The organism is Kitasatospora sp. NPDC048286 (assembly GCF_043201735.1).
Classification (GTDB): domain Bacteria; phylum Actinomycetota; class Actinomycetes; order Streptomycetales; family Streptomycetaceae; genus Kitasatospora.
Window position 1 is genome coordinate 456,655 of sequence record NZ_JBICZE010000003.1, and the last position, 57,671, is coordinate 514,325.

Genomic DNA, 57,671 nt, shown 5'->3' on the forward strand with positions numbered 1-57,671 from the left:
TGACGAGGACGCGGCTGCCGAAGGTGCCGTCCCCGTTGCCGGGCCACAGGTAGAGGTTGCCCGTCGAGTCCTCCCGGGCCATCAGGTCGGCGTGGCTGGTGCCGCGGAAGTCGCCGGCGACCGTCTGGGAGAACGGGCCCCAGCCGTCGGTGACGAGGACGCGGCTGCCGAAGGTGCCGTCCCCGTTGCCGGGCCACAGGTAGAGGTTGCCCGTCGAGTCCTCCCGGGCCATCAGGTCGGCGTGGCCGGTGCCATGGAAGTCGCCGGCGACCGTCTGGGAGAACGCGCCCCAGCCGCCCGTCAGGTCGATCCTGGCGGCGAAGGACCCGTCTCCCAGCCCTGCCCACTCGTACAGGTGCCCGTCCGAGTCGTCGCGGGCGACGAGGTCGCCGCTGCCCTTGCCGTGGAAGGCTCCGGCCGTCGTCTGGGAGAAGGTGTGGGAGGGCCTGGTCGGAGCGGGCCGCGGGGCGAGGACCTCGGCAAGGGCCGCGTTTCCGTTGGTGGTGAAGTGCAGGTGGTCGGAGGAGACGTAGCCGGCGAACGCGGCGCTCGGGTTGATCGGGTCGCGGGTCGCCTCGTCGAAGTCGTGGAAGCCGTCGATCTCCGTCGTCGTGCGGATCCAGCTGTTCACGCATCGGCGCACCCGGTCCCGGGCGACGGTGTAGTCGCCGTAGCCCTGGAACGCGGGGATGGTGGCCACGGTGAAGCGGAGCCCGGCCGCGTGCGCGCGCGAGGCCAACTGCCGGATCCCCGACACGATCGCGGTGTCGGAGGCGTCGTCCATCGTGATGTCGTTGATGCCCTCGTACAGCACGACGCTCCGCACGCCGGTCTGGGAGAGCACGTCCCGGTCGAAGCGGTTGAGCGCGCTCTGGCCGAACCCGACGCGTCCTCCCGTCCCGTCGGTGAGGATCCGGTTGCCGGAGATGCCCTTGTTGACGATGCCCTCGGGCGTCGGCTGGGCCCTGAGGGCGCGCCCGTAGTCGTCGGTCCAACGGGTGTTGGAGTCCTGGTAGGTGTGCCCGCCGTCGACCTGCGAGTCGCCGAGGGCGACGACCGTCCCGTCGCTGCCGGCGGCCGTGACGTCCAGACCGCTGAGGTAGGCCCAGTAGTCGTACCTGGCAGGGAGGTTGGCGCCGTCGGTGTCCTGGCTGTGGTCGGCGCCGTCGCCGGGAGCGGAGGTGTAGGAGGTGGTGAGCGTGTAGGGGTGGTAGGGCGCGGTGGTGATCCCGTTGGGGAGCCAGAGGCTGACCAGCAGGTTCTCGTCCGCGGCGACCGGGAAGGCGGTGGGGTCGCTGTAGATCTCGCCGCCGGGCGGGATGACGGCCTGGCCGGATCCGCCGAACGTCAGGGTGACGGGCGTGGCGGTTGCCGTGGCCGGGTTCCCGTTCCGGGCCGCGGTCCCGTCCTGGGCCGCGATGGTGACGTGCCCGATGGTCACCGGGTCCGGGCTGAAGGTGTTCGCCAGGCGGATCCGGGCGGAGCTGCCGCCGATGCTGGTGTGGATGACCATGCGCAGCGTCTGCCGGCCCGTCACGCCCGAGGATGCGGGTGGTCCTGCCAGGCTCATGGCGGTGCCCCAACTCCCGGTCCAGGCCGAGGACGCGGGACGGGGTGCGCTCGGGCCGGACGTCGGCGCGGCAGCCAGCGGCCCGCAGCCGGTGGTCGCGTACGCGGGGGCCGTGGGCGGCAGGGTGACGAACGCGCCGACGACGACAGCGGCTGCCGTCAGGGCGGACAGGCGGCCCCGCGGCGGGCGGTGGGCGACGTGCACAGGAATCCTTTCGCTGGGTACGGAAAACCCTTTTCCCGCGCGGTCCAGGCGACGGACAATTGCGGCGCCGCCTTTCCCGGGCGAGGAGATTCGATAAAGCGGCGAGAACTCTCGGAGCTCGTCAGCCACCCACGATGCAATCACTCCCGGCCCGGAGTCCGCCATGCGGAACACCAGGCGGAAAGCATGGGGAAGCTCCCGCAGAAACCGCGCCACCAGGCATGATCCGCCGGTGGCGCACGGTTCGACGGAGGGGCGGATTCGTCCGGGACCGAACCGGATGAGCGGGAAACGGACAGCTTGGCCTGATCGTACGTCAGCCGACTGTTGCGCCCGGCGGATTTGCGATATACCGTCTCGGGCATTTCCTGCTCGACAATCCGCCAATTACCTCCTGGCGTGATCACCTGCCGACTTCGAATTAGGGGCAAGCACATGGCAATCGGACGACGGCGACTCCTCGCCTCCCTCGCGGTCACCGCCCTCGCCGCACCGGTCCTGGCCAAGGGGACCGCGACCCGCGCCGCCGCGGCCACGGCCACGGGCACGGCTCTGACCGCCGACTCCGGGCCGCTGTTCATGCAGGTCGTCGCCCACGAGGACGACGACATCCTGTTCATGAACCCGGACCTGTCCAACGCGATATCCAACGGCACGCCGTCCGTCACGGTGTTCGTCACCGCGGGGAACATCACCGGTGACCCGTGTTCGGGCTGCGGGGACCCCGCCGGCGACCCGCTGCGCACCTGGAACCGCCAGATGGGCGCCGTCAACGCCTACTCCCGGATGGCCGGGGTCGGCGACACCGACCCGAACACCGACGAGATCGGGCACTGGATCGTCGAGGCCTGGACGGTCGCGGGCAAGCAGGTCGAGCGGTACATGCTCAGGGACCGGTCGGTACACCTGATCTTCCTCAACCTGCACGACGCCGGGCTCGCCGACGTGCTGAACGGCGGCACCGACACCACGGTCGTCCCGAAGGGCAGCCCGATGTCCGGGTCGTCGACCTACACGGCGGCGGACGTCGTCGAGGTGCTGCGGCAGATCATGGTGACGTACCGGCCGACCGTGCTCCGGGCCCAGGACGAACTCCCGGACACCCGCTACAAGGGCGACCACTCGGACCACGTCTCCGCCGCGAAGTTCGCCGGCGTGGCGGCGAGCCAGTACGGCGGCTCGCTGATCCAGGTGAACTACCGGGACTACAACATCAGCGACTGCCCGGTGAACCTCGACCCGGCGACGGTCGACACCAAGGGCGTGTTCGTCTCCGAGTACGCCAGCCACGACCACTCGGGGAGCTACGAGACCGCCTGGTTCTCCCGGATGTACTACCGCTGGTCGCGGGGCACCTCCTGGGCCGGGCTGAACCAGGACGGCCGACCGCAGGTCTTCGTCGTCCGGGCCGGCTCCCTCTACACGTACTGGCGCAACTCCGACGGCAGTTGGGGCGGCCCGGCACGGTTCGCCGACCCGGGCGGCCGGCTGGCCCCGGGCATAGCCGTCGGCACCAACGCGGACGGCCGGATGGAGGTCTTCGCCCGCCGCCTGACCGACCACCACATCATCTCCGTACCGCAGATCGCCCCCAACGGCGTGTGGCGGAACAGCTGGGCCGACCTCGGCAACCCCAACGCCGGGCTCAACAACGCGGACCAGGTCGGCGTGCCCGCGGTGGCCTCCTCCCAGGACGGCCGGTTGGAACTCTTCATCAAGAACGGCGGCGGCGGCCTCAGCGCGATCCGGCAGACCACCCCGAACGGTGCCTGGACGACCACCTGGGAGGACCTGCGCGGCACCGACATCCAGGACCCGGTCACCGCGATCCGCAACGGCGTCGGGAGGATCGAGGTCTTCGCCAGCACCCGCGCCGAGGTCCTCAACTGGTGGCAGACCGCCCCGAACGACGCCATCAACGGCCCGGTCACGATCCCGAACGCCCGCCCGGCGAGCCCGCCCAAGGCCGCGCTCGACCAGGACGGCCGCATCGAACTCGCCTACCGCGAGGCCGGCACCGGCGCGATGCTGGTCAGCTACCAGACCCAGCCCGGCGGACCGTGGAGCCAGTCCCCGGCCAACCTCGGCGGCCACGCGGGCGTGGGCGAGCCGGCGATGGCCACCCTCCGTGGACAGGTCGTCCTGTTCGAGCGCAACGGTGGTGGCGGCGTGAGCACCACCGCCCAGACCGCCCCGAACGCCGGCTACGGCGCCTGGCAGGACCTCGGCGGCACCGTCCTCGACTACCCGACCGCGATCGTCGGCAGCGGCGATGTCCTCCACGTGTTCGCCATCGGCACGGACGGCCGCGTCTACGTCCGTGCGGGCGCCTCGGCCACCGGCTTCGGCGGCTGGCAGGGCCTGCCGCTCTGACCGCAGGTCTCGCCGGCCGGTCGGGAGCAGTTCCGACCGGCCGGCGGGCCCCAGGTCGGCGGGCCTCGTGTGGCGGGGTGGGCCGAAAAACCGGTGGGAGCGCTCCCACGCCGTGTAGGATGGCCGCCCCCGAGAGTGCGCAAGCATGTCTCCCGAACAGTCGACCTCGTGGATCACTTCCGTCGCCCCGTTCCGGACGATCGCCCGGTGAGCCACGCCGGAGTGTGATCATGCCCCGAACTGAACGGCCGGGTCCCGGAACCGCCCGGTCCGGCGCGCGACCCACGGTGGAAGACGTGGCCGCTCGCGCGGGAGTCAGCCGGGGAACGGTGTCCCGAGTCATCAACGGTTCGCCCAAGGTGAGCACCGAGGCGAGGGAGGCCGTGGAGCGCGCCGTCGCCGAGCTCGGTTACGTACCCAACCAGGCGGCACGGTCCCTGGTGACCTCGCGGACCGATGTCATCGCCCTGGTCGTCCCGGAAAGCGCGGCGCGACTGAGGTCGGAACCGTACTTCTCGGACGTCATCACCGGGATCTCCGACGAACTCGCAGCGACCGACCTGCAGTTGCTGCTGGCCCTGGTCCGCAACGAGGACGAACGCGAGCGTCTGACGCGCTACCTCACCGCGCGTCGGGTCGACGGTGTGCTCCTGGCCTCGGTGCGTCAGGACGACCCGCTGCCCGACCTCCTTGAATGGCTGGAGATGCCGACCGTGCTGGGCGGTCGCCGTTCCGAGCGGGAACCGCTGAGCTATGTCAACGCCGACAACGCGGGCGGGGCCCGGGCGGCCGTCCGGCACCTGGTCGCGCGCGGCAGTACCAGGGTGGCCACCATCACGGGGCCGCTCGACATGGAGGCGGCCGGAGCACGCCTGGCGGGGTACCGGGAGGCGCTCGCGGAGGCCGGCCTCCCCTTGGAGGAAGCACTCGTCGCCCACGGAGACTTCACCGAGGCGGGGGGCTACGCGGCGATGCGCGAACTCCTGGCCGGAGCGCCCACCCTCGATGCCGTGTTCTGCGCCTCCGATCTGATGGCCGTGGGCGCGTTCCGGGCGCTGCGCGAGGCGGGGCGGCGCGTGCCGGGACAGGTGGCAGTCGTCGGGTTCGACGATTCCGTTATCGCCCGGAGCACCGAGCCGCCGCTCACCAGTGTTCGCCAACCGATCGAGGCGATGGGGCGGTTGATGGTTCAGCTGTTGCTCGAAGAGATCGCCGAACCCGGCCGGCCGCGTCGCCAGGTGACCCTTCCGACCGAACTGACGGTTCGGGCCTCGGCCTGACGGGCTCGGACTGGCGGACTCTGCCTGACGGTTTCGTCCTGGCGGATTCGGTCTGAGAGATCATCAAATTCCGTTGTCCTTTCATGGGCTCCTGGCGGGTGTCGCGACCGACCCGGAGGTCAGGGGCTGCTACGCTCCCCATCGTGGGAGCGCTCCCACACGCCAAGATGTGGAAGCGCGCGTTCGGTAGGAAGGGGGGGCGGATGTCCGGGGGTGACGTGCCGAAGGCACAGCAAGGGGATGCGGCATTCGGGGGGATGCTGAGGGCGCTTCGTCATGCAGCGGGACTCACGCACGAGGAACTCGCCCGGCGTTCCCAGGTCAGTGTGAGGACGATCAGCGACATCGAGCGGGGCCGGGTGCGCCGACCGCATCGCCGTTCGGTCCAGCAACTCGCGACGGCGCTCGGCCTGGGGGCTTCGCGCTTGGAGGGGTTTCTCCGTGCTGCGCGGGCCGTTCCCGGTAGCGGGATCGATCAGCCGGACGGGAGCCACCGTGGGACGCCAGCCGCCGAGGTGATGGACGAGCAGCCGTCCGCGGTGGTCGTGATGGTCGTGCCGTTGACGGCGATCGGTGAGAGCGGTCCGTGCTGTCGGCGCCGCCGGCGCTGTCCGCAGCCCCGCCCCGCCCGACCCCAGCACCAGGGCGGGGCCCGGCCGGGCGCACCCGATCACCGCGCCCAACCGCGCACCCGGTAGAACGCCGACTCCGGTAGAACGCCGGCTCGTTCCGCAGGGGAGGAGGTTCCTCCGGGCTCCCACAGAGCGAAGCGTGACGGCCTCCCGTCACGCCGCCGTCCGACCGGCGGCCACCACCTGGCGGCCCGGGTCACGCGAGGCGTGACCCGGGCCGCCGGGAGCGGGGCGGGTGGACGGACGGGTCAGGCCCGCGCACCGGTGGCGGCTTCAGCCCCCGACCAGGCGCGGACTCTTCGGTCCAGGCCCCCTGAAGGTCAGGGCAAGGTCCAGAACTGGGTCGTGACGAGGTAGAAGACGGCGGCCCAGAACGCGGTCACCCCGGCGACGATGCCGAGACCGACGCGGTTGTTCCTCCCCGCGGGCTCGCCCGGCGGGGGCCGCAGCCACCGCTTGAGCAGCCGGTTCACGTAGAAGGGCATCGTCAGGAAGCTCATGGTGAAGCTCGACAGCAGGTTGCCCACCAGCAGTCCGATCCAGAGCGGCATCTTCAGCGGCGAAAGGGCGAGCGTCAGCAGCACGACGGTCGGGTACAGGCCGACCCACACCGCGATGGCGGTCTTGGTTTCCGACGGCGGCGGCACCTCCTTGCCGTTCTCCTCGAAGGCGAACCAGCTGCCGAAGGAGTTGTCGATCGTCCGAAGTCTGAACTCGTTGAACCTGCTGCCCTCGGCGAGAAGCTTCCGCCGCGCGCCTGACGTCAGCCAGGCGTCGAGGTGCTCGGCACTGTCGAACCGGTACAGGGTGGTCCACTCGTCCTGGAGCCCCTCGACCGGGCGGAAGAGCTCCGTACCGCGAAAGCCCTCGAACGTCCGCTCCTCCTGACTCATCCGCCGCTGCCAGTCGAGAAACTCGTCGACGTGGTCGGGGTGGACACGGTGGGCGACCACGACGGTCACGAGCGGATCCGGTGCCTGCACGCCGCCTCTGACGACCTGCTGGGTTCCCGGACCGTCGAAGTACCTGCTGCCGGCGTCGAGCAGGCGCTGCCTGGTCGCGCTGTTGATCCATGCCTGCAGATGGGCTATCGAGTCGAACCGGTAGACGACGATCCAGTCGGGCTGCCGGGACGTCGGCGGGGAGACCTCCGCGCCGAGGTAGCCGGGGTAGTCGGCGGCGGCGGCGTTGACGTCCTCCTGCCACGTCTCGTACTCGCGCTCCAGCCCCGGCCGGACCTTCAGACCGATGATGGCCGTCGCCGCGGCGTCCCCGTCCCGGGGCTTCACGGTGTTCCTTTCGATCCGGCCGCCGTCGACACCGGACTGGCTTCGTTCAGCCGACTGAAGATCCGTTCCGGGGTCAGCGGCAGCGCGCGGTAGCGGACGCCCGTGGCGTCATGGAGCGCGTTCGCCAGGGCGGCGGCCACCGGGTTGATACAGCATTCCGCCATGCCCTTCGCGCGCATCGGCCCGACCGAGTCGGAGGACGCCACCAGGAGCACGTCGGTTCGGGGAACGTCGGCGTAGGTGGGGATGCGGTAGTTGCGGAGGTTCGGGTTGACCATGACACCGCTCGCGTCGATCTGGTGATTCTCGGTCAGCGCGAAGCCGATGCCCTGGGCGACACCGCCGTCCACCTGTCCCCGGACCTGTGCGGGGTTGACGACCTCGCCGGCGTCGGTGGCCTGCACGCTGTAGAGGATGCGGATCTCGCCGGTCACCCGGTGGACGGCGATCCGGAATCCCTGCGTGTTGGAGGTGACGCTTCGCGGCGAGCCGTAGCCCTTGCGGGCGGCGGTGAAACGGATTCCGCGCGCGCGGGCCAGGGCGACGAGGTCCGCCAACGACACGCGCTGCTCGCCGCAGACGACGCCGTCGTCGTCCATCGAGCACATCACGACGTGGACACCCGTGTGGGCGGCGGCGAACTCCAGGATCCGGTCCCGCACCGCGTTGGCCGCACGCAGGACGGCGTTGCCCGCCACGAAGAGTCCCGCGCTCGCGAAGGCGCCGGTGTCGAATCCCGTGCGGTCGGTGTCGGACTGCACCAGGCGGATCCGCTCCGGCGTCGTGCCCAACTGGTTGGCCGCGATCTGGACATGGGCGGTCGAGGTGCCCTCGCCGAACTCGACCGTCCCGACGGCCAGCTCGTACACCAGGTCGTCCCCGAGCGTGATCCAGGCCTCCGAGATGTGCTCGGTCGGGGGCGCGGTCTCGTGCAGGGAACTCGCCACGCCGGCCCCGACGAGCCAGTCGGGCCCCGGTGACGGCTCGTGAGCCGTTCGGGCCATCGCGGTGTCCACCAGGTCGATGCACTTGGCGAGGCCGTCCTCGGTGAACATCACGTCGTCGGGTCCGTCGTGCAACGCGACGAGCGGATCGCCCGGTCGGACGATGTTGCGGCGCCGCAGTTCGAGCGGGTCGAGGTGCAGGGCACGGGCCAGTTCGTCCATCGCCGATTCCACGGCGAACGCCGGCTGTGTCATCCCGTATCCGCGCAGTGCCCCGCTCGGAACGGTGTTCGTGTAGACGGCGAAGGCGTCGTACTTCTTGTTGGGACAGCGGTAGATCATGACGGCCGCGCCACCCGCGTACAGCGTCTCGCCGCCGTGGTTGCCGTAGGCGCCGGTGTTCGACACGTTGCGGACCTGGAACGCCGTGAGCGTCCCGTCCGCCTTCGCGCCGAGCTTGACCGTCAGCGTCATCGGATGCCGGGGCGAGGCCGTGGTGAACTCCTCCTCGCGGGTGTACTCGAAGCAGACCGGCCGCCCGGTGTCCAGCGTGGCGAGCGCGACCAGATCCTCGGAGATCACTTCCTGTTTGCCGCCGAAGCCGCCGCCGACCCGCTTGCAGAACACCCGCAGCTGGTCCGGCCGCAGGGCGAACAGATGGGCGAGCTTCGTCTTGGCGATCGACGGCGACTGCGAACTGGTACGCACGTTCAGGCGACCGTCCTCCATCCAGGCGATCGAGCCGTGGGTCTCCAGGTGCGCGTGCTGCACGCGCGGGGAGGAGTACGTGCCCTCGTGGATCACGTCGGCGTCGGCGAATCCGGCATCGACGTCACCGATGTGCGCATGGATCTCCACCAGGATGTTGTGGACCGGATCCCGGACGAAGGGGTCCTGCGCGCCGTGCAGTTGAGGCGCCCCCTCGGCCATCGCCTCCTCGGGGTCGAACACGGCCGGCATGACGTCGTAGTCGACGACGACCCTCCGGCAGCCCTCCTCCGCCGCCCCGACGGTGTCGGCCAGGACGGCCACGACGCGCTGGCCGACGAAGCGCACCGTGTTGTCGAGGATGAGGGTGTCGTCCGGATCGACGAGATGGTCGGTGTGGATCGCCGTGGTGAAGCGCTTGCGCGGCACGTCCTGCCAGGTGTAGACCCGGCGCACGCCGGGAACCGCGAGTGCGGCGGTCTGGTCGATCGAGACGATCCGGGCGTGCGCGTGCGGTGAGTGCAGCACCTTGAGGTGCAGCATGCCTTCGAGACGGGTGTCCATGGTGAACTCGGCGCGGCCGGTCACCACGTCGTCGGCCGCCGGCGCGCCGACACTCGTCCCCACCGCCTTCCCCGGGGCCGCCGTCTCCACACCGGTGACGCCCCGCACGGCGTCCTCGATCGCCCGGTAGCCGGTGCAGCGACAGAGGTTGCCCTTCAACGCCCGGGGCAGGTCGTCCTTCTGAGTCTCGGTGAGCGCCGCCGACGTCATGATCATCCCGGCTGTGCAGAAGCCGCACTGGAATCCCGGGGCGTCACGGAACTGCCGCTGCATCGGATGCAGGTCACCCGGTGATCCGAGACCCTCGATCGTCGTCACCTCGTGACCGTCCGCGCGGAACGCGGGGGTGATGCAACTGTGCACCGGATCGCCGTCCAGCCACACCGTGCACGCGCCGCAATCGCCCGCGTCGCACCCCTTCTTGACACCGAAGTGACCGAGCGAACGGAGGAAGGTACGCAGGCACTGGCCGGGTTCCGGCTCGTCGTCGAAGCTCCTGCCGTTCACCAGGAAGGTCATGCCGGGCCCCCAGCCATGAGTTCGTGACGAATCTCCTCACTGAAGTGCTTGGTCAGGTGGCGACGGTGTTCGGGAGTCCCGTTCGGATCGGCGAACCAGTAGTCGGCGGGGATGACATCGATGCTGTGCTGAAGGGTCCGTGCGTCGGGAACGCTGTTGAAGGCGATCCGCACCGGCCGCGTGGTGCCGGCGGTGACGGTGAGCGTCAGGTCGTTCGTCCCGGGCGTCCGGGTGCCGATGAGGAACACCGTCGAGCGGCCGAGTCGGGTCAGTGCGAAGCGGCGGTGCGCGGTGCGTTTCCGCAGGGCACTCGCCGGAATCCTGACGCGGCGCAGCAGTTCGCCCGGTGCGAGGAGGTTCCGGTTGTCGCCGGTCACGAAGTCGAGGGCATCGACGACGCGGATCGACCCGTCGGGAGCCCACAGCTCGTACCAGGCCTCCAGGGCGACCGTCAGCGTGATCATCGGGCCGGCAGGCAACGACAGGCAGATGTTGCCGCCGACGGTCGCCGAGTTCCACACCTTGAACGAGGACAAGAACGCCTCGCAGCCCGTGGCGAAGAGGACACCCGCGGTCCAATCACGCGGCGGCTCGAAGGCGTACAGGTCGCGGATGGTGCAGGTCGCACCGATCTCCAGGCCGGTGTCGCTCGGAACGAGCGGATCCCAGCCCAGGGACGTCAGGTCGATCAGGCGGCGCAGGCCCGGCTGCTCGGCGGAGAACAGGAACGTGCCACCCGCGAGCCAGGCGTCGCCTTCACGCCAGTCCAGGCCGGGCCGACCGGGCGGGCGCCGGACGACTTCGGTGACGGTGTTGAGGTCCATGGGAACCGTTCTCCCTCATGCCGACCACCGCGCGACGGACCACCCCCGGAGTCCGCCCTCGGGCCGCTGCGGTCGAACGCCCGAGGAGGAGCCTCGGCGGGCGCTGGGACGCATGTCAAGCGTATAGCCGGACGAGCCGGGCCCGCCAAGTCGGGACCTCGGCATGACGTCGAGCCGTCGGGGTCGGTGCGGTGGTGATGGCAGGTGTGGGGCACGTGTGGGGCCGGCGGTCCGGCGGGTGACCCGTCCCGGACGGTTCCCCGTGCGGCCGAGTACGAGCGAACCGGCGTTGCGGCCCGGGTGCGCGGAGGACCACGCTGAGAACAGGACCACTTGCCCGACGACCACTCGTCCGGAGCCCGCGATGCCGATCAGGATTCTGCTGGAGGGCCGCCCCGGCAGCGGGAAGACCACCGCGATCCGCCGACTCGCGGCGCTGCTGCCGACCCGGGAGACCTCCGGCTTCACCACGGAGGAGATCCGTACGCACGGCACCCGGGTCGGCTTCGCGCTGGAAACGCTGTCGGGCGAGCGTGCCGTGCTCGCCCATGTCGACTTCCCGGGGCCGCCACGGGTCGGGCGGTACGGCGTCGACCTGCGAGTCATGGAGCGCCTGGCCCTGCCGTCCCTGGTGTGGACGGAGCGCACGCTCGTGCTCATCGACGAGCTCGGCCGGATGGAGTTGGCGTACCGCCCGTTCGAGGACGCCGTCCGGGCCCTGTTCGCCGCCGAGGTCGGCATCGTGGCCACCGTCCAGGCGCAGCACGGCCCGTTCACCGACGCCCTCAAGCGCCGCGCCGACGTCGAGGTCCTCCGGCTGACCGTGGCGAACCGGGACGCCCTTCCCGAACGGCTGGCGGCGCGGCTGGAGTCGGCGGGACGCTGATCCCGTACGAGAGCACGCATCCGATGGCCCGCCCCGGTGGCACCGTCTCCGCGATCACCCGACGACACGACGACCTGCTGCGCGTTCGGTGATCGACACCGCCACCCACGCCGTCACCGGGACCATCGACCTCGGCGCCTACCATTCGCCGACGGCGATCGCCTTCTCGCCCGACGGCGCGCACGCCTATGTCGACTACCGGCCTCTCAGCGCTGCGCGGCCGGGCCCGCTCAGCCCTTGTGGGCCGGGGTCTGGACGGTGGAGGCCAGGCCGCCTGCGTGGGTTCCGTGCCCTTGGGCCGTCAGGCGGCCTGCGGGGCCTGGCCGGGGTGGTAGGCGGTGAGCAGCAGAGCGATGTCGTCGGAACGGTGCGGGGAGCGTTGGGCCTTGCGTAGGAGTCGATCGGCCAGGTCGTCGAGGCTTCTGGCGTGGGCGTGGGCCAGCGAGGCGCGCAGGTCGTCGATGCCCAGATCGATGCTGGTGCCGCGTTCCTCGACGAGGCCGTCGGTGTAGAGGGCGAGGATCGACCCTCGGGGAAGGTGCAGCTCCGTCTCCGGGTAGCTGCTGGTGCCGTCGACGCCGAGGAGTGGGCCACCCTCCAGTTCAAGCACCTCGGTGCTGCCGTCGGGACGGCGTAGCAAGGGCGGGCAGTGCCCGGCGCGGACGGCGCGTACACGGTCCTCGTCCGGCTCGATGAGGATGTAGCAGCAGCTGGCAAGCAGCTCGGGACCGAGGTCGACCAGGAGCCGATTGGTTCCGGCCAGGACGGCGCCGGGTGAGTGACCGGCCGTGGCGAAGGCCCGCACGGCGCTCCGCAGTTGGCCCATGGTGCCGGCTGCGGCGACGTTGTGGCCCTCGACGTCCCCGACCACGAGGGCCACGGTGTTCCCGGTGGGGATCACGTCGTACCAGTCGCCCCCGATGTCCATCCCGCTGGTGCCGGGCAGGTACCGGCCGGTGGTGCGGATGCCCGGCAGGGCGGGCAGGCGGTGGGGCAGGAGTGCCTTCTGCAGGCCGTGTGCGAGGGCGGCCTTCGCGTCGTAGAGACGGGCGCGTTCGAGTGCCTGGGCGATCAGACCGCTGAGCGCGGTCAGGATGCCCTGGTCCTTGGCGGTGAACCGGTGGATCCCGTCGAAGCCGAGGATGCAGGTGCCGACTGGGCGGTTGGAGGCGATCAGCGGTAGGTAGACCCAGGCTCCGACGCCTTCCACGGTGCGAGCCGGACAGGCATCGGTGAAATCCTGCCGGGAGTCGACGAACAGGGGTACGCCGGAGGCGAGCGTCTCCGCTCCGGGCAGCGGAGTGTCGAGCGGTTTGCCTTCCAGCCACTGCAGGAAGCGGTCGTGGTAGCCGGTGTGGAAGAGCAGGTGCAGACGGCCTTCGTCGATCACGTAGATGGCCAGGTGCTGTCCGCCGAAGGCCGGCAGGAGCTGATGGGCGACGACGTCGCACACCTCGACCGTGCTCACCGCTTCGGTCAGCGCGCTGCTGAGCTGCAGGACGCGGTAGATGGAGCCCAGGCGCGCGGGCTCCGCGTGGGGTGGTGGCGGGCTCGGCGCGGGGGACCCGGGCCCGGGGACGGGCGAAGGGGCGGTCGATGTCCCGGAGCCCTCCGATGTGCCGGACACGTCCGGTGGCGAGTGGGGCGGCCGGGCGGACGTCACCCTGCCGGTCACGCCGTTCACATCGGGGTGGAGGGAGAAGACGAGCCAGCGGTCCGGCGGGCGCCGGACCAGAAAGACGGTGGGTTGCTGGGAGACCATCGCGGCTCGGTGCCGGTCCTCGAAGATCGGATCGGACAGCCACGGAAGGACATCCCACAGGCAGCGGCCGAGCAGTTCCCCGCCGGGCGTCCCCAGCAGCACCTCCAGGCTGTGATTGGCGTAGGCGACGTGTCCGTTCGGATCGAGGGAGAAGAGTCCGTCCCGGAGCCGTTCCACCGCGGTGACGGCTGCGGCTCCGGCTCCGGCGTCGAGCACGCTGCCGACCAGGTGGGTCCGGACCGCCTCCTCAGACGCCTCCGGCACGCGACCCCACAGCTCAACGGTGCGGTACCCGTCGGCGGTGCGGACGCGCAGGCGGCGGGCGACCACTCTGCCGTCCGCGACGGCTGCCCGGGCCGCAGCCCGGAGCGAGACCCGGTCGCCCGGGTGGAGCCGGGAAGCCAGTGTGTCGGCCCGCCCGTCGAAGGCGTCGGGCGTGAGACCGAAGATCGCACAGAGCTCGTCGTCGGCGACCACGGTCCCGGTGTCGAGTTGCCAGTCGAACAGACCGACCCGCACCGCCGGCGCGGTGGGAGCCGGGACCTCGATGGGCACTGTCGCGGCGTCGTACTCGAAGACGCCCCCGCGGGCTCGAAGGCCGGCGAGGTCTGCGCCGAGCCGGTTGGCGATGGCCCGCAGATGGCGGAGCCGGGCCCTCGACAGCCCCGCGTGCCCGGACGGCGCCGGCCACACCACCGCCAGTGCTCCCAGACTCTCCTGCCCGGCCCTCACCGGCACCGACGCCGAGCCGAACGCGTACGGCAGGGCCACCGCGAGCTGCGGATAGCGTCGCATCGTCTCGTCGGCGTCGGCCAGATGGACCGTCCGGCCCGACCGGTAGGCCACCGCCACCGGAATGGGGCTGTTGACCGGGATGAGCCGCCAGCCGCCGAGTAGGGACGGCGGCGCACCGCAGGTGGCGGCCAGCACGATCGAGCGGCCGTCCCGGGAGCGCAGGAAGACGCTCCCGGCATGGGCGGCGGTCTCCTCGACGGCCTTGACCACCGCCGTCACCAGGGCGTCCTCACGCTCCGCCGCCGTACCGACAGCCGCCCCGGCCTCGGTCGCCCGTCCGCGACGGCCGGAATCCGCCGTGGCGTCCGTGTCCGGGTACGTGGCCGCGTCGCTCCGGACGGGTGTCGCCGCCCGGTCCACCGGCTCGTGCCGACTCATGCTTTCCGATCTACGTCGCGGTGGCGACGCTGTCAAGGCCGACCGGGTGGCGACCCGGCGAGGAGCGGGTGCCGCCTTCCCGTGGCGGTGCCGAGGGGTTGCTGCTCGGGTACGGCCGCAGAGGCACGCGCCCGGTCGTCGGGCGGATGGTACGGCTGGACCCGCCCGTTCTCGGCGCGGCGCCCGAACGGGGGACAAAGGTCCCCGAATACGACACCGGGTCGTAGTAGGGCCCTGGATGTGGCCTGTCCGCACTCCGAACAGGGTCGTGCCACGGCCGAACCTGGGCCGTGTCTCGTAATTGATCTTGCAGGTGGAAATTGTCGTTGAGCTCGTGGTCAGCGGCCGGAAGACTGCGGCCATGAGCTCTCGACGCTTCGTCTTCCTCGATCCTGACGGCATGAGTGCCGGTGGCTGGCTGTATGCGGTGGTCGAGGCGAAGACGGGGGTCTTCTACCAGCAACAGTACGGCGGAACCGCCTGCCGGCAGGGGCAGGTCGAAGGCTTTCTGGTGCCGTTGTTCGGCCCTGATGAGCTGGACGCGTTGCGCGAGCTGTTCGAGAAGCACTTTTGTGGTGCCGGCACCTGGAACTACGCGTGGCCGGATGACGAGCGGGAGAGGCTCCGCGAGATCACCGGAGCCATCCGCTACTGGGCATGCGACGGGACCACTGAGGAGCCGCGCCCTCTGCGCCTGGACGAGAGCCGGATCCGTGAGGCCGATGAGGCCTGGGTGCCGGTGATCACGCCGGACGGCCCGGCAGTGCTGGTGTGGTTCGACTCGGACTGAACCCGGCGATCAGTCGTCCGCCCTGAGCCAGAGGATCAGCGATGCGATGATCACCCCGGCACGGTAGCGGGCTGCCAGTTTGTCGAACCGGGTTGCCACCGCGCGGAACTGCTTCAACCGGGAGAAGTACCGCTCGACAACGTTCCGCCCCCGGTAAGCGGTCTTGTCGAAGGCCGGCGGTCGGCCACCCCTGCCCGCGCGGCGGGCTCGACTGGCGATCTGGTCCCGGCGCTCGGGGATGGTCGCCTTGATGCTTCGACGCCGCAGCAGATGGCGGATCTTCCGTGACGAGTAGGCCTTGTCCGCCACCATCCGGTCGGGCTTGGTGCGCGGGCGTCCGGCGCCGGTTCGCTGGATGCGGATCGCGTCCAGCACGGCCGGGAACATGGTGCAGTCCGCCGTGTTCCCGGTGCTGAGCACGATCGACAGCGGCATCCCCCGGCCGTCGACTGCCAGGTGGACCTTGGTCGTCAGCCCGCCCCGGGACCGGCCGAGCGCCTCGCGATGCGCGACAGCTGCCGGATCTTCCGATTCGTCCCCTGCGTCGGCCCCTTTTTTGCGGGCGCCCGCGGCATGCTGATGCGCCCGGGCGATCGTGGAATCGACGGAGACGGTCCACTCCACGGCGCCCACCGAGTCATCGCGGACCTGGACCTCCTGCAACAACCTGGCCGCGACGGCGAGGGGGATGCCGGCGGCGATCATGATGCTGGCCGCGGTGTTCCTGAGGTCGTGCAGGACGATCTTCGGCAGGTCGAGTTCGGCGGTGCGCTTTCGGAGCTGGTCGAGGACCCACTGGGGGCGTAGGGGCAAGGGGTTGGAAACTTCACTCAGAGGGTGCCGCGGGACTTCCTTCGCCGCTGACGTAGTTGCAACCTGGGGTAGCCCCGGCGTGTGGAGTGCTGTACGTGGGGCTTTCTCTTGGTTCTGTTGAACCAACCGTTCCTTCCGTCAGTTGTTCAGGTCGAACACTCGGCGTACGGGAAGCAGAAGAGCCGGAGGGCGCCAGGCCCGGTCCGGCCGGGAACCGGCCGGACCCAGCTCTGGGCCGTCTGCGGTGGTGCCGAGTGCGTGGGGTTCCGCTCCTCCTGGTCGAGAGAGGTCGAGAGGGGTGGGGCGCGCTCAGACGCCGTGCCAGGACTTCCACAGCGCGGCGTACCCGCCGCCGGCCGCCAACAGCTCTTCGTGACTGCCCAATTCGGTCACCCGGCCGCCTTCCATGACCGCGACCCGGTCCGCGTCGTGGGCGGTGTGCAGGCGGTGGGCGATGGCGATCACGGTGCGTTCCTTGAGCACAGCCGCCAGCGAGCGCTCGATATGCCGGGCCGTGGTCGGGTCGAGCAGGGAGGTGGCCTCGTCCAGGATCAGCGTGTGTGGGTCGGCCAGGACCACCCGGGCCAGGGCGAGTTGCTGGGCCTGCTGAGCGTCCAGACGGAGCCCACCGGCACCGAGTTCGGTGTCCAGCCCGTCCGGCAGCTCGTCCACCCAGTCGATATCGACGGCGGCCAGCACCGCGTGCAGGTCCTGGTCGGTCGCGGCGGGCGCGGCGATCAGGAGGTTGTCCCGGACGGTGCCGAGAAAGACGTGATGCTCCTGGGAGACCATGACGACGTGTCGGCGCAACTGGGCCGGGTCGAGCTCGGCGACAGGCACCTGCCCCACCGTCACCCGTCCGGTGCGGGGCGTCTCCGCCCCGGCCAGCAGCCGGCCCAGAGTGGACTTGCCGGCTCCGGACGGGCCGACGATCGCCAGCCGCTCGCCCGGACGGACGGTGAGGTCGACGCCGTGCAGGACGTCCCGCTCGCCCTGATAGGCGTACCGGACGTCGACCACGTCGATCCGGTCGTCCGCGGGCCGGCCGCCGCCGGTCACGGCCGGGGAGTCCACCTGGCCGATGCCCTCGACTCGGGCGAAGGAGGCGTTGCTGCGCTGGAGTTGGTCGAGCCAGAGCAGGACCTTGTCCAGCGGCTCGGAGAGCTTCCAGAAGTAGAGAGCACAGGCGACCACCGCGCCGGTGGTGACCGCGCCGGTGTCGCGCAGGGCGGCGCCGAGCAGCAGGATGCCGGCGACCGGGGCGATGTACGAGAACTCGACCACGGGAAAGAGGACGGTGCGCAGGTTGAGGGTGTGGGTACGGGTGACCCGGCAGTGCTCCACCGCCTCGGCCGTGGCGGCGATCCGGCGGTCCTGGAGGCCCAGGGCCTCGACGGTGCGGGCCCCTGCCGCGGTGGAGGTGAGGATCTCGATCAGCGCGGAGTTGGCGGCGCCTTCGGCGAGGTATCCCGCGTGTGCACGGTGCAGGTACCAGCGGGTGGCGAACCAGATCCCGGAGAGGCAGAGCAACCCGCAGATGCCGAGCAGCGGGTTGACCGCGAGCATGGCGACCAGGATCAGGAGGATCTGGACGAGCGCCACCGAGATCTCCGGCCCGGCGTCGCGCAGGGTGGTGCCGACGGTGGCGACGTCGGCGGTGCCGCGCGTCAGCAGGTCACCGGCGCCGGCGCGTTCGGCCACCGACGCGGGCAGGGCGAGGGAGCGGTCGACGAACCGCTCTCGGATCCGCGCCAGAGTCCGCTCGCCGAAGCGGTGAGCGGCGTAGCGGGCGAAGCGGCCGAGGAGCAGCTGCGCGAGCGCGAAGCAGAGGATGCCGAGGGCGAGTCGGTCGACGTGTCCGACCCCGGCGCCGCCCCGGACGTCGTCGATGATCCGGCCCAGCAGCCAGGGGCCGCCCAGACCGGCGGCCGCGGCCAGTCCGTTGAGGGTCAGCATCGCGGCGACCGCACGGCCGTCCTGCCCCATCAGACGCACGGCGGCCCGGCGGACCTCGGCAGGTCCGGCAATCGGGAGCCGTCCGGGGGCGGTCTCGGTCTGAGCAGTCATCGGACGGCCTCCTCGGCGGGCGTGGACCCGGTGGCGGTTTCGCGGCGGGCCACCAGCGCGCGGTAGCCGGGCTCTGACGCGAGCAGTTCCTGGTGCGGGCCGGCCGCCGCCAGACGGCCGTCGACGAGGTAGCAGACGGTGTCGGCCTGCTCCAGGAGGACGGGGGAGGTCGAGGTGAGGGCGGTGGTGCGTCCGGTCCGCGCCCGGCGCAGCCCAGCGGCCATGGCGGCCTCGGTGTGGGCGTCCACGGCGGAGGTGGGCTCGACCAGCAGGAGCACCTCCGGGTCCGCCAGCAGGGCACGGACCAGCCGCAGCCGCTGGCGCTGACCGCCGGAGAGGTTGCTGCCCTGGGCCTGGATCACGCTGTCCAGGCCATCGGGCAGTGCCTGCACGATGTCCTCCGCCGCGGCGTCTCTGACGGCCTGGGCGATGAACGGGCCGGTGTGCTCGGACCGGCCGCCGACCACGGTGCGCAGCGTGCCGGAGAAGAAGTCGGCGTCGTTGTCCGCCACCACGATCCGGCTGCGGATCTCGGCCAGGGCGACCTCGGCGAGCGGCACGCCGCCCCAGGTCGCAGCGGATGCGCTGTACCGGCCGAGCCGGTCGATCACGGCCGCGGAATCGGCCGGGCGAGCGCTCACGATCGCGGTCAGCCGGCCCGGGACCAGTTCCACACCGGTGTCGGCGTCGTACAGGACTGATGGCTCGTCATGGGCCGGCCGGAGTGTTGCGGCGTCTTCGAAGGCGGGCTTCAGGTCGAGCATCCGGACCACCCGTCGAGCGGCCACCAGACCCCTGGTGAGGTCGTATCCGCCCTCGATGAAGTTGGAGACCGGTACCACCAGGACGGCGACGTAGCCGTAGACGGCGACCAGCGTGCCGATCGTGATGGTGCCCTCGGCGGCCATCCGGGCGGCCAGCCAGGTCACCAACGCAAGGAAGAGGGCGGGCAGGCCGACCGAGAGCGCTTGGATCCAGCTGGTCACGGCGCCGACCCGGTATCCTTCGGCCTGCAGGTTCTGCGATCCGCGCAGGTAGCGGCCGGCCATCATCTCCTTACCGCCGATGCCGTTGAGTACGCGCATGCCGCCGACGATGTCCCCGAGCCGGGCGGTCAGGGCCCCCTGCTGCTCGCGGTACCTGGACTCCGCGCCCTGGAGGCGTTCCAGCAGCGGCCCTACCGCGACCGCGAGTAACGGCACCCCCAGCAGGACCACGAGGGCGAGCGGGGCGGAGACCGACAGCAGCAGCGCGGCCGCCACCAGGTACGCGACGACAGCACCGACGCCCGGGCCGGTAATCGTCAGTGTCTGGCTCATCTGCGCGACGTCGCCCACACCGATGCTGGCCACCTCGCCGGCCGTCACTTTTCGGGGCAGTTCGGCACCCAGCCGAGTGGAGTGTGCGACCACGACCTTGATGGTCCGGAAGGTGGCGTCCATCCGGACTCGTGTCATGATGCGGTGGCGCATGATGCCGAGCCATGCGTTGAGCAGCGCGGCGCCGACCAGTGCGGCCACCCAGCCGACCAGGACGCCGGTCTTCCCCCGCTGGAGCCCGTCGTCGATCGCACGCTGCATGAGGTACGGCGGCAGCAGGAGGCAGACCATCCAGAGGGTGCCGATCACCGCACCACCTGTCACCCGTCGGCGCTGACTCATGGTCAGCCACCACAGGTAACGCGCAGCACTTCGGTGATCCGGGGTTCCCGGGTCGGCATACGAATCCGTCATGAGTGAAACCCTAACCGTCTTTCCCGGTCCTTATCCTGAATTCCGTCTACCTCCCGACCGCCTGTGGCTGTAGTCACCACGGGCAGGAGGTGTTCATCATGAAGAAGCAGCTTCGCGGGATCTGTGCAGGCTTCTGGAACCGGCTCGACCAAGCCGCGTGATGCCGAAGTGCGGGGGAGAAGCGTTTCCCACCGCATTCAGCTGCCCTTCGGAAAATTCGCCATGGATTATCCGGCGAGACATCCGCCGGGGAGTTCTCGAACCCCTTGGACATATTGATCAGACCGGCCTCGATCGACGCCGCGAGAACGGCTGGGAGATTTCCGTCGAGATAGTAGCGGCTCGCGCCCACTCCGATGAGGATTCCCTTCCCTGCGGCCACTGCCAGGTGGAAGTTCGGCCCTGACCGCCGGGTGGACGGACGCCACTCGATCCCGGCCTGCCGGGACGAGCCGGCCCCAGGCCTCGGTCCAGTGCTGGACGCTCCGGGTGCCCGTTCCTCGCAGCCACCCGGGACGGGCGGGACGGGTGGACCGTCTGGGCCGGCGTCGGGCCGCTCAGGTCGTAGGTGGTCCGCAGCGACTCGTGTCTCTCCACCAACTGGAGCCAGGCGTCCATCACTTGGCCTGCCCGTGACCTGCGGGAGTGTCACCTCGGCCCGGAGCGGGACGGCCGCCCCGTGCCACGGTCGTCCGGCCGACATTCGGCCGCACCCGCGGATCGCAACCTGGAAATAATGCCGCATTCCGGGGAAAGTCGAGCCGGGTAAAGCCCTGGAAAGGAGGGGGAAGTGCGGGGGTAAATGTTCCGTGAATCGGCGTTGTACACAGGGGCGCTTGTGTGCTACAGTTTTGCTGATTATATATGGGTCCACGCGGGGGGTGGGGTCGGTGGGCTCACGATGGCGATCGGGTCCCGCGGCGCTGCGCGGATAAGCGTGTCAGGCCACGGTCGGTGGCCCTGTGGGGTGCGGTTCGGAACTATTTTCCGACCGTGGGCGTTGTGTTTTTGGCGTGACTTTTCTCGGTCATGAGTACTTGGGGGTAATCATGATTCAGTTTCGCGTGCTCGGCCCGTTGGAGGTCGTTCGGGACGGCGAAAGAGTCGTTCTGGGGGGAGTGAAACAGCGTGCGCTGCTGGGGCGTCTGCTGCTCGAATCAAATCAGGCGGTCGCGGCCAGTCGATTAGTGGATTCCCTGTGGCCGGACGGTGAGCCGCCCATCACGGCGAGGAAGATCCTCCAGAATTCGGTGTGGTCGCTCAGGTCGGTCCTGCGGTCGCTCCAGGAGCGCGAGCCGCATCCGGCGCTGATCACGCGGTCGCCCGGTTACCTGCTCCACATCGACGAGGACACGGTCGACGTGCACGTTTTCGCCCGGCAGCTGGAGCTCGGGCGCAAGAAGATGGCCAACGGGTTCCCGGCGGAGGCGGCCGCGATCCTGCGGGACGCACTGGACCTGTGGCGTGGGGACGTCCTGGCGGATCTCGCGGAGGCCGGGATCGTCTGGCCGGAGTCGAACATCGTCGAGAACGCGCGGATCGACGCCCAGGAACTGTACTTCGAAGCCAAACTGGACTGCGGCCACCACCGTGAAGTGATCAGCGGCATCGAGAAGATGGTGGAGGCGGAACCGCTGCGCGAACGGGCCCGCGGGCTGCTGATGCTGGCCCTGTACCGGTCCGGCCGCCAGACCGAGGCGCTCGACGTCTACCACCGCACGCACACCGACCTCGTCGACCGGCTCGGCCTGGAGCCCGGTCCGTGGCTGCGGGACCTGCAGCGGCGCATCCTGTCGCACGATTCGACGCTGAACGAGCTCTCCCGGGCCGAGGCCGCCGGGGAGGAACCCGAGCCGGCCGGCGGGCCGGTGGTGGTCGACGCGGGTGTCCGGCCCGCGCCGTACGAACCCGCCGACGAGGACGGGCTCGTGTACGGCCTGCTGGATGTATCGGGCCGGCCGGGGGACCAGGCGTCCTCCCAGACGCGGTCGCACCGGCGCGAGGTGACGGTGATGATCGTCCGGACCCACGTCGGATCCGGGGCGGGGACGGGGCACCCCGTCGGCGTCGATGAGCTCCTCGACGGCATCCACACCCTGGTCAGGGCGGGCGTGGAGTGCAGCGGGGGAGAGGTCGTGGCCTCCGTGGGCTCCGCGACGATCGCCCTCTTCGACCTGGACGACCCGCGGAAGGGCGCGGCACGGGCGACCCAGCTCGCCCTGCTGCTGCGGGACAGTCTCGACGTGTCGGACGAGAACCGGCACGGGCTCACCATCCGGGCCATGGTGGCGACCGGCGACCTCCAGCGGCACTTCGACCCGGCGCCCCGCCGGAGCCGGGTCTCGGCCAACGGCACGCTGCTGGACCAGTGTTGGGAGATCTTCCCGCAGGTGCCGGTCGGCATGATCTGGGTGTCCGACCGCACCAGGTCGCTGACCCTCGACCAGGTGTCGTACCTGACCATGGCGGCCGGCAAACTGCCGTACTGGGTCGCCGAGGCGCGCTCGGTGGAATACCCGGTCGAGACCAAGCCGTTCATCGACCGGGACCACGAGATGGAGATCCTGCAGCGGACCTTCGAGCGGGTCGAGCAGCGCAGCCTTCCACACCTGGTGACCGTCCTCGGCGACCACGGGACGGGGAAGAGCCGCCTCCTGATGGAGTTCTGCCAGTTGCTGGAGGAGAAGGCCCGGACGGCTCCGCTCATCGTGAAGTACCGAGTGAGGAGGTCGGTGAGCATCGACCCGTCGGCGTTCGTCGAGCCGCTGCGGTCGCTCCACCGCGAGGCCGGTCCGATCCGCCCGCCCGAGGCGGCCGGTCCGATCCGCCCGCCCGAGGCGGCCGGTCCGATCCGCCCGGAAGCGGCGAGCGACGTGCACGAGGCGGAGGCCCTCGTGCACGCGCTCGCCCGCAAGCACCCGGTCGTCATCGCGGTGGATGACCTGCACCTCGCCGACGAGGCCACCCTCGCCTTCTTCGACGGCCTCGGCGCGGGCAGCCAGTCCGGCAGGCTGCTGATCGTGGCCTGCGCCAACGAGGACTTCCACCGCAGGTTCCCGCAGTGGGGGCTGGGCCGGCTGAACAGTACGCGGATCCTGTTGGAGCCCCTGTCGGTCGACGCCGTCGGCCAGCTCTTCGAGAACCTGATCGCGACCATCGGGGACTGCATCTCCGAGTCGACCTGGCGGACCTTCCACCGCATCTTCGGCGATCCCGGTTCCGCTTCGGCGAAGCGGGCGCGTCTGCTGCGGGCGCTTCCGCTGGTCGTCGGGACGAATTCCTTTCCCGGCGACCACGCGCCCGACGAATGGGTCAGTAGCCCTTGAAGAATCCGTACAGCCGGTTGATCCGGCCGCCCTCGAAGGTGGCGACGTCGAATCCGCTCACCACGGGTGCGCCCCCCGCGGGGCCGACCTGCCAGGAGAAATGGACGGCGTCGTGATGGGTCAGGACCGGGCCGAGGGTGAAGAGCATTCCTGTGAAGTTGCGCTGCGCCATGGCGAGGTAGTCGCCGATGGCCGCCGCGCTGTGGGCCACGATGTTCGGATCGGTGTACGTCGCGTTCGGGGTGAATACCTCTTCGATCAATTCCCGCCGGATCCGGCCGTCGGATTCGTTCCAGATCCCGATGTATTTCCCGACCAGCTGGTCGACGCCATTCCTGTCCATGAGTCAGCACCTTAGCAGTGGATGTGTGATTGATTGGGTCGTTCGGCGGAATTGCTCCGGTCGGCCGGAAGGCGGCGGAATAGCCACCTTCCGGCCGACCGGAGCGGAGCCCTGACCGGCGGGTCAGCCGGTCAACGGCCCCGGACGGGACGGGTCACCCGAGGTCGTCGACCATGGCGAACAGGTCCTCGTCATCCGCGTCCTCCAGGTCCCTGAGCTCCTCCTCGAGCCGGTCGTCGCGGCCGTCGCCGGCCGCCGGAGCGCCGCCGACGAGCTGCCGGAGCCGGTCCAGCTCGTCCGGGCCGAGCCGTCCGTCACCGATCAGCGCCTCCAGCCGGTCTAGGAGCGGCGCGGCCTGACGGGCCGCCACGACGGCGCGCAGCCGCTCGGCCAGCAGGGCCGGCGTCGGATGGTCGAACACCAGCGTGGTCGGCAGGCGTTCGCCGGTGAGTGCCGTCAGCCGGTTGCGCAGTTCCACCGCCGTCAGCGAGTCGAATCCGAGGTCCGTGAACGGCGCGTCGGAGGCGATCGCCGACACTCCGTCGTGCCCGAGGGCGGCCGCGACCTCACGGCGGACCAGTTCGAGCGCGGCCCCCGGCCGGTCCCACGGAATGTCCGTCGAGTGCTGCGCCGCCGGCCGGGCCGCTCCGCCGCGCGTGGCGGCGGCCGGTGCGGGCCGGGGCACGAGATCCCGGAGGACTGAGGGCGGGTTCGGGGCAGCGCCGAGGGCGGCCCGGTCGACGCCGGTCACCGCGAACACCGCGTTCCGGGCGCCGTCGGCCGCCGGGCCGGTGAGTTCCGCGGTGGCGGCGTCGAAGGCGGCCAGCGCCTCCGGCACCGCGACCGGACGCAGCCCGAGCGCGAGGATCCGCCTCAGGTCCGCCCCCGACAGCCCGTCGCCCATCCCGGTCTCCCACAGTCCCCAGGCCAGCGAGACCGTCGGCAGGCCGCGGGAGGTGCGGTACTCGGCCAGGGCGTCCAGGAAGGTGTTCCCCGCCGCGTAGTTCGCCTGCCCGGCGGTGCCGAGCAGCCCGGCGATCGAGGAGTACAGCACCAGGGGCCGATCACCGGCCTCCTCGTGCAGATGCCAGGCGGCGTCGATCTTGGGCCGCAGCACAGCGTCGACCTGTTCGGGCGTCAGCCCGTCCAGCGTGCCGTCGTCCAGCGCCCCGGCGGCGTGCACGAAGGCCACGGGCCGGTGGCGGGCGACGAGTGCGGCCAGTGCCGCGCGGTCGGCGACGTCGCAGGCCGCCGCGGTGATCTCGACGCCGTCGCCGGCACCCGCGATCTCCGGGGCCGTCCCGCTCCGGCTGACCAGCAGCAGCGAACGGGCGCCGTGCTCCGCCACCAGGTGCCGGGCCAGCTCCGTGCCCAGCGCACCGCTCGCGCCGGTGATCATCACGGTGCCCTCGCGCCAGGGGAGCGCCGTACCGGCCTGGGCGTGCGCCCCCGCCGTGGGCTCCGCCTCCTCCGGCCGGGCGTCCGCCGACCGCCGGTACCGGGCCAGCCGCGGGACGAGGAACTCCCCGTCCCGGACCCGGACCTGCTGCTCGTCCAGGTCCCCGGCCGCGGTCAGGAGTTCCCGTACGGCGTCCCGGACGTCGCCCGAGCCGTCCCAGTCCGGATGGTCCACCAGCAGGAACCGGCCGGGGTGTTCGGTCGCGGCACTGAGGACCAGGCCCCGGACGCCGGCGTGGGCCAGGTCGGAGCCGACCACCACGGCGAGCCGTCCGCCGGTGTCGCGGTCCAGCCAGTCGCGCAGCACACCGAGGGTGTGATGGACGGCGTGGTGGGCCCGCTGGGGCAGGTCACCCGGGCCGGCCTCGGCCTGCACCACCGTGTGCCCGGTGCCGTCGGCCGCCGAACCGGACGCGTCCGGCCGGCGCCAGACGGGGGTGTACAGCAGGTTCTCGCCGGCCACGGGGGCCGGGAGGCCGCTGAGCGGACGCAGCACCAACTCGTCGACCTCGGCCAGGACCCGGCCGTCCTCGCCGCAGACCAGCAGGCGCACCGTGTCCGGACCCGTGGGCGTGATCCGGGCCCGCAGAACCGCACCGTCGGCCCCCGCGGCCGCGTGGAACCGCACCCCGCTCCAGGCGAACGGCAGGGCGGCCGGCCGGTCGTCGTCGGCGACGCCGGGCAGCAGCGCGTGCAGGACCGCGTCCAGCAGCGCCGGGTGCACGGCGAACCCCGCGGTCGGCAGGGCCGGTTCCGCCGGGGCGACGACCTCGGCGAACAGCTCCTCGCCGTGCCGGTGCAGCGCCCGCAGCCCCCGGAAGGCGGGGCCGTACGCGTACCCGTGCTCCGCCACCCGCTCGTACAGCCCGGTCAGGTCGATCTCCGTGGTCCCGTCCGGCCAGGGCTCGGCCTCCGGGACGGTCCCGGACGTCTCCGGCGCCAGGGTGCCGACGGCGTGCCGGGTCCACCCGGGGCCGTCCGGACCGGCGTCCCCGCTCCGGGACCAGAGTGTGACGTCGCCGCCGTCGACCACCAGCTGGAGGACGAGGGCGCCGGACTCCGGCACCACGACCGGTTCGGTGACGGTGAACTCCGCGAGGTCGCCCGCCGATGCGGCCAGTTCCACCAGCGCCGTGCCGGGGACCAGTACGACGCCCCGCACCCGGTGGTCGGCGAGCCACGGCTGCCCCGCCAGGGTCAGCCGGCCCGTCGACACGGTGGCGCCGCCCTCGCCGGTGGCGCCCGCGGCGAGGTCGACCGCCGCACCCAGCAGCGGGTGCTCCGCGGAGCGCAGCCCGGCGCCGGCCACATCGGTCCGGCCGGTCGGGGCGAGCCAGAACCGCTTGCGCTGGAAGGCGTACGTGGGCACGTCGGCCGGTCCGGCACCGGGGAACACCGCGCTCCAGTCGATCCCGACGCCCCGGGTGAACAGGGTGCCGAGCGCGCCCGCGACGCCGTCCGCCTCGGGCCGGCCGTGCCGCCGCAGCGGTACGGCGACCGGGGCGTCCGGCTCGTCGGCGGGGAAACCGGCGGCGATCATGCCGGTGAGCACCGCGTCGGGGCCGACCTCCAGCACCGTGCGCACGCCCTCGTCCCGGGCGGTCTCCACCGCCTCGTGGAACCGGACGGTGGCCCGCACCTGGTTCACCCAGTACTCGGGGTCGGTCCACTCCCCGGCGGACCGACCGGTGACCGTGGAGATCGCGGGGATCACCGGGGCGTGGTACGTGAGCTCCCGGGCCACCTCCCGGAACCCGGTCAGCATCGGCTCCATCAGCGGGGAGTGGAAGGCGTGGCTGACGGACAGCCGCTTGGTCCGCCGGCCGGCGAACCGCTCCTCGACGAAGGCCAGCAGCGGCTCCTGCGCGCCCGACAGCACCAGCGAGGCGGGGCCGTTGACCGCGGCGACCGCCACCCCGGCGGGCAGCTTCGTGCCGTCCAGTTCGGTGGCGGCCGCCTCGACGGCGACCATCGCGCCGCCGCGGGGCAGGGCCTGCATCAGGGCGCCGCGGGCGGCGACCAGCCGGGCCGCGTCGGGCAGCGACAACACGCCCGCGACGTACGCGGCGGCCAGCTCGCCGACCGAGTGGCCGAGCACCACGTCGGGCCGGACCCCCCACGACTCCGCCAGGCGGAACAGCGCGACCTCCACGGCGAACAGCGCGGGCTGTGCCGTGCCGGTCTCGTCCAGGCCGTCCCCGTCGGCGATCGCCGCCCGGACCGTGGCCCGCAGTGAGGCGTCGAAGTGGGCGCAGACCTCGTCGAAGGCCGAGGCGAACGCCGGGTGCGCGGCGGCCAGTTCGAGGCCCATGCCGATCCGCTGCGCGCCCTGTCCGGTGAACGCGAAGGCCAGTCGGCCGCCCGCCGCCCGGACCGGTACGGCGTCCCGCAGTGCCGCCGGGCCGGCCGCCGCGATCCGGTACGGCAGGGCGGCGCGGGTGGCCAGGGTGTACGCCTCGTCCGCGGTGGACAGGTCCGCGACCCGGTGCGCCTGCTCGGCCAGCGCCTGCTCGGTCCGGGCGGACAGCACCCACGGGACCGGGGCCGGCGCGGGGCCGGCCGGTATCGCGGAGACCAGGGCCGGGACGGTCTCGGCCTCCTCGACGATCACATGGGCGTTGGTGCCGCCGAACCCGAAGGAGGACACGCCGGCCCGGCGGGGCTGGGCCCCGCGCGGCCACGGGCGGGCCTCCGTCAGCAGCTCGACGCCGCTCCCGGACCAGTCGACGTGCCGGGACGGGGTGCCGACGTGCAGGGTGGCCGGGGCGATCCCGTGCCGCATGGCCTGCACGACCTTGATGATCCCGCCGACGCCGGCCGCCGCCTGGGTGTGCCCGAGGTTCGACTTCAGGGACCCCAGCAGCAGCGGCTGCTCCCGGTCGCGTCCGTAGGTGGCGATCACGGCTTCGGCCTCGATCGGGTCGCCCAGCCTGGTCCCGGTGCCGTGCGCCTCGACGAGGCCGACGTCGGCCGGGGCCAGGCCGGCCGAGTCGAGCGCGGCGCGGATCACCCGTTCCTGGGCGGGACCGTTGGGAGCCGTCAGCCCGTTCGAGGCGCCGTCGGAGTTCACCGCCGAGCCGCGCAGCACGGCGAGCACCCGGTGCCCGTTGCGCCGGGCGTCCGACAGCCGCTCCAGCACCAGCATGCCGGAGCCCTCGGACCATCCGGTGCCGTCGGCGTCGTCGGAGAAGGACCTGCACCGGCCGTCGTGGGACAGCCCGCGCAGCCGGGAGAACTCCACGAACGGCGTCGGCGTGGCCATCACGGTCGCGCCGCCCGCCACCGCGAGTCCGCACTCGCCGCGGCGCAGCGCACTCGCTGCCAGGTGCACCGCGACCAGCGACGACGAGCACGCCGTGTCCACGGTGAGGGTCGGTCCCTCGAACCCGAACGTGTAGGCCAGCCGGCCGGAGGCGATGCTGCCGGCGCTGCCGCTGTACAGGTAGCCCTGCACGCCCTCCGGCGGCAGGTCCGGCCGGGAGCCGTAGTCGCTGTACATGACCCCGACGAACACGCCGGTCCGGCTGCCGCGCAGGGACTGCGGGTCCAGCCCGGCCTGCTCCACGGCCTCCCAGGTGGTCTCCAGCAGCTGCCGCTGCTGCGGGTCCACGGCGAGCGCCTCCCGCGGCGACAGGCCGAAGAACTCGGCGTCGAAGCGGTCCGCGTCGTGCAGGAACCCGCCCCGGCGGGTGGTGGAGGTGCCCGGGTGGTCCGGGTCGGGGTGGTACAGCCCGGCCGGCCAGCCGCGGTTCACCGGGAACTCCGAGGTGGCGTCCCGGCCGTCGGCGACCAGCTGCCACAGGTCCTGCGGCGAGGCGACCCCGCCCGGGTACCGGCAGGCCATGCCGACGATCGCGATCGGCTCGTCGAGGTTCCCGTCCGTCGCCGGCCGGCTCGCGGCCGCCGGGGGCAGCGGCCGCTCCCCGGCCGCGGCGAGAGCGAGCAGGTGCTCGGTCAGCGCGGCCGGGGTGGGATGGTCGAACACCACGGTCGCGGACAGCCGGTGGCCGGTCGCGGTGCCGAGCCGGTTGCGCAGCTCGACGGCCGTGAGCGAGTCGAAGCCGAGTTCGCTGAACGAACGTTCCTCCTCGACCTCGGCCGGGTCGGCGTGGCCGAGCACCGCGGCGATCTGGTCGCGGACGATCTCCCGCAGGTCGGCGCCGCCGACCCCGGGCGTCTGCGCACCGGGCAGGCCGGATTCGCCGTCCGGTACGGCCGCCGGGGTGGCCGCGGCCGGTCCGGCCAGGTCACGCAGCACCCCGGGGAGGTCGGTGCGGCCGCGGAGCGCGGAGCGGTCGAACCGGGTCAGGGCGAGCACCGCGGCACCGTCGCCGGCGGCCGCGCCGAGGGAGGCGTCGAACAGGCCCAGCCCCTCCGCGGTGTCCAGCGGACGCAGGCCCGAGCGGGCCAGCCGCCGGACGTCGGGGTCGGTCAGCCCCTTGGAGATGGTGCTGGTCTGCGCCCACAGGCCCCAGGCCAGCGAGACCGCGGGACGGCCCAGGGCGCGGCGGTGCTCGGCGAGGGCGTCCAGGAAGGTGTTGGCCGCCGCGTAGTTCGCCTGGCCCGCGGTGCCGAGCAGCCCGGCGACCGAGGAGTACAGGAACAGCGGCCGGTCCCCGGCCAGTTCGTGCAGGTGCCAGGCCGCGTCCACCTTCGGGCTGAGCACCGCGTCGATCTGCTCGGCGGTCAGCCCGGCGATCGTGGAGTCGGCGACGACTCCCGCGGTGTGCACCACCATGGTCGGCGCGTGGGCGGCGAACACCCGCTCCAGGGCCTGCCGGTCGGTCACGTCGGCGGCCACCAGGCTCACCTCGGCGCCGAGGCCGGCCAGTTCGTCCCGCAGGTCCGCCGCGCCGGGCGCGGCCTCGCCGCGGCGGCTGAGCAGCACCAGGCGCCGAACCCCGTGCCGGACGACGAGGTGCCGGGCCAGGACGGTGCCGAGGGTGCCGGTCGCGCCGGTGATCAGCACCGGGCCCGCGGTCAGGGCCGCGGTGTCGGCCGGGGCGTCCGCCGCGGTGCCGGCCGGGCGGGCCAGCCTCGGCACCAGGATCCGGCCGTCCCGGAGCGCCAGTTCCGGCTCGGGTGTCCGCAGCGCGGTCTCCACCTGCGCCGCGACGGCGGTTTCGTCGGCCTCGACGAGCACCAGCCGGCCCGGGTTCTCCGCCTGGGCACTGCGCACCAGGCCGCGGATCGCGGCGTGCGCCAGGTCCGGGGTGATCACGAAGGCGTGGCGGCGCCCGTCGTCCTCGGCGAGGACCGCCCGGAGTTCGCCGAGGACGGAGTGCACCAGGGCCTTCGCCCTCGTCGGGATGTCCTGTTCCGGGCCGTCGGCCACGGCCGCCACCCGGTGCAGGACGGCCGGTTCGAGGCCGGCTGCGGGGGCGGGGGCGTCCCGCCAGAACACGGTGTGCAGGCCCGCCGGCGCGTGGCTGCCACCGACCGGCAGCAGCGCCAGCTCGTCGACCGTCAGCACCGCCCGGCCGTCGCGGTCGTGGACCGCCAGGCCGGTCGTGCCGCCGCGGACCGTGACCCGCGCGGTCAGGGCCGTCGCGCCGGTCGCGTACCGGGTGACCCCCGTCCAGGAGAACGGCAGGACCGCCGGGGCGGCGGGGTCGACGACGCCGGGGAGCAGCACGTGCAGCACCGCGTCGAGCAGGGCCGGGTGCACGCCGTAGCGGGCCGCCTCGCTCCGGTGGCGCTGCGGCAGCTCCACCTCGACGAAGCGGTCCTCGCCGGTGTGGCGCACCGACCGCAGGCCCCGGAACGCCGGGCCGTACCGGTAGCCGTGCCCGTCGAGCCGCTCGTACACGCCGGTCAGGTCGGCCTCCTCGCCCACGGGTTCGGCGGCGGCCGGGGCCGTCCGCCGCCCGGGGATGAGGACGCCGTGGGCGTGCCGGGTCCACTCGGCGAGGTCACCGGCGGCCCGCGGGCGGGAGTGGATCAGCAGCGTGCGGCTGCCGTCCGGCTCCGGGGCCTCGACCCGGACCTGGACCGTCACCGTCTCGCCGTCCGGTACGGCCAGCGCGGTGGTGAGGGTCAGTTCGGCCACCGTCGGGCAGTCCACCCGGGACCCGGCGTGCAGCGCCATGTCCAGCAGCGTCGTGCCGGGGACCAGGACCTCGCCGCGGATCCGGTGGTCGCCGATCCAGCCGCCCGCACCGATCTCACCGGTCAGGACGGTGCCGCCGTCGACGAGGGTGACCGCGGTGTCCAGCAGCGGATGCTCCGAGGACGGGGTCTCCAGCCAGTACCGGCGGTGCTGGAACGGGTACCGCGGCAGCGGGACGGGCCCGGTCGCCGGAAGGACCGCCGACCAGTCGACCGGCACGCCCCGCAGCTGCAGGGCGCCGAGCGCGGAGAAGGCCGTCTCCACGTCCCCGCGTCCGGACCGCAGCATCGGCACCGCGGTGCCGATGCTGCGGTCGGCGTCCCCGTCCTCGTCCGCGACGGCCTGTCCGACCATCGCGGTCAGCGCGCCGTCCGGGCCGAGCTCGACGAACTCGGTGACCCCGCCGCGGCGCAGGGTGCGCACCCCGTCGAGGAACCGTACGGCTTCCCGGACATGGGTCACCCAGTAGTCCGGGGAGGCCAGCTGTTCGGCGGTGGCGATCTCGCCGGTGACGTTCGAGACGACCGGGATCCGCGGCTCGTGGAAGACGACGGTGTCCAGCGCGGCGCGGAAGCCGGCGAGCACCCCGTCCATGTGGGGCGAGTGGAAGGCGTGGCTGACCGAGAGCCGCCGGGTCCGCCGGCCGAGGCCGGACCAGTGCGCGGTCAGCGCGGTCACGGCGCCCTCGTCGCCGGACACCACCACGGCCCGGGGGCCGTTCACCGCGGCGATCGCCGCGCCGGGAACCAGCGACTCGCGCACCTCCTCCTCGGAGGCCTCCAGCGCGGCCATCGCACCGTCGTCGCGGGCGGACTGCATGGCGGCACCCCGGGCGGCGACCAGCCGGCAGGCGTCGGGCAGGTCGAACACGCCGGCCACGTGCGCCGCGGCCACCTCGCCGACCGAGTGGCCGAGCAGGTAGTCGGCGGTGACGCCGTGGTGCTCGGCGAACCGGTGGAGCGCCACCTCGACCGCGAACAGCGCGGTCTGGGTGTACGCGGTCTGGTCGAGCAGCGCCGCGTCGGCGGTGTCGGGCTCGGCGAACAGGACGGCGGTCAGCGGCCGGTCGAGCACCGGGTCGAGGTGGGACGCCACCTCGTCGAGCGCGGCGCGGAAGACGTCGGACCGCTCGTACAGTTCGCGCCCCATCCCGGCCCGCTGGGCGCCCTGTCCGGTGAACAGGAAGGCGGTGGCGCCGCGGCCGGTGCCGTGCCCCTGGACCACGCCCGGCGCGGCGGTGCCCGCCGCGACGGCGTCGAGGCCGCGCAGCACGGACTCCCGGTCGGAGCCGAGGACCACGGCCCGCCGCTCCAGCAGGGCGCGCCGCCCGGCGAGCGTGCCGGCGACGTCGGCGAGGCCGAGCTCCGGCCGCGCGTCCAGGTGGGCGCGCAGCTCCGCGGCCCGGGTGCGCAGCGCCTGGTCGGTCCGGGCCGACAGCACCAGCGGCAGCACCGTCGCGGCGGCGCCGGGCTCCTCGCCCGGGCGGGTCCCGGAGGTCCGGGCGGGAGCCGGGGACGGCCCGGCCTCCTCCAGGATCACGTGGGCGTTGGTGCCGCTGATGCCGAACGCGGACACCGCGGCGCGCCGCGGGCGGCCGAGGGCCGGCCACTCCTGCTGCTCGCCGAGCAGCTCGACCGCGCCCGCGGACCAGTCCACGTGCGGCGACGGCGTGCCCAGGTGCAGGGTGCGGGGCTGGATGCCGTGCCGCATCGCCTGGACCATCTTGATCACGCCGCCGACGCCGGCGGCGGCCTGGGCGTGCCCGATGTTCGACTTCAGCGAGCCCAGGCGTACGGGCTGTTCGCGGTCCTGCCCGTAGGTGGCCAGCAGGGCCTGGGCCTCGATCGGGTCGCCGAGCCGGGTGCCGGTGCCGTGCGCCTCGACCAGGTCGACGTCGGCGCCGTTCAGGCCGGCGTCGACGAGGGCGGCACGGATCACCCGTTCCTGCGAGGGCCCGTTCGGGGCGGTCAGGCCGTTGGAGGCGCCGTCGGAGTTCACCGCGGAACCGCGCAGCACCGCCAGCACCCGGTGCCCGTTGCGGCGGGCGTCGGACAGGCGCTCCACCAGCAGCAGGCCGACGCCCTCCGACCATCCGGTGCCGTCGGCGTCGGCCGAGAAGGACTTGCACCGGCCGTCCTCGGACAGCCCCTTCTGCCGGGAGAACTCGACGAAGGTGCCCGGCCCGGACATGACCGTGACGCCGCCCGCCAGCGCGAGGTCCACCTCGCCCGAGCGCAGCGCGTTCGCGGCCAGGTGCAGGGCGACCAGCGAGGACGAGCACGCGGTGTCGACGGTGATCGCCGGGCCCTCCAGGCCGTAGCTGTACGCCAGCCGCCCGGAGATCACGCTGGAGGTGTTGCCGGCCAGCAGGAAGCCCTCCACCTCCTGCGGGGTGGCCGGGAGCCGCGAGGCGTAGTCGTCGTACATCACGCCGGTGAACACACCGGTGCGGCTGCCGCGCAGGCCCGTCGGGTCGATGCCGGCGTCCTCGAAGGTCTCCCACGCCGTCTCCAGCAGCAGTCGCTGCTGAGGGTCGGTGGCGAGTGCCTCGCGGGGGGACATGTCGAAGAACGCGGCGTCGAACAGGTCCGCGTCGTGCAGGAACCCGCCGCTCCTGGTGTAGCTGGTGCCGAGGTGGTCCGGGTCGGGGTGGTACAGCCGGTCCAGGTCCCAGCCGCGGTTGACGGGGAACTCGGAGATCGCGTCCCGGCCGTCCAGGACCAGCTGCCACAGGTCGTCGGCCGAGCGGACGCCGCCGGGGAAGCGGCAGGCCATGCCGACGATGGCGATCGGCTCGTCGGTCCGGCCGCGGTTCGCGCGCCGCCGCGCGCCGCCGGCCGCCCGTTCGTCCGGTCCGCCGTCCGGGTCCTGGGCGAGGAACGCGGCGAGGGCCTGCGGGGTGGGGTGGTCGAAGACCAGGGTGGCCGGGAGCCGCCGGCCGGTGGCCGCGATCAGCCGGTTGCGCAGGTCGACGCCGGCCAGGGAGTCGAAGCCCTGCTCGCGGAACGCCCTGCCCATGTCGAGCGCGCCGGGGTTGGGCAGGCCGAGCACCGCGGCCGTGGTCGTGCGGACGAGCTCCTCGGCCTGCTTCGCCGTCAGCGTCCCCCCGACGCGTCCGGCCGCCGCGGCGGTGCCGGCGGGCTTGCGGCGGCGCCGGACCAGGGCGGCCAGCAGGGGCGGTACGGGGTCGGTGGCGGACAGCAGCGACGGCTGGAGGACGGCCGGGACGTGCAGGGCGGTGGTCGTGCCCGTGGTGTCCGTCGCGCCCGTGGTGTCCGCCGTCCCCCGCGACAGGGCCCGGTCGAACAGGGCGAGCCCCTGCGCGGCGGTGAGCGGCGCCACGCCGGACCGGGTCCAGCGGCCCAGGTCGGAGGCGCCCAGGGACTGCCCCATGCCCTGCTCCCACAGGCCCCACGCCAGGGAGGTTCCGGGCAGGCCGAGGGCGCGGCGGTGCGCGGCCAGCGCGTCCAGGTAGGTGTTGGCGGCCGCGTAGTTGGCCTGGCCGGCGGTGCCGAGCAGGCCGGAGATCGAGGAGAACAGGACGAAGGCGTCCAGCTCCCGGTCCGCGGTGAGCTCGTGCAGGTGCCGGGCGGCGTCGGCCTTGGCGGCCATGACCGTGCGGACGCGCTGCTCGGTCAGCGCCGGGATCGTGGCGTCGTCGAGCACCCCGGCGGTGTGGACCACCGCGGTCAGGGGTGCGTCGGCCGGCAGGCCGTCGACCAGCGCGACCAGCGCGGCCCGGTCCGTCACGTCGACGGCGGCGATGCGCACGCCGTCCAGCTCGGCCGCCAGGGCGGCGGCGCCGGGCGCGTCCGGGCCGCGGCGGCTGACCAGCAGCAGGTTCCGCAGCCCATGCCGGTGGTGGAGGTGCCGGGCGATCAGTGCGCCCAGCCCGCCGGTGCCGCCGGTGATCAGGACCGTGCCACCGGGGTTCCAGCCGAGTCCGGTCCCGTCGGCCGCGGCGCCCGCGGGGGCCTGGGCGGCCCTGGTGATCCGGGGCACCAGGAGCGCGCCGTCGCGGACGGCGAGCTGCGGCTCCCCGGTCCGTACGGCCGCCTCGACGGCGTCCGCGGCGGGGGCGGTGCCGGCGAGGTCCAGCACGACGAACTGGTCCGGGTACTCGCTCTGGGCAGTGCGGGCCAGGCCCCACACCGCGGCGGCGGCCGGGTCGGCCACGGCGTCCCCCGGTGCGGCCGCGACCGCGTCCCGGGTGACGAGGACCAGGCGCTCGTCCCGGTCGTGGCTCGCGGCCGCCCAGTCCCGGACCGCGGCGAGGGCGGCGGCGGCCGCCGCCGCCGGGTCGTGGGCCGGGGCCACCTCGACCACGGTGGGCCGGAGCGGGCCGTCGGCGTCCGCCGCTGGGGTGCCCGGGGGCTGCCAGGCCAGTTCGTACATCGGGACGGCGTCGGTGCGCGCCGACGCCCGGAAGGCCAGGCCGTCGACGGTGGCCACCGGCTCCCCGGTCGCGTCGGCGAGCAGCAGCTCGTACGTGTCGCCGCCGGCCGGGCGGATCCGGGCGCGGAACTCCGTGCCGCCGGTGGCGCCTGGGTGCAGGCGCACCCCGCTCCACGCGAACGGCAGGCGCGTCCCCTCCCCGCCGTCGACCAGGCCCAGCACGATCGGGTGCAGCACCGCGTCCACCAGGGCCGGGTGCATCAGGAAGCCGGAGTCCGCGGCGAAGTGCCCGTCCGGGAAGCGGACTTCGGCGTACGCGGTGTCGCCGTCGCGGTACACCGCCCGCAGCCCGCGGAACACGCCGCCGTAGGCGTAGCCGCGTTCGCCGAGCAGCTCGTACGCGTCGTCGAGGGGTAGCGGGTCGCCGGCGGGCGGCCACTCCAGCCGATCCGCCGCGTCCGGCTCCGCGGCCGCGCCGCCGTCGAGCAGCCCGGACGCGTTCCGCGTCCACTCCGGTTCGCCGTCGCGCCGCGAGTGGATCGCCAACTGCCGCTCGTGCACGGTGACCTGGAGCTGTACGGAGCCGGCGGCGGGGAGCTCCAGCGGGCTCTCCAGTGTCAGGTCCGCCACCCCGGAAAGGCCCACCCGCTCGCCGGCGAACAGCGCCAGCTCCAGGAACGCCGTTCCAGGCAGCAGGACCGCACCGTCGACCACGTGGCCGGCGAGCCACGGGTGGTCGGCCGCCGAGACGGTGCCGGCGAGCACCACCTCGTCCCGGTCGACGAGTTCCACGACCGAGTCGAGCAGCGGGTGCCCCGAGCCGCCGCGCGCCGCGCGCGGAGGCAGCCAGTAGCGGTCGCGGCGGAACGGGTGCGTCGGCTCCTCGCCCCGGAGCCGGGCCAGGCCCGCGGTGAGGACGTCCGCCTCGGACCCGGCGGACCGGCCCAGCGGGACGGCCCGCCGCACCCCGGCGGACCTGACCAGCGGGGTGAGCGCGGCCGACGGCCCGATCTCGGCGAACAGGCCGGCGCCGGCCTCGCGCAGGGCGGTCACGGCGTCGTGGAACCGCACGGTGCCGCGGAGTTGGGTGACCCAGTGCTCGGCGTACCCGGAGGGGTCGGCGGGCAGCGGGCGCCCGGTCACGGTGGAGATCACGGGGATCCGCGGCGGTCGGTGGCCGACGGTCTCGGCCACCGACCGGAACTCGTCGAGCACCTCGTCCATGTGGGGGGAGTGGAAGGCGTGGCTGACGGTCAGCCGGGTGACCCGGCGGCCGTGCTCCCGCCACCCGGCGGCGACGGTCTCGGCGGCCTCCGCGTCGCCGGCGATCACCACCGACACCGGGCCGTTCACCGCGGCCACCACGACCCCGTCGACCAGGGTCCCGGCGACCTCCGCCTCGGAGGCCTCCACGGCGATCATCGCGCCGCCGGAACGGGCCCGCTGCATCAGCCTGCCGCGGGCGGCCACCAGCTTCGCCGCGTCCTCCAGCGAGAACACCCCGGCCACGTAGGCGGCGGCGAGTTCGCCGATGGAGTGCCCGGCGAGCAGGTCGGCGCCGAGCCCCTGGTCGGCGGCCAGCGCGGCCAGCGCCACCTCGAAGGCGAACAGCGCCGGCTGGGTGTAACGGGTCTGGTGGAGGGCGGCCGCGGCGTCCGGCCCCTCGTCGAACATCAGCTCCTTCAACGGCCGGTCCAGGTGGGCGTCGAACGCGGCGCACACCTCGTCGAGGACGCGCGCGAACACCGGGAACCCCGCATGCAGTTCGCGGCCCATGCCGGGGCGCTGCGCCCCTTGGCCGGTGAACACCAGGGCGGTCGGGGTCCGTTCGCCCTCCTCCAGGACGACGTGGGCGTTGGTGCCGCTGATGCCGAAGGCGGACACCGCGGCGCGGATCGGCCGGTCGGCGCGCCGCCACTCGCGGGCCTGCGTCAGCAGTTCCACCCGGCCCGACTCCCAGTCCACGCGGGAGGTCGGGACGTTGGCGTGCAGGGTCCGCGGCAGCACCTCGTGCCGCATGGCCTGGACCGCCTTGATCACGCCGGCGACGCCGGCCGCGGCCTGGGTGTGGCCGATGTTCGACTTCAGCGAGCCCAGGTACAGCGGGACATCGCGGTCCTGTCCGTAGGTGGCGAGGATCGCGTCGGCCTCGATCGGGTCGCCGAGCGAGGTGCCGGTGCCGTGGGCCTCCAGCAGGTCCACGTCGGCGCCGGTCAGGCCGGCGTCGGCCAGCGCGGCGCCGATCAGCCGCTGCTGGGACAGGCCGCTGGGCGCGGTCAGCCCGTTGGAGGAGCCGTCGGAGTTGATCGCGGTGCCCCGGATCACCGCGAGCACCGGGTGGCCGTCGCGCCGGGCGTCCGAGAGCCGCTTCAGCACCAGCATGCCCACGCCCTCGGACCAGCCGGTGCCGTCGGCGTCGGCCGAGAACGGCTTGCACCGCCCGTCGGCGGCCAGCCCGTGCTGGCGGGAGAACTCCTCGAACATGCCGGGAGTGGCCATCACGGTCACGCCGCCGGCGAGCGCCGCCGACGCCTCGCCGCTGCGCAGGGCGCGCACCGCCAGGTGCAGGGCGACGAGCGAGGAGGAGCAGGCCGTGTCCACGGTGAGGGTGGGGCCCACGAACCCGAACTGGTAGGCGATCCGGCCCGACAGCACGCTGGGCGTGGTGCCGGTGAGCACGTAGCCCTTGACCTCATCGCCCGCCTCGTGCATCCGGGGGCCGTAATCGGAGGAGGTGCCGCCGACGAACACGCCGGTGCGGCTGCCCCGCAGGGACTTCGGGTCGATGCCGGTCCGCTCCAGGGCCTCCCAGGTGGTCTGCAGCAGCAGCCGCTGCTGCGGGTCCATGGCCAGCGCCTCCCGGGGGGAGATCCCGAAGAACTCGGCGTCGAACTCGGCCGCGGTGTCGAGGAACCCGCCGGTCCGGGAGTACCCCTCACCGGGCTGCCAGCCGCGGTCGGTCGGGAAGTCGCCGTACACGTCCTGCTCGCCGGCGACCACGCGCCACAGGTCCTCGGGGGAGGCGAGCCCGCCCGGGAAACGGCAGGCCATGCCGACGATCGCGATCGCGTCCTCGTCGGCGCCGGCCGCGGCGCGGGTCCGGGCGGACGGCGCGGCCGCGGACGGGCCTCGGCTCGCCGCGCGGCCGGGGCCGACGCCGGTCTCGGCGAAGTAGCCGATCAGCTCCTGCGGCGTCGGATAGTCGAACAGCAGACCGCTGGGCAGCGGGCGTCCGGTGGCGGCGGACAGGTTCTCGATCAGCTCCACCGTCATCAGTGACGAGAAGCCGAGGTCGCGGAAGTTGGTGTCGAGTTCCACGGAGTCCGGGACGGCCGCCCCGAGGGCCTCGGCCACCTGCGCCCTGACCAGCGCGGTGGGGTCGGCGCCAAGGGAGTCCGCGGCGGCCGCCGCGGGGGCGGGGTGCTCGCCGGTCCAGAACCGCTCGCGCTGGAACGGGTAGCCGGGCAGCCGGACCCGGCCGGCGCGGACGTCCGCGAACGCGGGGCTCCAGTCGACGTCCTCGCCGTTCACGAACGCGGTCGCGAGGGCGGTCAGGAGCGCGGTCCGGTCGTCGGGGAGCCCGGCGCTGTCCGCCGCCCCGGGCCCGGGCTGCGCGGTCGTGACCAGGTGCGGGGCGGAGCGCCCCTGCACGAGGGCGTCCAGGCCGGCGTGCAGCTCCTCGGCGTCCGCGGCGAGCACGACGGCCCGGTGCCGGAACGCCGTCCGGGTGGTCGCCAGTGAGAAGCCGAGGTCCTGCGGGGCGAGTCCGGACGCGCTCAGCAGGGCGGCGTGCGCCCGCAGCGCGGCCGGGGTGCGGGCCGAGACGGGCACCGGCACCGCGACCGGCGCGGCCTGCGCCGCCGGTGCGGCGTCGTCGGTACGGGCCTCGGCCGGCGGCTCGCTCAGGACCACGTGGGCGTTGGTGCCGCCCATGCCGAACGAGGAGACGCCGGCGATCAGGGGGCGGCCCGGGTGCGGCCAGTCGGACGGCTCCGCGGCGACCCGCAGCCCGAGCTCGTCGAAGGGGATGGCCGGGTTGGGCGTCGCGAAGTTCAGGCTCGCGGGCAGGCGGCGGTTGCGGATGCTGAGCACCGCCTTGAGCAGGCCGGTGATGCCGGCGGCGCCTTCCAGGTGCCCGATGTTGGTCTTGACCGAACCCACCAGCAGCGGGTCGGCGGCCCCGTCGGCCCGCCGCCCGGCGAAGACCGCACCCAGCGCGGCCGCCTCGACGGGGTCGCCCACCGGGGTGCCGGTGCCGTGGAGTTCGACGTACTGCACCTGCTCCGGAGCGACGCCGGCGCGCCGCAGCGCGGCCCGGACGACCCGCTCCTGGGCCTGCGGGCTGGGCACGGTCAGGCCCGGAGTGGCGCCGTCGTTGTTGACCGCGCTGCCGCGCAGCACGGCGTAGACGTCGTCCCCGTCGGCCAGGGCCGCGCGCAGCGGCTTCAGGACCAGGGCCACGGCGCCCTCGCCGCGGACGTAGCCGTTGGCCCGGGCGTCGAAGACGTAGCTGTGGCCGTCCGGGGACAGGCCGCCGAACCGCTGCGCGCCCAGCGCCCCTTCGGCGAGGAGGTTGAGGTTCACGCCCGCCGCGATGGCGATCGGCGACTCGCCCGACCGCACGCTCTGGGCGGCCAGGTGGACCGCGACCAGCGACGACGACTGCGCCGTGTCCACCACGACGCTGGGGCCGCGCAGGTCCAGGGCGTAGGAGACCCGGTTGGCGATGACCCCCCGGTGCACGCCGGTGTTGGTGTGCCGGGAGATCGCTCCGTCGCCGCCGCTCAGCACGAGGCCGGCGTAGTCGTCGCGGAGCGAGCCCACGAACACCGAGGCCGCGGAGCCGGCCAGGGCGGCCGGGACGATCCCGGCGTCCTCCAGCGCCGTCCACGCCAGCTCCAGCACCAGGCGCTGCTGCGGGTCCATCGCCGCCGCTTCCCGGGCGGAGACGCCGAAGAACGCGGCGTCGAAGTCCCCGATCCCGTCGAGGAAAGCACCGAAACGCGTGCCGCCGTCGAACCTGACCGAATCCGAAATGCCGTCCCGCCGGTCCTGCGGGACCTCGGTTATCGCATTGCGGCCGTCCCGCAGGAGATTCCAGAATTCCGCCGCCCCGGTCGCCCCGGGTAACCGGCAGGACACCCCGACGATCGCCACCGATTCGTCATGACCGTCCTCGTGCCCGTCGTGCCGTGTCGTCATCTGAACAGCTCTTTCCTTCGTCATCCTGGAAATTCGCCATGCGAGGGGTGCGGGGTTCCGGGTTCAGGAAGTCCGTCGCCGAGCTCACGGGACCCTAGTGAGCGGATTCCCCGGCCGGTCCCGTCGGCAGGAAGGCGGCGCCGTTCTGGTCGCGGAGCACGGTCAGCAGCCCGCGCAGCCCCGCTTCCAGCCGGTCGGTCTCGGCGTCCGTGAAGTGGACGGACGGCTCCAGCCGCAGGGTGTTGACGGCGCTGGCCGTCGGGAGGATCCGCAGGGCGTGGACGCGCAGCAGGTAGCCGGACAGCAGGTAGCCGAGCAGCCCGGTACGGGCCTGCCCGGCGATCACCTCGGAGGCGGAGTCCGACTGGTCGTGGAACTCCAGGCCGAGCATCAGGCCCTTGCCGCGGACGTCCTTGACGACCGTCCCGAACTCCCGCTGGAGCCCGCGGAGCATGTCCGCGAGCCGGCTGCCGCGCTCGGCGGCCAGCCGGTATGCCCGGCCGCCGTCCGCCTCCAGCAGGTCGACCGTCCGGACGGCGATCGACGTGGAGAACGCGTCCTTCGCGAAGGTCGAGCTGTGCACCAGCTCGAACTCCTTGCGGTAGCGCGAGCCGCGCACCAGGGTCACCGCCGCCTTGGCGACGCCGCCGCCCAGGCTCTTGGCCAGCGTGATGTAGTCGCCCTGCAGGCCGAGGTGCGAACTCGCGAAGAAGGCGCCGGTGCGGCCCATACCGCTCTGCACCTCGTCGACGACGATCGGGATGCCGGCGGCCGCGCAGGCCTGCCGGATCCGCTCCGCGGTCTCCCGGTCGAACACCCGGATCCCGGCCTCGCCCTGGACCGGCTCCAGGACGAAGGCGGCGACGGCCGGCAGTCCGCGCTCGACGACGCGCACCGCGCCGCCGTCCACCGCGAGGTCGAACACGGTCCGGCGCACCGACTCGATCGTCTTGGCCAGGGCGTCCGGCTCGTGCACCGCGACGAAGCGGCACTGCGCGGCCAGCGAGGAGAACGGGGTGCGGAAGCCGGGGTTGTGGGTGAGCTGGACGCTGCCGACCAGCTTCCCGTGGAACGAGCCCTCCGGGGCCAGGAACACCGGGGGCGCCGCCAGGCGCGGTGCGTTGGCGCGGCGGATCCCGGCGATCACCTCGTCCAGTGGGGCGCCGGCCGCGACGCCCCCGGCCGCGGCCAGACGGTCGTACGCGGCCCCGCGGGCGAGTGCGGCCCCGCCGGCCGCCGCCGCACGGGCCTGCTCGATGTTCTCGTCGATCTCCCCGGCCAGCTCGGCGAGGCGCGCGACCCGGTCGAACTCGGCGTGCTTCATCGCGATCTCGACCGCTTCGGCACCGCTGTTGGCGAAGATCGCCGAGTAGGGTTCGTCCGTGCCGAACTCGCGCCGGATGACGGCGTTGACCTTCTGCGCCAGCTCGTTGGCGTACGGGTGCTTCGAGAACTGCGCGTGGACCGGGACGCCCCCGTCCAGCAGCTCCTTTGCGTAGCCGACGATCTCGGGGTTGCTGTGCCCGAGGATCGTCGAGCCGTAGCCGCCGACGAGGTCGAGCACCGGGACCTCATGCCCCGTGTCATCGCGGAAGAAAAGGGTGTCCTTTTCCGCCCTGGAATAGTGGACGTTCAGGCCGAGTGAGGCGAGCAGACCCCCGAGATAGGGCTCCGCAAGGTCCTGCTCTGCAATCTCCGGATTCATTTCGACTCGGGTTCCCAATCTATGAGGGCCTACGTGTCCGGAACCATACCGACGGACCCGTAACGGGTCTGTAATCACGCGCTAATCGGCGCATCAGCCCGTGGTCACCGCGAGCTGTTCCGCCGGGAAAGAGCGCCGGGTTACCACTTCACGGAAGCCCGTGGGCGAGACTGGGCGGCGGTTGCGAGTCGCACGAGAAGTCCTCCATGAGAAGTCCTCCGGGAAAGGGAAAACCCGTGCACGGTAGCGAGGAATCGGTAGGCGCCTCTCCTGCGGAGATCCCGGGAGCTGAGGGCGCGTGAGCACCGACGAGAACCAGCTCCGCCAGTACCTCAAGCGCGCTGTCGCCGACGCCCAGGCCAGCCGCAGGCGGCTGCGCGAGATCGAGGAGAAGGACCGCGAGCCGGTCGCGATCATCGGGATGGCCTGCCGGTACCCCGGCGGCGTGGACTCCCCGGAACGCCTGTGGCAGGTGGTCGCCGACGGCGTGGACGCGGTGAGCCCGTTCCCCGAGCACCGCGGCTGGCCCCTGGACCGGCTCTACCACCCCGACCCCGACGCGGTCGGCACGTCGTACACCGACCAGGGCGGATTCCTGCACGACGCGGACGGGTTCGACCCGGAGTTCTTCGGCATGTCGCCGCGGGAGGCGCTGGCCACCGACCCGCAGCAGCGGCTGCTGCTGGAGACGGCCTGGGAGAGCTTCGAACGCGCCGGGATCTCCGCCGACGCCGTCTCCGGCAGCCGGACCGGCGTGTTCATCGGGTCGATGTACCACGACTATGGATCCCGCCCCCACCTGCCGCCCGAGGAGTTCGAGGGCTACCTCTACAGCGGCAGCGCCGGCAGCGTCGCCTCGGGCCGGCTGTCCTACGTCTTCGGCCTGGAGGGCCCCGCCGTCACCGTCGACACGGCCTGCTCCTCGTCGCTGGTCGCCGTCCACCTCGCGGCGGCGGCGCTGCGCCGCGGCGAGTGCGACCTGGCCCTCGCCGGCGGTGTGACCGTCATGTCCACCCCGCAGGCCTTCGTCGAGTTCTCCCGGCTGCGCGGCCTGTCGGCCGACGGGCGCTGCAAGTCCTTCGCCGCGTCCGCCGACGGCACCGGCTGGGCCGAGGGCGCCGGCGTCCTGCTCGTGGAACGGCTGTCCGACGCCCTGCGCAACGGGCACGAGGTGCTGGCCGTGATCACCGGAACGGCCACCAACCAGGACGGCGCGAGCAACGGGCTCAGCGCACCCAACGGGCCCGCCCAGGAACGGGTGATCCGTCAGGCCCTGGACTCCGCCGGACTGACCGCCGCCGACGTCGACCTCGTCGAGGCGCACGGCACCGGCACCCCCCTCGGCGACCCGATCGAGGCCAACGCCCTGCTCGCCACCTACGGAAAGGGCCGCCCCGCGGACCGGCCGCTGCGGCTGGGCTCGTTCAAGTCGAACGTCGGGCACACCCAGGCCGCCGCCGGCGTCGGCGGGATCATCAAGGTGGTCGAGGCCATCCGCCACGGCGTCATGCCGAGGACTCTGCACGCCGGCGACCCGACCCCGCACGTCGACTGGAGTTCCGGCGCGCTGGCCCTGCTCACCGAGCAGCGGGACTGGCCGGAGCTGGACCGGCCGCGTCGGGCCGCCGTCTCCGCCTTCGGCTTCAGCGGCACCAACGCGCACGTCATCGTCGAGCAGGCGCCGCAGCCGGCCGCCGAGCAGCCCGAGCCGCAGCCGGCCGCCGCACCGCCCGCGCCCGTCCTGCCGTACGTCCTGTCGGCGCGGTCCCCTCAGGCGCTGCGGGCGCAGGCCGAGCGGATCGCCGGGCTGCTCGCCGAGCGCCCCGACCTCGACCTGCTCGACCTCTCCTGGTCGCTGGCCGCCACCCGGACGGCCATGCGGCACCGCGCCGTCGCCCTCGCGGGCGACCGCGAGGAGCTGCTGGACGGCCTCGCCGCCCTCTGCGAGGAGGACCCGGCCGCGATCACCGGCGGCAAGGACGAGGGCCGGATCGCGTTCATGTTCACCGGCGGCGGCGCCCAGCGCGTCGGGATGGCCCGCGAACTCGTCGAGACCTTCCCGGAGTTCGCCGCGGCCTTCGACGAGGTCTGCGCCGCCCTGGACGCGCACCTGCCGCGCCCGCTGCGCACGGTGATCGAGTCCGGCGACGAGCTGGACCAGATCGACTACACCCTCGCCGCGCTCTTCGCGGTCGGGGTCGCGCTGTTCCGCCTCTTCGAGACGTGGGGCGTCCGCCCGGACTACCTGGTGGGCCACTCCACGGGCGAGCTGATCGCCGCCCACCTCGCGGGCGTGCTGTCGCTGTCCGACGCCGCGGTCCTGGTGACCGCCCGCGGGCGCCTCATGCGGTCGCTGCCGGAGGGCGGCGCGATGGTCGCCGTCGAGGCCACCGAGGAGGAGGTCCTCGAAACCCTCGACCCGGACGGGCGTGCCGTGATCGGTACGGTCAACGGCCCGCGTGCGGTGGTCCTCTCCGGCGACGAGGACGCCGTCCACGCCGTCGCGGCGGTGTGGCGGGAACGCGGCCGGTCCGTCAAGATCCTGCCGATCCTGCGGGCCTCCCACTCCCACCGGATGGAGCCGATCCTCGACGAGTTCCGCGGCATCGCTGAGCAACTCACCTTCCACGAGCCGAAGTTCGGGATCGTGTCCACGGTGACCGGCAAGGTGGACCACGGCGACTGGACCACGCCCGAGTACTGGGTGCAGCAGATTCGTCGACCGGTCCGCTTCCTCGACGCGGTCCGCACCCTGGAGGCCGAAGGCGTCACCACCCTGCTGGAGCTCGGCCCGGACGGCGTCCTGTCCGCGCTCGCCGCCGCCGGCGCGGACCACGCGGTCGCGGTGCCGGCCATGCGCCGCAAGCAGCCGGAGCCGCAGTCGCTGGTGCACGCGCTCGCCGTGCTCCACACCCGGGGCGTGCCAGTCGACTGGCAGGCCTTCTTCGGCGCCGCCCGGGTGCGGCGGGTCGGTCTGCCGACGTACCCCTTCCAGCGCGAGCGGTACTGGCTGGAGCCCTCGGCCGATGCCGCGGCCGCCGCCGGTGCACCGGCCGGCACACCGGAGCCGCTCGGCTCGCTCCACCAGGTCGGCTGGCTCCCGGACGTCGTAGGCCTGGCCGTCCGGGCCGTGCCCTGGGCCCGGCTCGGGAAGCCCGGCGACGCGGCGGACGGCAGCGCCGCGTCCTACGCCGACCTGGCCGCTTTCGGGCGGGCGCTCGACGCCGGCGACGCGGTCCGGGCCCTCGTCGTGCCGATCGACGCCCACCCGGACGGCGGGGACGCCCACCCGGACGGGGCGCCGCACCGGCTCCTGCGGCAGACCGCGGATCTGCTGCGGGACTGGCAGGCCGACGAGCGGTTCGCCGACACCCGCCTGGTCCTCGTCACCCGGGGCGCCGTCGCCACGGCGGACACCGAGGCGCCGGACCCGGCGGCCGCGGCCGTCTGGGGCCTGGTCCGCTCCGCCCAGTCCGAGTCGCCCGACCGGATCCTGCTCGTGGACGCCGACGCCGACGCCGACGCCGACGCCGACACCGGCGTCGGCGCCGAGCCGGTCCCCGCGGCCCTGCTCGCCGCCCTGCTCACCGCCGACGAGCCGCAGGCCGCCGTCCGGTCCGGCCGGGCCCTCGTACCCCGGCTCGGCCGGATCCGCGCCTCCGCCGTGCGCGGCGGCCAGGACGGCCCGGTGTGGAACCCGCAGGGCACCGTCCTCGTCACCGGCGGCACCGGCGTGCTCGGCTCCGCCGTCGCCCGCCACCTCGTCACCGAGCACGGCGTCACGCACCTCCTGCTGGTCGGCCGTACCGGCGCCGACGCGCCGGGCGCCGACCGCCTGGCGGCCGACCTGGCGGAGCTCGGTGCGACGGTCCGCATCGCCGCCTGTGACGTCGCGGACCGCGAGGCCCTCGCCGCGCTGCTGGACGGCATCCCCGCCGACCGGCCGCTGACCGGTGTCGTGCACGCGGCCGGAGCCCTGGACAACGGCCTGCTGCCGGCCATGACCCCGCAGCAGCTGGACGCCGTCCTGCGCCCCAAGGCGGACGCCGCCCGGCACCTCCACGAGCTGACCCGCGACGCGGACCTGACGGCGTTCGTGCTGTTCTCCTCGACCGTCGGGCTGTTCGGCGGACCGGGCCAGGCCAACTACGCCGCCGCGAACGCCTACCTCGACGGACTCGCCGGGCACCGCCGGGCCCACGGCCTGCCCGCGACCTCACTGGCCTGGGGCCTGTGGGACGTCGAGGGCGGCATCAACGGGGCACTGGGCGACCTCGACCGGGCCCGCTTCGCCCGCGACGGCTTCGTGCCGATCGGTGTCAAGGAGGGACTGGAGCTCCTCGACACCGCCCTCGCCTCGGGCCGGCCCGCCGTGGTCACCACGGCGTTCGACGTAGCGGCCCTGCGCGCGCTCGACCGGGTCCCCCCGCTGCTGCGAGGCCTGGTCCCGGCCGAGACCCGGCGCGCGGACGGCGGCCCGGAGGTGCCGACGGCCCAGCAGCTGTCCGCGCTGCCCGCCGCCGAGCGCGCGAAGTTCGTCCTCGACCTGGTCCGCGGCCGGGTGGCCGCCGTCCTCGGCCTGGGCGACCCCGACGCCGTCGACCCCGAACAGCCCTTCCGGGAGCTCGGCTTCGACTCGCTCACCGCCGTCGAGATGCGCAACCGGCTCAACACCGTCACCGGCGCCCAGCTGCCGGCCACCGCGGTCTTCGACCACCCGACGCCGTCGAAGCTGGCCGCGTTCCTGCTCGCCCGCATCGCCTCCGAGGAGGCACCGCAGCCGCAGCCGGCCGCGCTCGCCGCCCTGGACGAGTTGGAGCAGGCGCTCGCCGCCGAGGACGGCAGCGGCACCGGCGACGACCGCGACGAGATCACCGTCCGACTGCAGACCCTGCTGTCGCGGTGGCTGGAGACCGGCGCACAGCCGGGAGAGGGGGCCGAAGAGGCCTTCGACGACTCCCTCGCCTCGGCGTCGACCGACGAACTCCTCGACCTCATCGACAACGAGCTCGGCCGCGCCCACCACTGACCTCCGACTCCTGGAACAGGTAACTCCCCTCATGGCGGATGAGAAGAAGCTCGCTGACTATCTGAAATGGGTCACCGCTGACCTGCGCAAGGCCCGCCAGCGCATCGCGGAACTGGAGTCCGGCCGCACCGAGCCGGTCGCGATCGTGGGCATGGCCTGCCGTTACCCCGGCGGCGTCCGCTCGGCCGACGACCTGTGGCGGCTCGTCGCGGACGGCCGGGACGGCATCACCGAGTTCCCCACCGACCGCGGCTGGGACGTCGCCGCGCTCTACGACCCCGACCCGGACGTCCCGGGCACCACCTACACCCGGGAAGGCGGCTTCCTCGACGAAGCCACCCGGTTCGACGCCGGCTTCTTCGGCATCTCGCCGCGCGAGGCGCTCTCCATGGACCCCCAGCAGCGGGTGCTGCTGGAGACCGCCTGGGAGACCTTCGAGCACGCGAGGATCGACCCGACCGCCCTCAAGGGCTCCGACGTCGGCGTGTTCGTCGGCGCCGTGGAGCAGTCCTACCTGGGGCTGGAGGGCCCGGAGGAGTTCGAGGGCTACCTGCTGACGGGCAAGCTCGGCAGCGTCGTCTCCGGCCGGCTCTCCTACTCCTTCGGCTTCGAGGGCCCCTCCATGACCGTGGACACGGCGTGCTCGTCGTCCCTGGTCGCCATGCACCTCGCGGCCCAGTCGCTGCGCACCGGCGAGTCGAGCCTCGCCCTCGCCGGCGGAGTGACCGTCGCGGCCACCCCCGGCGGGTTCGTCGACTTCTCCAGGCAGCGGGGCCTCGCCCCCGACGGTCGCTGCAAGTCCTTCGCCGCCGCCGCCGACGGCACCAGCTGGTCGGAGGGCGCCGGGCTGATCCTGCTCGAACGCCTCGGCGACGCCGTCCGCAACGGACACCGGGTGCTCGCCGTCCTGCGGTCGTCGGCGGTCAACTCCGACGGCGCCTCCAACGGGCTCACCGCCCCCAGCGGCCCCTCGCAGGAACGGGTCATCCGCACCGCGCTCATCGGCGCCCGGCTCGACGCCGCCGACGTGGACGCCGTCGAGGCCCACGGCACCGGCACCCGCCTCGGCGACCCCATCGAGGCGCAGGCGCTGCTGGCCACCTACGGGGCCGCCCACACCCCCGAACGCCCGCTGTTCCTCGGCTCGTTGAAGTCCAACATCGGGCACTCGGTGGCGGCCGCCGGGGTCGGCGGCGTGATCAAGACGGTCCAGGCGCTCCGGCACGCGGAACTCCCGAGGACCCTGCACGTCGACGAGCCCACCCCGCTCGTCGACTGGGACGCGGGTGCGGTCGCGCTGCTCACCGAGCACCGCCCGTGGCCGCGGACCGGTCGGCCGCGCCGCGCCGCGGTGTCCGCGTTCGGCGTCAGCGGCACCAACGCGCACCTGATCCTGGAGCAGGCACCCGAGCAGGAGCCCGCCCCCGTGCCCGCCCCCGCTGCCGCCGCGCCCGCGCTGCTGCCGCTGTCCGCCCGGAGCCGCCCGGCCTTGGCCGCCCAGGCCCGCGGCCTGCTGGCCTTCCTGACGGACCACCCCGGCCTGTCCGCCGCGGACCTCGCCTACTCGACGGCCACCACACGGGCCGCGCTGCCGTACCGGGCCGTGGTGGTCGGCGCCGACACCGAGGCGCTGCGCGCCGCGCTGCGGCCGCTCGCCGAGGACGGCGGCCGCACCGCCACCGCACCGCCCACCCGCGGCGGGCTCGCCTTCCTCTTCACCGGCCAGGGAGCGCAGCGCGCCGCCATGGGCCGCCGGCTGTACGAGGCCTTCCCGGTGTACGCCGAGGCCTTCGACGCGGTGTGCGCCGCTCTCGACCCGCACCTCGACGTCCCGCTGCGCGAGGTCCTCGACGACGAGGACCTGCTGCACCGGACGGGCAACGCGCAGCCGGCGCTGTTCGCCCTGGAGGTCGCCCTGTACCGCCTGTACGAGGCGTGGGGCATCACCCCCGACCACGTCGCCGGCCACTCGATCGGCGAGTTGGCCGCCGCCCACGTCGCGGGCGTGCTGTCGCTGCCCGACGCGGCGGTCGTGGTGGCCGCCCGGGGCCGTCTCATGCAGGCCCTGCCCGCGGGCGGTGCGATGGTGGCCCTGGAGGCCGCCGAGGACGAGGTCGTACAGCTGCTGGAACGGTCCGAAGGGGCCGTGTCGATCGCCGCCGTCAACGGCCCGGCGGCGACGGTGGTTTCCGGCGACGCCGACGCCGTCGACGAGATCGCCGCGACCGCGCGGTCCTGCGGTCGGCGCACCAAACGGCTCCCCGTCAGCCACGCCTTCCACTCACCGCACATGGACCCGATGCTGGAGGAGTTCGGCCGCGTCCTGCGGAAGGTCACCTTCCACGCGCCGTCCGTCCCCCTCGTCTCGACGCTCACCGGCCGCCCCGCCACCGAGGAACAGCTCCGCTCCCCGGAGTACTGGGTCGACCAGGTCCGCCGGCCGGTCCGGTTCCACGACGCGGCCCGCACCCTCGCCGAGCTGGACACCACCGTCGCCCTGGAACTCGGCCCGGCCGCCGTGCTGTCGGCGCTGGTCGCCGACGGCACCGACATCACCCCGGTGCCCGCCGTGCGCACCGGCCCGGCCGAGGCGCAGGACGCGCTCGCGGCGCTCGGCGCGCTGTGGTCCGCCGGGATCCCCGTCGACTGGCCGGCGGTCTTCGCCGGAACCGGCGCCCGTACGGTCGACCTGCCGACCTACCCGTTCCAGCGCGAGCGGTACTGGCTGGAGCACGTCCCGGCCGCCGCGCCCGCGACGGCGGCGCCGACCGCACGGGAGTCGCTGCTCCACGTCGGCTGGACCCCGTTCGACGCGGCCCTCCCGGTCTCCCCGCCCGCCCCGGCGGTGCTGGACCTCGGGGACGCCGACGTCCTGGGCCTGCCCGAGTCCGCCGGGAGGTCCTTCGCCGACATCACGGACGCGCTGGCCGCCCTGGGCACGGACACCCCGTACGACGCCCTGCTCGTCCCGCTGGCGTCCGACCCGGGCGGGGACGTGCCGCAGCGGGCGCAGGACACCGCGCAGCGGGTGCTGGCGCTGGTCCGGTCCTGGCTGGCGGACGACCGGACCGAGGACGTCCCGCTCGTCGTCCTCACCCGCCGCGCCGTCGCCGCCGACGAGGCCGGCACCGATGTCGCGGACCTCGTCGCCGCACCCCTGTGGGGCCTGCTGCGCTCGGCGCAGTCCGAGGCGCCCGGCCGGATCGTGCTGGTCGACGTGGACGAGGACCCGCGCTCGCGGGCGGTCCTGCCGGCGGTCCTGGCCTCCGGCCGGCCGCAGGTCGCGGTCCGCTCCGGCCGGCTGCTCGCCCCGGGCGTCGCCGACCTCCCCGCTGCGGTTCCCGCAGACGGCACACCGGGGGGCGGGACCCGGTGGCGCACCGGCGGCACCGTCCTCGTCACCGGCGGCACCGGAGCCCTCGGCGGGCTCTTCGCCCGCCACCTGGTCCGCACCCACGGGGTGTCCCGGTTGCTGCTCGTCAGCCGCAGCGGGCCGCAGGCGCCCGGCGCGGCCGAACTGGCCGCCGAACTCACCGGCCTCGGCGCCGAGGTGCACCTCGTCGCCTGCGACCTCGCCGACCGGGACGCCCTCGCCGCCCTGCTGGACACCGTTCCGGACACCCACCCGCTCACCGGGGTCGTGCACGCCGCCGGCGTGCTCGACGACGGCATGATCCGGGACCTGACCCCGGACCGGCTGGCCGCCGTCCTGCGGCCCAAGGTGCACGCGGCCTGGCACCTGCACGAACTCACCCGGGACCGCGGGTTGGACGCCTTCGTCCTGTTCTCGTCCGTGGCGGGTGTCATCGGCGGCACCGGCCAGGCCAACTACGCCGCCGCCAACGCCTTCCTCGACGCGCTGGCCGCCCACCGGTCCGCCCTCGGCCTGCCCGCCGCCTCCCTCGCCTGGGGCCTGTGGGCGCACGAGCGCGGCATGAGCGGGCACCTGACCCGCACCGAACTCGACCGGATCGCCCGCTCCGGCCTCCTCACCATCACCGAGGAGACCGGCCCCGAGCTGCTGGACCTGGCGCTCGCCACCGGCCGTCCCGCCCTCGTGGTCACGCCGGTCGACCGGGCCGCGCTGCGGAGCAACGTCCGCCGGGCGCCGCTGCTGCTGCGCGGCCTCGTCCACGACCAGGCGGACGCGGACGGGTCCGAGGCCCAGGCCGAACTGCGGCCGGAGCGGCTGGCCGGACTGCCCCAGGAGGAGCGGACCGCGCTCGTCTCCGCGTTCGTCCACCGCGAAGTGGCCCTCGTACTCGGCCACTCCGCAGCCGGGGCGGTCGAGGACGAGCAGCGCTTCTCCGACCTCGGGTTCGACTCGCTCACCTCGGTCGAACTGCGCAACCGGCTCGGCGACGCCACCGGCCTCAAGCTGCCGCCGTCGCTCGTCTTCGAACACCCCACCCCGGCGCGGCTGGTGGAGCATTTGGCGGCCCTGCTGTCCGCCGCGGGCGGGGGAGCGTCCGGCGCCGCCGGCGCCGACCTCGCCGCGGAGGTGCGTCTCGACGCCGAGATCCGGCCGACCGGCGAGGTCAGCCGGGTGGCCGCCGACCCCCGCGAGATCCTGCTCACCGGCGCCACCGGGTTCCTCGGCGCCTTCCTGCTCCGCGACCTGATGCGATCCACCCGGGCCACCGTGCACTGCCTGGTGCGGGGCACCGACCCGGCCGAGGCGACCCGCCGGCTGTACGAGAACCTGGAGTGGTACCGGGTCCGCGACGACATCGACCCGGACCGGCTCTCCGTCGTCGTCGGCGACCTGGCCGCCCCCCGGTTGGGGCTCACCGAGGCCGCGTTCGACGACCTCGCCCGCCGGGCCGATGTCGTCTACCACGCCGGCGCCACGGTCAGCTGGGTGCGGCCGTACACCGAGCTCGCCGCCGGCAACGTGGGCGGCACCCGGGAGGTCCTGCGCCTCGCCGCGGCCCACCGGACGGTCCCGGTGCACTACGTGTCCACCACGGGCGTGTTCCCCGCGCCCGGCCCCGGTGCCGCGCCGGCCACCGTGACCGACCCGACCGGCCCCGGGCACCTGCTGCACAACGGGTACCTGCAGAGCAAGTGGGTGGCCGAGCAGGTCATCGAGCTCGGCAGGAGCCGCGGACTGCCCGTGTCGGTGTACCGGGTCGACGTCGTCAGCGGCGACCGGGAGAGTGGCGCCTGCCAGACCAAGGACTTCGTCTGGCTGAGCCTCAAGGGCCTGCTGGAGACCGGAGCGGTCCCCGACAGCCTCGCCGGGGTCCTCCACATGGTTCCGGTGGACTACGTCAGCGGCGCGATCACCCACCTCGCGACCCGGGAGGACGCCGCCGGCCGGACCTTCCACCTCTACAACCCCCAGGACCAGACCTTCACCGAGTTCGTCGGCCACCTCCGCGCGTTCGGATACGACCTGCCCGAACTGGACTGGGACGCCTGGTCGGCCCGGGTCCGCCAGGACCGGAGGAACGCCGTCGTCCCGCTGCTGGACTCCTTCGAGGGGATGAACGCCGGCAGCGGCGCCTCCACCTATCCGCCCATCGACGTCTCGGAGACCGACCGCGCCCTGCGCGGCACCGGCATCACCTGCCCGCCGGTCGACCGGGACCTCTTCCACACGTACGTGAACTTCTTTGTCCGCGCGGGCTGGTTCCCGCCCAGCGGGCCCGCTCGGGACGAGCAGAAAGGGTGACCACCACCGTGGAGAAAGCTGACCGAGAGCGCGTGATCGTACTCGGCGCGAGCATGGCGGGCCTGCTGGCCGCGCACGTGCTGGCGGACCGGTACGCCGACGTCGTCGTGATCGACCGCGACGACCTCGCGGAGGACGACTACGGCCGGGCGCACAACGAGACCCGGCGGGGTGTTCCGCACGGCGGGCACCTGCACAACCTGCTGGCCGCGGGCCTGCTCGCACTGGAGGATCTGCTCCCCGGCATCACCGAGGAACTCACCTCGGGCGGCGCGGTGGCCGGCGACGGCACCGCCGACGTGCGGTGGGTCGTGAACGGCACCCGCATGCCCAAGCCGCGCTCCGGCCTGCCCCTGCTGTCGGTCAGCCGGCCGCACCTGGAGCGGCGGGTCCGCCGGCGGGTGCGCGCGCTGCCCAACGTGACCCTCCTGGAGCGCACCGAGACGGTGGAGCTGCTGACCACGCCCGACCGGTCCGCCGTCGTCGGCGTCCGCGTCCTCCAGGGGGACACCCACCGCGACCTGACCGCCGACCTGGTCGTCGACGCGACCGGGCGGCGCACCCGGACCCCGGGGTGGCTCGCGGAACTCGGCTACCCCGTGGTCGAGGAGGAGCAGCTGGTCGTCAACGTCGGCTACACCACGCAGTACTACCGGCTCTCCGCGGATCGGACGCCCGCCGAGGTCTCCATCGACGTCGGCGGCTCGGCGGCGGTGCCGCGGGGCGCGCTCTGGGCCAGGATCGAGGACGGCTGCGCCGTGGTCACCGGTTACGGCGTGGCCGGTGAGTACCCGCCCCGCGACACCGCCGGCTTCCACGACTTCCTCAAGTCGCTGGCCGCCACCGACATCTACGAAGCGGTGCGCGACCAGGAGACGCTCGGCGAGCCGTTGTCCTACCGGTTCCCGGCGAACCTGCGCCGGCGCTACGAGCGGATGGAGTCGTTCCCCGACGGGCTGCTCGTCATCGGCGACGCCGTGTGCAGCTTCAACCCCGTCTACGGGCAGGGCATCTCGGTGTCGGCCCTGGGCGCCACCGTGCTGCGCGACCACGTCTCCCGGCCGGGGCCGGTGGACCCGAGGGCATACCTCGCCGACCTCGCGGCGAGGGCCGTCGACCACGTGTGGGAGCTGACCACCGGCGCCGACAGTGCCTTCCCCGGCGTGGGCGGCGAGCCGACCGGGGAGCAGCTGGCCGAGTACGCCTACCTGGACCGGCTGCTGGACGCGGCGTCGCGGGACGGGCAGCTGCTCGTCGCCTACGCCCGGGTCGCCTTCCTCCTCGACCCGGTCGCGGCGCTGGTCGCGCCGGAGGTCCAGGAGGCGATCGGGCGGGTCCTGGACCCGGCCGACCGGCCGTAGCGGACGGCTCCCCGACGGCGCCGCCGTCGGGCGGTCTTTCCCCGGTAATCGCGTGCGGCACCGCACGGCCGCGCGCGATTACCGGCAGGAGACCGGATCGGGGAGTACCCGCTGATAGCGTCCGGATCAATCGGAGCAGGTGCCGCGGAACCGGAATGGAGAAAAGGCGTCGTGAGCGATAGTCAGTACACGCTGGTGACCGACATCGAAAAGCACCAGGAAGCGTTCGGAATGGCCTTCAACTCCGGTGACGCGGAGGCGGTCAACGCGATGTACACCGACGACGCGGTCGGAATGTGGGATCCCGGATTCCCGGTCTACGGCGAGGACCGCCGGGCCTACGTGACGGAATTCCTGGCCAAGCGCAAGCCCTCCGTCGAGGCGACCGTCCGCCAGCAGCTGGTGGTGGGCGACACCGCGATGCTGATCGTCGAGTGGCAGATGGAGGCGCTCGACGAGAACGGCGAGCCCGAGCACCTCGAGGGCGTGGCGATCGACGTGCTGCGTCAGGGCGAGGACGGCTACTGGCGCTACGTCGTCGACAACCCGTTCGGCGTGAGCGGCCCCTGGGACGCCGAGGACGCGCCCCAGGACTGACCCGGCGCCGCGGGCGTGCCGCACCCGGCTCCCCGCCCGCCGCCGGCTCCGGCGAACCCCTCTTCACAACCACCGCGGCCCGCGCCGCACGAAAACGAGTACGGAGACTCCCGTGACCACCTCTTCCCCTGCCGATTCCCCGGTCACCGTCGTCGGCCTGGGCCTGATGGGCCAGGCGCTCGCCGCGGCCTTCCTGGCCAAGGGCCACCCGACGACGGTCTGGAACCGCTCGGCCGGCAAGGCCGACCAGCTCGTCGCCAAGGGCGCGACCCTCGCCGACTCGGTCCGCAGCGCGCTCGAGGCGAGCCCGCTCGTCGTCGTCTGCGTCTCGGACTACGACGCCGTGCACGGGCTGCTGGACCCGGCCGTCTCCTCCCTGGCCGGCCGCACCCTGGTCAACCTGACCACGGCGAGCTCCACCCAGGCCCGGGAGACCGCCGAGTGGGCGGCCAAGGCCGGCATCGACTACGTCGACGGCGCGATCCTGGCGATGCCCCAGGCCATCGGCACCGCCGAGGCGACCCTGCTGTACGCCGGCCCGAAGGACGCCTTCGAGAAGCACCAGGCCACCCTCCTGGCGCTCGGCGAGACCGGCACCGTCTACCTCGACGAGGACCACGGCCTGTCGGCCCTGTACGACATGTCCGTGCTGAGCATCATGTGGGGCGTCCTCAACAGCTTCCTGCACGCCGCCGCCCTGCTGGGCACGGCCAACGTCAAGGCGACGACGTTCGCGGAGATGGCCACCACCGCGATCAACGTGACCGCCGACTACGTCTCGGCGTACGCGCAGCAGATCGACGACGGGGAGTTCCCGGCCACCGACGCCACCGTCAACGTCCACGTGGGCGGCATGCAGCACCTGCTCGAGGAGAGCAAGGCGCTCGGCGTCAACGCCGACCTGCCGCGCTTCTTCCTGGAGCTGGCGCAGCGCGCGGTGGCCGACGGAAACGCCGAGGACAGCTACGCGGCGCTGATCAAGCAGTTCCGCAAGCCGTCCGCCTGATCATTTCCGCGGCGGGTGAAAGCGAAGCGGGGAACCCGGGTCGACTGCCTTTCGATCCGGATTCCCGGCTTCGTCGATTTTTCACAGAAACGTTTCATCGAACCTGAGTCCGACCAGACGGGGGAATACTTGTGTCCGACAGTCACGGCAGATCGAAGAAGGCCGCGTCCCGCAATTCCTTCTCGCGGAGGGACGTGCTGAGAACGGGTGGCCTGGCCATCGCGGGAACCGCGCTCGGCGCCGGTCTTCCCGGAATCGCGGAGGCCGCCGAAGGCGGGGACGTCACGTTCCGCAACACGTACGACACCATCGTCGTCGGGGCCGGCATGGCCGGCCTCACCGCGGCCCGCGAACTGCGGAAGAAGGGCCAGCGCGTCCTCGTCCTGGAGGCGCGCAACCGCATCGGCGGGCGCACCTGGACCGACACGTTCAACAGCTGGGAGATCGAGCGTGGCGGAGCCTGGGTGGACCCGCTGCAGCCGCACGTCTGGCGCGAGATATCCCGCTACAACCTGACGGTCGTGGCCGACCAGGGCCCGGAGCGCGTGCTCATGCCCTCCCCGACCGGGTTCGCCGAGAGCGACCCGGTCACCGCGTACACCCGGCAGGGCGAGCTGTTCACGCCCTTCTTCGAGGGCTCGCGCGAGTACTTCCCCAAGCCCTACGCGCCGTTCACCCGCGAGGACCTGATCACGCCGCTGGACCGCTTCTCCCTGCGTGACCGGCTGAACCAGCTGAACCTCTCGCCGGCCGACGAGATGCGGATGACCAGCACCACCGGCCTGTACGGCTCGCCGAGTTCGCGCGGTTCGATGCTGCAGCTCGCCCAGTGGTGGGCCCTGGCCGGCTGGAACTACACGGGCTTCTCCGGCGTCAACACCTACCGCCTGGCGCGGGGCACCATCGCGCTGGCCCAGGCGATCCTGGCGGACGGCCAGCCGGACCTCAAGCTGGGCTCCCCGGTCGCCTCCGTCACCCAGCAGTCCGGCCAGGTCAAGGTCGTCACCCGGGCCGGAAACGCCTACACCGCGGCCCAGGTCGTCATGGCCGTGCCGGTCAACGTCTGGAAGGACATCACCTTCAGTCCGGCGCTGCCGCAGGCCCACCGCGACGCCACCACCCAGGGCTACGGCGTACCGCGCCAGCGGAAGCTGTTCCTGGACCTGGCCGCCCCCGCCGACCGGTTCATCGCCGAGGCACCCGAGGGCTCGCCGTTCGTCATCATGGGCCGGCTCAACGACAATGCCCCAGTCGTCGCCTTCTCCGTCGACGCCACCCTGGACGTGAGCAACCGCTCCCTGGTCGAGGCCGCCGTGCGGCGGATCCTGCCGT

At 73.2% G+C, this 57,671-nt stretch carries 21 protein-coding genes and 2 pseudogenes (1 of these 23 running past the window's edge); 12 read left to right on the forward strand and 11 right to left on the reverse strand.

Translation table 11 applies throughout. The annotated features are described in order from the left end of the window. A partial coding sequence (locus tag ACGF13_RS09415) for a GDSL-type esterase/lipase family protein (RefSeq protein WP_392870965.1) occupies positions 1-1,774 on the reverse strand: 1,774 nt, incomplete at its 3' end. 435 nt (positions 1,775-2,209) lie between these two features. Here ACGF13_RS09415 and ACGF13_RS09420 point away from each other — a divergent pair. From ACGF13_RS09420 to ACGF13_RS09430, 3 genes are all read left to right on the forward strand, one after another. Beyond that, positions 2,210-4,147 (forward strand): PIG-L family deacetylase, encoded by a 1,938-nt coding sequence (locus ACGF13_RS09420; protein ID WP_392870968.1) that lies wholly within the window; start codon positions 2,210-2,212, stop codon positions 4,145-4,147. Between the two features lie 230 nt (positions 4,148-4,377). Next, positions 4,378-5,427 carry a LacI family DNA-binding transcriptional regulator gene (locus ACGF13_RS09425; protein WP_392870971.1) on the forward strand — a complete coding sequence of 350 codons (1,050 nt, stop codon included), beginning with the start codon at positions 4,378-4,380 and terminating at the stop codon, positions 5,425-5,427. A gap of 257 nt (positions 5,428-5,684) precedes the next feature. Next, on the forward strand, positions 5,685-6,125 hold the full coding sequence (locus ACGF13_RS09430; protein WP_392871654.1) for a helix-turn-helix domain-containing protein: 441 nt from the start codon (positions 5,685-5,687) through the stop codon (positions 6,123-6,125). A gap of 254 nt (positions 6,126-6,379) precedes the next feature. On the opposite strand, the gene ACGF13_RS09435 is transcribed toward ACGF13_RS09430, so the two are convergent. The 3 genes from ACGF13_RS09435 to ACGF13_RS09445 are packed head-to-tail and all read right to left on the reverse strand — an operon-like array spanning position 6,380 to position 10,907. Then, complete coding sequence (locus tag ACGF13_RS09435) at positions 6,380-7,348, reverse strand: antibiotic biosynthesis monooxygenase (RefSeq protein ID WP_392870974.1); 969 nt, start codon at positions 7,346-7,348, stop codon at positions 6,380-6,382. Continuing rightward, the gene (locus ACGF13_RS09440) at positions 7,345-10,083 is read right to left on the reverse strand and encodes a molybdopterin-dependent oxidoreductase (RefSeq protein WP_392870977.1); all 2,739 of its coding nucleotides are present in this window, start codon (positions 10,081-10,083) and stop codon (positions 7,345-7,347) included. The genes ACGF13_RS09435 and ACGF13_RS09440 overlap by 4 nt, the downstream gene beginning before the upstream one ends. Then, positions 10,080-10,907 (reverse strand): FAD binding domain-containing protein, encoded by an 828-nt coding sequence (locus ACGF13_RS09445; protein ID WP_392870980.1) that lies wholly within the window; start codon positions 10,905-10,907, stop codon positions 10,080-10,082. The genes ACGF13_RS09440 and ACGF13_RS09445 overlap by 4 nt, the downstream gene beginning before the upstream one ends. Positions 10,908-11,271: 364 nt before the next feature. Between ACGF13_RS09445 and ACGF13_RS09450 the strand changes: the two genes are divergently transcribed. Then, positions 11,272-11,793 carry a nucleoside-triphosphatase gene (locus ACGF13_RS09450; protein ID WP_392870983.1) on the forward strand — a complete coding sequence of 174 codons (522 nt, stop codon included), beginning with the start codon at positions 11,272-11,274 and terminating at the stop codon, positions 11,791-11,793. A 301-nt stretch (positions 11,794-12,094) separates the two neighbouring features. On the opposite strand, the gene ACGF13_RS09455 is transcribed toward ACGF13_RS09450, so the two are convergent. Continuing rightward, the gene (locus tag ACGF13_RS09455; RefSeq protein ID WP_392870986.1) at positions 12,095-14,728 is read right to left on the reverse strand and encodes a SpoIIE family protein phosphatase; all 2,634 of its coding nucleotides are present in this window, start codon (positions 14,726-14,728) and stop codon (positions 12,095-12,097) included. A 361-nt stretch (positions 14,729-15,089) separates the two neighbouring features. Between ACGF13_RS09455 and ACGF13_RS09460 the strand changes: the two genes are divergently transcribed. After that, complete coding sequence (locus tag ACGF13_RS09460) at positions 15,090-15,518, forward strand: DUF6210 family protein (protein WP_392870989.1); 429 nt, start codon at positions 15,090-15,092, stop codon at positions 15,516-15,518. A 9-nt stretch (positions 15,519-15,527) separates the two neighbouring features. Here the strand turns inward: ACGF13_RS09460 and ACGF13_RS09465 are convergent. From ACGF13_RS09465 to ACGF13_RS09475, 3 genes and pseudogenes are all read right to left on the reverse strand, one after another. Beyond that, positions 15,528-16,190 (reverse strand): annotated as a pseudogene (locus tag ACGF13_RS09465) (IS5 family transposase); the annotation flags it as partial. Positions 16,191-16,640: 450 nt separating this feature from the next. Continuing rightward, a complete protein-coding gene (locus tag ACGF13_RS09470) occupies positions 16,641-18,398 on the reverse strand; it encodes an ABC transporter ATP-binding protein (RefSeq protein WP_392870992.1) in 1,758 nt (585 codons plus the stop codon). Next, positions 18,395-20,131: an ABC transporter transmembrane domain-containing protein gene (locus tag ACGF13_RS09475; protein ID WP_392870995.1), complete on the reverse strand. Its 1,737-nt coding sequence runs from the start codon at positions 20,129-20,131 to the stop codon at positions 18,395-18,397. The genes ACGF13_RS09470 and ACGF13_RS09475 overlap by 4 nt, the downstream gene beginning before the upstream one ends. Before the next feature lie 1,118 nt (positions 20,132-21,249). On the opposite strand from ACGF13_RS09475, the gene ACGF13_RS09480 reads away from it, so the two are divergent. Then, positions 21,250-23,457, forward strand: coding sequence for a BTAD domain-containing putative transcriptional regulator (locus tag ACGF13_RS09480; RefSeq protein ID WP_392870997.1), 2,208 nt, complete (start codon positions 21,250-21,252; stop codon positions 23,455-23,457). Here the strand turns inward: ACGF13_RS09480 and ACGF13_RS09485 are convergent. The 3 genes from ACGF13_RS09485 to ACGF13_RS09495 form a co-directional block, all read right to left on the reverse strand. Beyond that, positions 23,444-23,800: a nuclear transport factor 2 family protein gene (locus tag ACGF13_RS09485; RefSeq protein ID WP_392870999.1), complete on the reverse strand. Its 357-nt coding sequence runs from the start codon at positions 23,798-23,800 to the stop codon at positions 23,444-23,446. The genes ACGF13_RS09480 and ACGF13_RS09485 overlap by 14 nt on opposite strands. Positions 23,801-23,954: 154 nt before the next feature. Then, on the reverse strand, positions 23,955-40,964 hold the full coding sequence (locus ACGF13_RS09490; RefSeq protein WP_392871001.1) for an SDR family NAD(P)-dependent oxidoreductase: 17,010 nt from the start codon (positions 40,962-40,964) through the stop codon (positions 23,955-23,957). Between the two features lie 94 nt (positions 40,965-41,058). Further along, complete coding sequence (locus tag ACGF13_RS09495) at positions 41,059-42,669, reverse strand: aspartate aminotransferase family protein (protein ID WP_392871004.1); 1,611 nt, start codon at positions 42,667-42,669, stop codon at positions 41,059-41,061. Positions 42,670-42,988: 319 nt separating this feature from the next. On the opposite strand from ACGF13_RS09495, the pseudogene ACGF13_RS09500 reads away from it, so the two are divergent. The 6 genes and pseudogenes from ACGF13_RS09500 to ACGF13_RS09525 all read left to right on the forward strand — a co-directional run. Further along, positions 42,989-47,698 (forward strand): annotated as a pseudogene (locus tag ACGF13_RS09500) (SDR family NAD(P)-dependent oxidoreductase); the annotation flags it as partial. Positions 47,699-47,759: 61 nt separating this feature from the next. Next, complete coding sequence (locus ACGF13_RS09505; protein WP_392871657.1) at positions 47,760-53,375, forward strand: thioester reductase domain-containing protein; 5,616 nt, start codon at positions 47,760-47,762, stop codon at positions 53,373-53,375. Positions 53,376-53,407: 32 nt separating this feature from the next. Next, positions 53,408-54,736 (forward strand): FAD-dependent oxidoreductase, encoded by a 1,329-nt coding sequence (locus tag ACGF13_RS09510; protein ID WP_392871006.1) that lies wholly within the window; start codon positions 53,408-53,410, stop codon positions 54,734-54,736. A 171-nt stretch (positions 54,737-54,907) separates the two neighbouring features. Then, entirely contained in the window at positions 54,908-55,333 is a 426-nt protein-coding gene (locus ACGF13_RS09515) for a YybH family protein (protein WP_392871008.1), read from the forward strand. Positions 55,334-55,445: 112 nt separating this feature from the next. Further along, on the forward strand, positions 55,446-56,339 hold the full coding sequence (locus tag ACGF13_RS09520; protein WP_392871011.1) for an NAD(P)-dependent oxidoreductase: 894 nt from the start codon (positions 55,446-55,448) through the stop codon (positions 56,337-56,339). A 194-nt stretch (positions 56,340-56,533) separates the two neighbouring features. Further along, positions 56,534-57,671, forward strand: the 5' portion of a protein-coding gene (locus ACGF13_RS09525; RefSeq protein WP_392871014.1) for a flavin monoamine oxidase family protein. 323 nt of this gene lie beyond the right edge of the window; only the first 1,138 of its 1,461 coding nucleotides appear in the window; the start codon lies at positions 56,534-56,536; the stop codon falls past the right edge of the window.

What these genes read in the sequence shown, in the direction of transcription:
- ACGF13_RS09420 (WP_392870968.1), top strand. Translation starts at nt 2,210, where the DNA reads ATGGCAATCGGACGACGGCGACTCCTCGCCTCCCTCGCGGTCACCGCC.
- ACGF13_RS09425 (WP_392870971.1), top strand. Translation starts at nt 4,378, where the DNA reads ATGCCCCGAACTGAACGGCCGGGTCCCGGAACCGCCCGGTCCGGCGCG.
- ACGF13_RS09430 (WP_392871654.1), top strand. Translation starts at nt 5,685, where the DNA reads ATGCTGAGGGCGCTTCGTCATGCAGCGGGACTCACGCACGAGGAACTC.
- ACGF13_RS09440 (WP_392870977.1), bottom strand. Translation starts at nt 10,083, where the DNA reads ATGACCTTCCTGGTGAACGGCAGGAGCTTCGACGACGAGCCGGAACCC.
- ACGF13_RS09445 (WP_392870980.1), bottom strand. Translation starts at nt 10,907, where the DNA reads ATGGACCTCAACACCGTCACCGAAGTCGTCCGGCGCCCGCCCGGTCGG.
- ACGF13_RS09450 (WP_392870983.1), top strand. Translation starts at nt 11,272, where the DNA reads ATGCCGATCAGGATTCTGCTGGAGGGCCGCCCCGGCAGCGGGAAGACC.
- ACGF13_RS09455 (WP_392870986.1), bottom strand. Translation starts at nt 14,728, where the DNA reads ATGAGTCGGCACGAGCCGGTGGACCGGGCGGCGACACCCGTCCGGAGC.
- ACGF13_RS09460 (WP_392870989.1), top strand. Translation starts at nt 15,090, where the DNA reads ATGAGCTCTCGACGCTTCGTCTTCCTCGATCCTGACGGCATGAGTGCC.
- ACGF13_RS09470 (WP_392870992.1), bottom strand. Translation starts at nt 18,398, where the DNA reads ATGACTGCTCAGACCGAGACCGCCCCCGGACGGCTCCCGATTGCCGGA.
- ACGF13_RS09475 (WP_392870995.1), bottom strand. Translation starts at nt 20,131, where the DNA reads ATGACGGATTCGTATGCCGACCCGGGAACCCCGGATCACCGAAGTGCT.
- ACGF13_RS09485 (WP_392870999.1), bottom strand. Translation starts at nt 23,800, where the DNA reads ATGGACAGGAATGGCGTCGACCAGCTGGTCGGGAAATACATCGGGATC.
- ACGF13_RS09490 (WP_392871001.1), bottom strand. Translation starts at nt 40,964, where the DNA reads ATGACGACACGGCACGACGGGCACGAGGACGGTCATGACGAATCGGTG.
- ACGF13_RS09495 (WP_392871004.1), bottom strand. Translation starts at nt 42,669, where the DNA reads ATGAATCCGGAGATTGCAGAGCAGGACCTTGCGGAGCCCTATCTCGGG.